This window comes from Pantoea pleuroti (assembly GCF_014156615.1).
In the GTDB taxonomy this organism is placed as follows: Bacteria; Pseudomonadota; Gammaproteobacteria; order Enterobacterales; family Enterobacteriaceae; genus Pantoea; species Pantoea agglomerans.
The window spans coordinates 425,563-473,335 of the sequence record NZ_SBFD01000004.1 but is presented as its reverse complement, the minus strand read 5'-3'; the positions used below and the strand labels follow the sequence as shown (position 1 = coordinate 473,335).

The 47,773-nt window shown below is 53.3% G+C and carries 47 protein-coding genes and 4 pseudogenes; 26 read left to right on the top strand and 25 right to left on the bottom strand.

Annotated features, from left to right (window positions below; all coding sequences use genetic code 11):
* Positions 1 to 294 precede the first annotated feature (294 nt).
* The 4 genes from EPG66_RS13100 to EPG66_RS13085 all read left to right on the top strand — a co-directional run bounded on the left by EPG66_RS13100 (position 295) and on the right by EPG66_RS13085 (position 3,157).
* Complete coding sequence (locus EPG66_RS13100) at positions 295 to 825, top strand: DUF2778 domain-containing protein (protein WP_182687132.1); 531 nt, start codon at positions 295 to 297, stop codon at positions 823 to 825.
* Positions 803 to 1,075 (top strand): hypothetical protein, encoded by a 273-nt coding sequence (locus EPG66_RS13095; RefSeq protein WP_083069397.1) that lies wholly within the window; start codon positions 803 to 805, stop codon positions 1,073 to 1,075. Before EPG66_RS13100 ends, EPG66_RS13095 begins: the two co-directional genes overlap by 23 nt.
* 566 nt (positions 1,076 to 1,641) lie before the next feature.
* Complete coding sequence (locus tag EPG66_RS13090; RefSeq protein ID WP_182687130.1) at positions 1,642 to 2,343, top strand: glutathione S-transferase family protein; 702 nt, start codon at positions 1,642 to 1,644, stop codon at positions 2,341 to 2,343.
* Between the two features lie 250 nt (positions 2,344 to 2,593).
* On the top strand, positions 2,594 to 3,157 hold the full coding sequence (locus EPG66_RS13085; protein WP_033786788.1) for a TetR/AcrR family transcriptional regulator: 564 nt from the start codon (positions 2,594 to 2,596) through the stop codon (positions 3,155 to 3,157).
* Positions 3,158 to 3,283: 126 nt separating this feature from the next.
* Here EPG66_RS13085 and EPG66_RS13080 read toward each other — a convergent pair.
* Positions 3,284 to 3,667: pseudogene (locus EPG66_RS13080) on the bottom strand (terminase gpP N-terminus-related DNA-binding protein); the annotation flags it as partial.
* A 234-nt stretch (positions 3,668 to 3,901) separates the two neighbouring features.
* Here EPG66_RS13080 and EPG66_RS13075 point away from each other — a divergent pair.
* Together EPG66_RS13075 and EPG66_RS13070 are read left to right on the top strand one after the other, a co-directional pair.
* Positions 3,902 to 6,109 carry a DUF4401 domain-containing protein gene (locus EPG66_RS13075; protein ID WP_182687128.1) on the top strand — a complete coding sequence of 736 codons (2,208 nt, stop codon included), beginning with the start codon at positions 3,902 to 3,904 and terminating at the stop codon, positions 6,107 to 6,109.
* Positions 6,102 to 6,632, top strand: coding sequence for a GDYXXLXY domain-containing protein (locus EPG66_RS13070; protein ID WP_083069394.1), 531 nt, complete (start codon positions 6,102 to 6,104; stop codon positions 6,630 to 6,632). Before EPG66_RS13075 ends, EPG66_RS13070 begins: the two co-directional genes overlap by 8 nt.
* Positions 6,633 to 6,700: 68 nt before the next feature.
* Here the strand turns inward: EPG66_RS13070 and EPG66_RS13065 are convergent.
* Positions 6,701 to 6,892, bottom strand: a pseudogene (locus EPG66_RS13065) (Rid family hydrolase); the annotation flags it as partial.
* Between the two features lie 138 nt (positions 6,893 to 7,030).
* On the opposite strand from EPG66_RS13065, the gene EPG66_RS13060 reads away from it, so the two are divergent.
* Both EPG66_RS13060 and EPG66_RS13055 read left to right on the top strand, forming a co-directional pair.
* Entirely contained in the window at positions 7,031 to 7,426 is a 396-nt protein-coding gene (locus tag EPG66_RS13060) for a VOC family protein (protein ID WP_069026903.1), read from the top strand.
* Positions 7,427 to 8,010: 584 nt separating this feature from the next.
* The gene (locus EPG66_RS13055; RefSeq protein ID WP_083069392.1) at positions 8,011 to 8,424 is read left to right on the top strand and encodes a hypothetical protein; all 414 of its coding nucleotides are present in this window, start codon (positions 8,011 to 8,013) and stop codon (positions 8,422 to 8,424) included.
* A 594-nt stretch (positions 8,425 to 9,018) separates the two neighbouring features.
* Here EPG66_RS13055 and EPG66_RS13050 read toward each other — a convergent pair.
* The 3 genes from EPG66_RS13050 to EPG66_RS13040 all read right to left on the bottom strand — a co-directional run bounded on the left by EPG66_RS13050 (position 9,019) and on the right by EPG66_RS13040 (position 11,291).
* Positions 9,019 to 9,624 (bottom strand): hypothetical protein, encoded by a 606-nt coding sequence (locus tag EPG66_RS13050; protein ID WP_083069391.1) that lies wholly within the window; start codon positions 9,622 to 9,624, stop codon positions 9,019 to 9,021.
* A gap of 201 nt (positions 9,625 to 9,825) precedes the next feature.
* Positions 9,826 to 10,173 (bottom strand): cupin domain-containing protein, encoded by a 348-nt coding sequence (locus EPG66_RS13045; protein ID WP_083069895.1) that lies wholly within the window; start codon positions 10,171 to 10,173, stop codon positions 9,826 to 9,828.
* Between the two features lie 329 nt (positions 10,174 to 10,502).
* On the bottom strand, positions 10,503 to 11,291 hold the full coding sequence (locus EPG66_RS13040; RefSeq protein WP_083069390.1) for an enhanced serine sensitivity protein SseB C-terminal domain-containing protein: 789 nt from the start codon (positions 11,289 to 11,291) through the stop codon (positions 10,503 to 10,505).
* A gap of 439 nt (positions 11,292 to 11,730) precedes the next feature.
* Here EPG66_RS13040 and EPG66_RS13035 point away from each other — a divergent pair, with 439 nt between their 5' ends.
* The 3 genes from EPG66_RS13035 to EPG66_RS13025 all read left to right on the top strand — a co-directional run bounded on the left by EPG66_RS13035 (position 11,731) and on the right by EPG66_RS13025 (position 14,377).
* The gene (locus EPG66_RS13035) at positions 11,731 to 12,339 is read left to right on the top strand and encodes a dTMP kinase (RefSeq protein WP_182687126.1); all 609 of its coding nucleotides are present in this window, start codon (positions 11,731 to 11,733) and stop codon (positions 12,337 to 12,339) included.
* 334 nt (positions 12,340 to 12,673) lie between these two features.
* Positions 12,674 to 13,987, top strand: a complete 1,314-nt coding sequence (locus tag EPG66_RS13030; protein WP_182687124.1) for an NAD(P)/FAD-dependent oxidoreductase — start codon at positions 12,674 to 12,676, stop codon at positions 13,985 to 13,987.
* Between the two features lie 15 nt (positions 13,988 to 14,002).
* Complete coding sequence (locus EPG66_RS13025) at positions 14,003 to 14,377, top strand: Rossmann-fold NAD(P)-binding domain-containing protein (RefSeq protein WP_083069388.1); 375 nt, start codon at positions 14,003 to 14,005, stop codon at positions 14,375 to 14,377.
* 144 nt (positions 14,378 to 14,521) lie between these two features.
* On the opposite strand, the gene EPG66_RS13020 is transcribed toward EPG66_RS13025, so the two are convergent.
* The gene (locus tag EPG66_RS13020; protein ID WP_031594295.1) at positions 14,522 to 15,268 is read right to left on the bottom strand and encodes an NADPH-dependent F420 reductase; all 747 of its coding nucleotides are present in this window, start codon (positions 15,266 to 15,268) and stop codon (positions 14,522 to 14,524) included.
* 99 nt (positions 15,269 to 15,367) lie between these two features.
* Between EPG66_RS13020 and EPG66_RS13015 the strand changes: the two genes are divergently transcribed.
* Entirely contained in the window at positions 15,368 to 15,736 is a 369-nt protein-coding gene (locus EPG66_RS13015) for a winged helix-turn-helix transcriptional regulator (RefSeq protein WP_031594296.1), read from the top strand.
* A gap of 174 nt (positions 15,737 to 15,910) precedes the next feature.
* On the opposite strand, the gene EPG66_RS13010 is transcribed toward EPG66_RS13015, so the two are convergent.
* Positions 15,911 to 16,480 (bottom strand): DUF4142 domain-containing protein, encoded by a 570-nt coding sequence (locus tag EPG66_RS13010; protein WP_182687122.1) that lies wholly within the window; start codon positions 16,478 to 16,480, stop codon positions 15,911 to 15,913.
* 463 nt (positions 16,481 to 16,943) lie between these two features.
* Here EPG66_RS13010 and EPG66_RS13005 point away from each other — a divergent pair, with 463 nt between their 5' ends.
* Positions 16,944 to 17,447: an anti-virulence regulator CigR family protein gene (locus tag EPG66_RS13005; protein ID WP_182687120.1), complete on the top strand. Its 504-nt coding sequence runs from the start codon at positions 16,944 to 16,946 to the stop codon at positions 17,445 to 17,447.
* A 3-nt stretch (positions 17,448 to 17,450) separates the two neighbouring features.
* Here EPG66_RS13005 and EPG66_RS13000 read toward each other — a convergent pair whose 3' ends face one another.
* Both EPG66_RS13000 and EPG66_RS12995 read right to left on the bottom strand, forming a co-directional pair.
* Positions 17,451 to 17,705, bottom strand: a complete 255-nt coding sequence (locus tag EPG66_RS13000; protein WP_281369290.1) for a helix-turn-helix domain-containing protein — start codon at positions 17,703 to 17,705, stop codon at positions 17,451 to 17,453.
* Positions 17,706 to 17,780: 75 nt separating this feature from the next.
* The gene (locus EPG66_RS12995) at positions 17,781 to 18,206 is read right to left on the bottom strand and encodes a RidA family protein (protein WP_039387835.1); all 426 of its coding nucleotides are present in this window, start codon (positions 18,204 to 18,206) and stop codon (positions 17,781 to 17,783) included.
* 142 nt (positions 18,207 to 18,348) lie between these two features.
* Here EPG66_RS12995 and EPG66_RS12990 point away from each other — a divergent pair, with 142 nt between their 5' ends.
* The gene (locus tag EPG66_RS12990) at positions 18,349 to 18,945 is read left to right on the top strand and encodes a TetR/AcrR family transcriptional regulator (RefSeq protein WP_069026896.1); all 597 of its coding nucleotides are present in this window, start codon (positions 18,349 to 18,351) and stop codon (positions 18,943 to 18,945) included.
* 89 nt (positions 18,946 to 19,034) lie between these two features.
* On the opposite strand, the gene EPG66_RS12985 is transcribed toward EPG66_RS12990, so the two are convergent.
* Entirely contained in the window at positions 19,035 to 19,604 is a 570-nt protein-coding gene (locus EPG66_RS12985) for a TetR/AcrR family transcriptional regulator (protein ID WP_031594309.1), read from the bottom strand.
* Positions 19,605 to 19,740: 136 nt separating this feature from the next.
* On the opposite strand from EPG66_RS12985, the gene EPG66_RS12980 reads away from it, so the two are divergent.
* Entirely contained in the window at positions 19,741 to 20,463 is a 723-nt protein-coding gene (locus EPG66_RS12980) for a glutathione S-transferase (protein WP_220495195.1), read from the top strand.
* 121 nt (positions 20,464 to 20,584) lie between these two features.
* Here the strand turns inward: EPG66_RS12980 and EPG66_RS12975 are convergent, their stop codons facing one another.
* The 7 genes from EPG66_RS12975 to EPG66_RS12945 all read right to left on the bottom strand — a co-directional run bounded on the left by EPG66_RS12975 (position 20,585) and on the right by EPG66_RS12945 (position 26,652).
* A complete protein-coding gene (locus EPG66_RS12975) occupies positions 20,585 to 21,364 on the bottom strand; it encodes an ABC transporter ATP-binding protein (RefSeq protein ID WP_010246775.1) in 780 nt (259 codons plus the stop codon).
* A complete protein-coding gene (locus EPG66_RS12970; RefSeq protein WP_010246777.1) occupies positions 21,361 to 22,047 on the bottom strand; it encodes an ABC transporter permease in 687 nt (228 codons plus the stop codon). Before EPG66_RS12970 ends, EPG66_RS12975 begins: the two co-directional genes overlap by 4 nt.
* Before the next feature lie 9 nt (positions 22,048 to 22,056).
* Positions 22,057 to 22,782 (bottom strand): ABC transporter permease, encoded by a 726-nt coding sequence (locus EPG66_RS12965; protein WP_182687116.1) that lies wholly within the window; start codon positions 22,780 to 22,782, stop codon positions 22,057 to 22,059.
* Positions 22,783 to 22,788: 6 nt separating this feature from the next.
* Positions 22,789 to 23,637 (bottom strand): ABC transporter substrate-binding protein, encoded by an 849-nt coding sequence (locus EPG66_RS12960; RefSeq protein ID WP_182687114.1) that lies wholly within the window; start codon positions 23,635 to 23,637, stop codon positions 22,789 to 22,791.
* A 21-nt stretch (positions 23,638 to 23,658) separates the two neighbouring features.
* Positions 23,659 to 24,846 (bottom strand): M20 metallopeptidase family protein, encoded by a 1,188-nt coding sequence (locus EPG66_RS12955; RefSeq protein ID WP_182687112.1) that lies wholly within the window; start codon positions 24,844 to 24,846, stop codon positions 23,659 to 23,661.
* A 241-nt stretch (positions 24,847 to 25,087) separates the two neighbouring features.
* Complete coding sequence (locus EPG66_RS12950; protein WP_182687110.1) at positions 25,088 to 25,987, bottom strand: alpha/beta fold hydrolase; 900 nt, start codon at positions 25,985 to 25,987, stop codon at positions 25,088 to 25,090.
* Between the two features lie 50 nt (positions 25,988 to 26,037).
* Positions 26,038 to 26,652, bottom strand: coding sequence for a TetR/AcrR family transcriptional regulator (locus tag EPG66_RS12945; protein ID WP_163658766.1), 615 nt, complete (start codon positions 26,650 to 26,652; stop codon positions 26,038 to 26,040).
* A gap of 213 nt (positions 26,653 to 26,865) precedes the next feature.
* On the opposite strand from EPG66_RS12945, the pseudogene EPG66_RS12940 reads away from it, so the two are divergent.
* Positions 26,866 to 27,283: pseudogene (locus EPG66_RS12940) on the top strand (LysR substrate-binding domain-containing protein); the annotation flags it as partial.
* Positions 27,284 to 27,317: 34 nt separating this feature from the next.
* Here EPG66_RS12940 and EPG66_RS12935 read toward each other — a convergent pair.
* Positions 27,318 to 27,575 (bottom strand): annotated as a pseudogene (locus EPG66_RS12935) (aldo/keto reductase); the annotation flags it as partial.
* 144 nt (positions 27,576 to 27,719) lie between these two features.
* Between EPG66_RS12935 and parS the strand changes: the two are divergent.
* The 3 genes from parS to EPG66_RS12920 all read left to right on the top strand — a co-directional run bounded on the left by parS (position 27,720) and on the right by EPG66_RS12920 (position 29,833).
* The gene (gene parS, locus EPG66_RS12930; protein WP_064703869.1) at positions 27,720 to 28,163 is read left to right on the top strand and encodes a type II RES/Xre toxin-antitoxin system antitoxin; all 444 of its coding nucleotides are present in this window, start codon (positions 27,720 to 27,722) and stop codon (positions 28,161 to 28,163) included.
* Positions 28,160 to 28,630, top strand: a complete 471-nt coding sequence (locus EPG66_RS12925) for an RES family NAD+ phosphorylase (RefSeq protein ID WP_069026891.1) — start codon at positions 28,160 to 28,162, stop codon at positions 28,628 to 28,630. The genes parS and EPG66_RS12925 overlap by 4 nt, the downstream gene beginning before the upstream one ends.
* 171 nt (positions 28,631 to 28,801) lie before the next feature.
* Entirely contained in the window at positions 28,802 to 29,833 is a 1,032-nt protein-coding gene (locus EPG66_RS12920) for an AI-2E family transporter (protein ID WP_010670602.1), read from the top strand.
* Here the strand turns inward: EPG66_RS12920 and EPG66_RS12915 are convergent.
* Positions 29,822 to 32,551, bottom strand: a complete 2,730-nt coding sequence (locus EPG66_RS12915; RefSeq protein ID WP_182687108.1) for a cation-transporting P-type ATPase — start codon at positions 32,549 to 32,551, stop codon at positions 29,822 to 29,824. The genes EPG66_RS12920 and EPG66_RS12915 overlap by 12 nt on opposite strands.
* Before the next feature lie 514 nt (positions 32,552 to 33,065).
* Here EPG66_RS12915 and EPG66_RS12910 point away from each other — a divergent pair.
* The 3 genes from EPG66_RS12910 to EPG66_RS12900 are packed head-to-tail and all read left to right on the top strand — an operon-like array spanning position 33,066 to position 38,174.
* Complete coding sequence (locus tag EPG66_RS12910; protein WP_182687106.1) at positions 33,066 to 34,154, top strand: efflux RND transporter periplasmic adaptor subunit; 1,089 nt, start codon at positions 33,066 to 33,068, stop codon at positions 34,152 to 34,154.
* Entirely contained in the window at positions 34,154 to 37,216 is a 3,063-nt protein-coding gene (locus tag EPG66_RS12905) for an efflux RND transporter permease subunit (protein ID WP_182687104.1), read from the top strand. Before EPG66_RS12910 ends, EPG66_RS12905 begins: the two co-directional genes overlap by 1 nt.
* Complete coding sequence (locus tag EPG66_RS12900) at positions 37,209 to 38,174, top strand: acyltransferase family protein (RefSeq protein WP_069026887.1); 966 nt, start codon at positions 37,209 to 37,211, stop codon at positions 38,172 to 38,174. Before EPG66_RS12905 ends, EPG66_RS12900 begins: the two co-directional genes overlap by 8 nt.
* Here EPG66_RS12900 and EPG66_RS12895 read toward each other — a convergent pair.
* The 4 genes from EPG66_RS12895 to EPG66_RS12880 form a co-directional block, all read right to left on the bottom strand.
* Positions 38,160 to 38,852, bottom strand: coding sequence for a DJ-1/PfpI family protein (locus tag EPG66_RS12895; protein WP_083069367.1), 693 nt, complete (start codon positions 38,850 to 38,852; stop codon positions 38,160 to 38,162). The two genes, EPG66_RS12900 and EPG66_RS12895, sit on opposite strands and share 15 nt — an antisense overlap.
* A gap of 56 nt (positions 38,853 to 38,908) precedes the next feature.
* Positions 38,909 to 39,811, bottom strand: a complete 903-nt coding sequence (locus EPG66_RS12890; RefSeq protein ID WP_182687102.1) for an alpha/beta hydrolase — start codon at positions 39,809 to 39,811, stop codon at positions 38,909 to 38,911.
* Positions 39,812 to 39,918: 107 nt separating this feature from the next.
* On the bottom strand, positions 39,919 to 40,242 hold the full coding sequence (locus tag EPG66_RS12885) for an AzlD domain-containing protein (RefSeq protein WP_010246806.1): 324 nt from the start codon (positions 40,240 to 40,242) through the stop codon (positions 39,919 to 39,921).
* The gene (locus EPG66_RS12880) at positions 40,239 to 40,907 is read right to left on the bottom strand and encodes an AzlC family ABC transporter permease (RefSeq protein ID WP_182687100.1); all 669 of its coding nucleotides are present in this window, start codon (positions 40,905 to 40,907) and stop codon (positions 40,239 to 40,241) included. The genes EPG66_RS12885 and EPG66_RS12880 overlap by 4 nt, the downstream gene beginning before the upstream one ends.
* A gap of 111 nt (positions 40,908 to 41,018) precedes the next feature.
* Between EPG66_RS12880 and EPG66_RS12875 the strand changes: the two genes are divergently transcribed.
* Entirely contained in the window at positions 41,019 to 41,567 is a 549-nt protein-coding gene (locus tag EPG66_RS12875; RefSeq protein ID WP_010246810.1) for a helix-turn-helix domain-containing protein, read from the top strand.
* Here EPG66_RS12875 and EPG66_RS12870 read toward each other — a convergent pair whose 3' ends face one another.
* Positions 41,568 to 41,906, bottom strand: a complete 339-nt coding sequence (locus tag EPG66_RS12870) for an ASCH domain-containing protein (RefSeq protein WP_083069363.1) — start codon at positions 41,904 to 41,906, stop codon at positions 41,568 to 41,570.
* A 120-nt stretch (positions 41,907 to 42,026) separates the two neighbouring features.
* Here EPG66_RS12870 and zigA point away from each other — a divergent pair, with 120 nt between their 5' ends.
* Together zigA and EPG66_RS12860 are read left to right on the top strand one after the other, a co-directional pair.
* Entirely contained in the window at positions 42,027 to 43,256 is a 1,230-nt protein-coding gene (gene zigA / locus EPG66_RS12865) for a zinc metallochaperone GTPase ZigA (protein ID WP_182687098.1), read from the top strand.
* A 92-nt stretch (positions 43,257 to 43,348) separates the two neighbouring features.
* Positions 43,349 to 44,527 (top strand): NAD(P)/FAD-dependent oxidoreductase, encoded by a 1,179-nt coding sequence (locus EPG66_RS12860; RefSeq protein ID WP_069026882.1) that lies wholly within the window; start codon positions 43,349 to 43,351, stop codon positions 44,525 to 44,527.
* A 3-nt stretch (positions 44,528 to 44,530) separates the two neighbouring features.
* On the opposite strand, the gene EPG66_RS12855 is transcribed toward EPG66_RS12860, so the two are convergent.
* A complete protein-coding gene (locus tag EPG66_RS12855) occupies positions 44,531 to 45,901 on the bottom strand; it encodes an aldehyde dehydrogenase family protein (protein ID WP_069026881.1) in 1,371 nt (456 codons plus the stop codon).
* 459 nt (positions 45,902 to 46,360) lie between these two features.
* Between EPG66_RS12855 and EPG66_RS12850 the strand changes: the two genes are divergently transcribed.
* Positions 46,361 to 47,290: a RepB family plasmid replication initiator protein gene (locus EPG66_RS12850; protein WP_010246820.1), complete on the top strand. Its 930-nt coding sequence runs from the start codon at positions 46,361 to 46,363 to the stop codon at positions 47,288 to 47,290.
* Positions 47,291 to 47,773: the final 483 nt, after the last annotated feature.

Sequence of the window (47,773 nt, the reverse complement as noted above, 5' to 3'; positions counted from 1 at the left end):
TGCCAGTTAACTGGCCGTCTTGCTGCAAGCCTGACGGTCCGCTCTTCGCTCATAGCGGACATTCGCCTGACTGTCCGCTAAGTGCCATAAGCGGACGTCAGTATTTGTGCTGAAGGATCGCGCCGAAGGCCTCTTGCGGGGTGCGGCAAGTAGTCTTATGATAAATAAGGCTGTCAGGTTCGCATGAGATGAACTCTGGCTGTCAAGCGCCCGCCTGCCCGTTAACTTCTCTATTAAGGAATGGTAGCATTGCCCGGTTCATTGGCATGCCTTATAACCTACAGGGAGCGTTTAATGCAGTTAATGAGAATGACCTACGACGATCTGACAAAGGGCGGCGGCGAGGCAAAGCTGCACGTTTACGGCGTGGGTACCTTCCCGGTCTTTTCCGGCCAAAAGCCTTATACCAATGATCCAAACTGTACCTACAAGCCTAACAGTGCCATTCCGGTCGGGCGCTACTGGATTGTTCCGCGTCCTGAAGGCAGTATCGCTAACCAGATCAGAGGATGGGCCGTCGACACCTGGAACAACTCAAATCATTCAGAGTGGTTTGCGCTCTTTGATTCGAAAACGATGAGTGATTCCATCTTCATCAATGGCGTTGCCCGCGGCGGTTTCCGCCTGCATCCTCTTCGGCCAGACGGCTCCGGAGAAAGTGAAGGGTGTATCACCTTCGTGCGGCGTACTGATTTCTATACGGTAAGACAGGCGCTGCTCCGGAGAAAAACAATCCGCGTGCCGGGTTCGCGAAACAGCTTGATGGCATACGGCTATGTTGACGTTCAGGGAGAAACTAACTTTGCAAACTGCAAAATTCGCTAGAAAAGCAGCGGGTTTTTTCGTCTGCTTTATTGTGGCCTTTATGGTGTCGCGTTACGGGATGCCACTCTATCCGCTGACGGCGTGGCTCGTTGAACATTCTCACCAAATTTTCAGCAGTTATCAGGATGACGTATACGAAGCCGGTACGGATCCGGTTACGTTCTTTTCCCTTTTGACCGTTATCGCGTTTTACGCTTTAGCCATGTATTGGTTAGTAAAAATGACAATTAAAAAAGTAAAACGTGGATAGACTGGTTGCAGTAAAAACCGGGGGTTTTATGCTGCCCTGCAACTCTGTCTGAAAAATCAACACCAAAAAGGGTTCGCGAGCGGGTGTTATATTTATTATGGCAGAACGTCCCTGCCGCTATTATTTTGACGTCCGCTTTTCGCTCAAAGCCACAGCGGCCGCTCATTTTTGTGACCAGTGATGATGCCCACACCAGTCGGCTTCATGGGCTGATCTAACCGCTACTACCTCACCCCGTGGCCCTTGCGCTTCCGGACTACCAGCCGGCTCTTCCTGTTGGCCAGCAGCCCGCATGGCAACCAGTCGACAGTAATTGCCAATATGTAACTCACCTGAAAACTCGTTTGAATCGAACCTCTCCACTCATTTGCATTTTTCATCCCTCCGGCGTCATTGCCCCCCTTCTTCAGTTATGCCTCCGCTGAAATATCGTATCAAGCAGGAAGGTCACCAAAAAATTAACCTAACAAGTGTTAGACATGTGTTGACGTGTTTTGCTTTGACCGCTAATGTTTACCTACCTAACGTTAGTTAGATACCCCAACCATCAACCTGTAGGATCGACCATGACTGCTAAACTTCAGCTTTTTACATCACCTTCGGCCTTTCCTAATCCACAGCGCCTGCGGCTTTTCATGCACGAAAAGGGCATCGCTGACCAGTTTTCCGAGACCATCTATGACATGTCCCCTGGAGGAGAGCAGCGTGGCTGGCGACATTTGAATATGAATCCGTGGGGCGAAACACCTACCCTTGAACTGGCTGACGGTAGTTATATTTCTGAAACGGCTGCCATCGTTCGCTATCTTGATCAGGAGTATCCGGGCCGCAAGATTATGGGAGAAACAGCACTGGAACAGGGTCTGGATAATATGTGGGATAACCGGGTGTGGGTGCATATCCTGTACCGCATCGTTACAGCGTTCCACGTGTTGCACACCGGCCTCGGCTTCAAGCTGGAATTGACCAAAAATGAGGCCTGGGGTGAACACTGCCGTAAAGAAGTTTTGGCTCACGCCGCGCTGGTTAATCGCCATCTGTCAGACGGCCGCGAATGGCTGCTTGGCGGCGATGCCCCGACCTTCTCGGATATGACTCTGGCGACCGCGATCGCCTTCTCGAAATTCCCGGTCAATGCCACTCCACTGGACGAGCGTTTTGAGTTCTTAGATGCGTACTGGCAGCGCTGGACAAAACGTCCTGCCTTCCAGGCGGCCTACGCCGATCGCAACAGCGGCATTCCTGAGCTGGATTCGCCAACCCGGTAATAGCGCCACTCAATGTAAACTCCGGTACGCCGGGTTCGTTATCTACTGACTTTCCCGGTGACCAGAGTGCTTATGATAGCGTCGGCTGTCGATGTTACTTGCTAAACCATGATGGAATGACTTCTGCCTGAGCACCCTGGATGCATTGAACTTACTGTTTTTCATGGCAATCACCCTGTCACCCGGTAAGCGTTTGCTGTAAATTAGCGTTCTCTATTTAAGAGATCATCCCAATACCAAAGGCATCAAGATGAGCGTCAACACCAGGGAAGCCATTTTGCAGGCGGCCAGGAAAATTGCCCAATCTCAGGGCTATAACGGTTTGAATTTCCGCGACCTCGCGCAGGATGTGGGTATCAAAGCGGCGAGTATTTACTACTATTTTCCAGGCAAAGCCGAGTTGGGTATTGCCGTTGCCAGACGATACTGGGAGGACGGTGCGCTCGCGCTCGAGATGATCGAATCAGAAAGCCCATCACCCATTGATGCGCTGCGTCGCTTTCCTGAAATCTTCCGAAGATCACTTGAGGCCGAAAATCGTCTCTGCCTGGGCAGTTTCATGGGCGCTGAAAAAGATACTTTACCTCCTGAAATGAATGCAGAAATACAGAAGTTTGCTGATGTGAACATTGCATGGCTGAACAAACTTCTCGTGGCTGCGAAGGTGTGCGATTCAGGTGAGAGTGAATCCAGAGCGCGTGCAATTTTCACGGCCATTGCCGGTGCCCAGCTTATCGCCAGAAGTCGCTCAGATATCTCGCTTTTTGATTCACTGGTGGATTCATACCGCGCCTTCGGACCTCTGCCAGCATAGCAACTGCCCGCAATCCGATTCAGTGAATGGGCGGTTTTCTGCAGCGCGCCCAATGCGGCGCGGCGTCCGGTAGCGTATGTGCTTTTCCACTCAGGAACTCACCCCTTTAAATCAATGCGCTACGGGCCAGAACGGATAGGCGCTGTGTGTCAGGCTGGACGGGGTGGAAAAGTGAGTTTGGCGCCACTTCGTGCAGCGCCATGCCGGACGCCACTTTCTGCAGTTCCTGAAACTTCGGGATCCAAAAATATTCATTCAGGTACAGGTTGCCGTAATAACTCTGCACGGTACGGGCGTTGGTGTCTAAGAAATACAAGCGCGCGGCGATGGTCAGTTGCATCTGATCCAACGGGCCATAGTCGCCCACTTATCACGCTTAATCCAGCTGTGCACGGTTGCGGATTTCTCTCCCAGCATTTCAGCAACGCGGGTGATGCGGTACGCCTGAGAGTACAGCAGTAAAGCCTGCCTGCGGGGATCGAGTTCGTCGGGGGCGGATGTCATGTTCACGCAGCCAAAATACGGCCACGATACTATTTGATCAAAATAATGCGGCAGATTGCGCAGAGTTCCCCCTCCCCTTTGATTTACGCTGTTATATCCTGGAAAAGATGTTTACATTTGTTCAGCAAAATCATCGGCCGCTCAGCAGAGCGTTACTGACCGACACTCGGATTGATCGCAGGGAAGAACAGCCGTTAACTTCATCATCAAAGTCATACCGCAAACAGAGGCAGGGAAAGAATGAGGGAGCTTGCACCCGATGGCATCACCGGGATGCCGTCACGGACGGCAGAGTATCTTTGTCGCCAGATCGCACGCCTGCTGAAAGGAGGAAGCCTGACCCCGGAGACCTGCGAGCGTATCTTTGCTTTCTGTGGAATCAGACCGTCAGATGCTCAGTGGCGTCAGTTTCTTATCCCGGTTCTTTCCTGTCTGGGATTACTGTCATTGGTTGCCGGAGCGGTGTTCTTTGTTGCCTGGAACTGGGCCTGGCTGCCAAAAATGGCGAAATTTGCCCTGGCCGAGCTGTTGATCGTCGCGCTGGCGGTGATTGTCTGGTGGCGCTGGTACAGCACGCTGGCACGCAACGCATTACTGGCGACAGGGTTAAGCTTCGGTGCCCTTTTTGCGCTGTATGGACAGATTTATCAGACCGGTGCTGACAGCTGGGAGCTATTTCGGGCCTGGTTATACGTTCTTCTGCCGCTGGCGCTGATTGCCAGGCAAAACAGCCTGTGGTTTTGCAGCTGGCTGGTCGCTAACCTGGCGTTCCAGCTCTATTACAACACCCTGCCGTCGTCACTTCTGGATCTCGCCGCGTCTGACAGTTTAACCAGGCTCCCGCCCACTGTGCTCTACGCATATCTGGCGTTGCTGGCAGCCTGCCTGATTGTCAGGGAAGCGCTAGCCTGGTGCGCGATAACGCATCATCCCAAGAGCTGGCTGGCAAGCCGCTGGTTCTCGCGAGTCATGGCGGGATTTTTACTGCTTCAGCTGACCGCCATCGTGGCCGGGAACCTCTCTGACTGGGGCGGCGGTGACCACCTTCCTTATATCACCGGCGGTTGGGTGATCACCCTGCTGGCAGGTTATTACCTGTACCGTTACCGCTATCAGGATCTCTGCATGCTGACGCTGGGCATTGCCAGCCTGACCGTGGTTGGCTGTGCGCTAATTATGCAGTTATTTCTTTTAGCCTACGATACGGGTGATCTGTTTTTGACTGGCATCCTGTTGGCATTCTGGGTGGCGGTAAATGGTTCAATTCTGCTGAAGTGGCAACGCAAACTGGTTGAAAAGGGGCCAATCGATCTGGTTCCGGCCAGGCTGACCTTACTGACAGACACTTTGCGTCAGCAGGGTTTGCTGAACGCCTCACAGGTTGAGGAAATTAAGCAACGCGGTCACGCATCCGACCTGCCCTGGTATCTCAGGCTGGCGCTAAGCGTCGGAGGCTGGGTCGCAGCGATCATCATTCTGTTACTGATGATACTGATGCTCTATGCCACTGATCTGCTGGAAGACCCGAACGCTGCGACCCTTATTATTCCTTCGCTGCTGCTTGCCGCCATTGCGCGTGGCCTGTTAAGCAGTCAGCGTGACGGTAAACATCACCTCGGGCTGGCATGGGCGATTGCGGCAACGTGCGGGCTGATAACTGGCGTTCTGCTGCAAATCCAGAGCAATGATGCCAGCTTTATTATGCTGAGTTCACTGACTGCCTTGCCGATCCTGGCCGCAATGGCGATGGCGATGCCCGACCGTACTTATCGGTTTATGGCCATCACTGCCCTGACCTTTTTCCTGGTGCTGGCGGGCCATTCTGTGGCCCGGCTTTACCTGTCTCCGGTGGCTGCACGCCTTGCTGTGTCCGTACTGGTGGCGGCAGTCGTATTTTTGTGGATGTGGACTGTCAGTCATCAGCTTTGGTTACGGTCAGGGCCGTATGCTGACGCGGTACACCCCCTGCTGTATGGCATACCTTGTGGTCTGATGTTGCTGAGTTTCCTTGGGATTAACGCGGCGTATCTCACGGATTTCCTCTGGTCAGCATCGCAATTTTCCACGCTTCAGTCCGCGACAGGTACAGGAATCGCGGCTGGCTTAGTGCTGAGTGCGCTCAGTCAGAAAAGGCACAGCCAGCCGCTGTTTTCGATCATCACGCTGCCCGCTGCGCTTATCTGCGGGGCCGCCGCCCTCTATGCACCGGGTATAGGGCTGGGATTGTGGTTAATTCTGATGGCACGTTATCAGGGAAGTCTGGGGTTGCTGGTGGTCAGTGGCGGTTTCATGGTGCTGTATGTCATTGGCTGGTATTACTTCCTGGAGGTAATTCTGCTGCAGAAATCCCTGCTGCTGCTGGTCAGTGGTCTGGTTTTACTGGGGCTGGCATGGGGAGTCAAAAAAGTATTACCTGCACAAATCGGAGGTGCCAGTGAAAATGCATAAACAGAGCCGATGGCTGGCTGGCGCTGTGATAGCGCTGGCGCTGATAGCCGTCAATGTCAGCATCTGGCAAAAAGAGCAGTTGCTGAAGCAAGGCGCGGTCATGATTTTACCTCTTGCCCCGGTTGACCCGCGATCCCTGATGCAGGGTGATTACATGGCGCTGAACTATGCCCTCACCCGCCCGCTGGAAATGGCGTTGTATCAACAGGCTGAGTCCTGCGGCGCGACCCTGTCAGCGCCATGCCTGCCCACCAGCGGAACCCTGATTGTTGACCTCGATGCGCAGCGTCACGCGACTCAGGCCCGTTTTGATCAGGGTGAACCTCTGCAGCCAAATCAGCTGCGGGTAAAATACCATCAACATTATGGCTCGCTGACCATCGGCACCAACGCTTATTTCTTTCAGGAAGGTCATGCCGACAGATTCGCGCAGGCACGTTACGGGGAATTCCGGGTGGGAAGCGATGGCACGGCCCTCCTGACGGATCTGCTTGATGAGCAGGGTAAGGTGATTCAGCCTTAACTAAGCGAGACGTACACTGCCCTGCCCCAAAAACCTGACAGGCGGCCTTAATGTCCGGATGCTCCAGTCAGATAGTCAAACGTACAACCTGCCGCCGCAAGCGTTGTTGTCAGATTTGCAAAGGTCATTTTTACCGTAGCCGTAAAATCGGGTTCCGGGGTGCCATTGTCTCGGCTGCCTGTCTGACCCGGGACAAACAGCAAACCGCCTGAACGGATGGCAGCAGCATAACCATGCTGCTGATAGCGGGCGAACTGAATTCAGCGTTTTGCCAGAAGCGGACATGGCTTACCTATGCTGCTTTAATCTCAAGAGAAATGCCTGACTCTCTTTCTGACTTGAACTACAACATGTACGGACTACATTAAGATTTCTCATTTCATTCAGGAGAATTGGTAATGTTTAGTCATGTTCACGTTGGCGCGAGAGATCTCAACGCATTAGTGGCTTTCTATGAACCTCTGCTTGCGAAGTTAGGCTTTGAACAGATGCCAGAGGGTAATGGCGGTCAGGCTAAAGGGGTTGGCTGGAAATATCCTTATAAACGATGGCCTCAGTTTTACGTGCAGGTGCCTGAAAATGGCCTTCCTTCAACCTGGGGAAACGGTATGCAGGTCAGTTTTTTAGTCGCTTCTCAGGAAGAAGTTCAGGAGATTTGGCACCTCGCCATGAAAATGGGAGGTGCCGACGAGGGTAAACCTGGTTTCAGAGAATACGCTTCAGACTTCTATGCGGCTTATTGTCGGGATCCGGAAGGGAATAAGCTGTGCTTTGTCCACGCTCCTGAAGAATAAATGCAGAAGACCGGGCCACTGTTCTCATGTTGTCTGTACAATCTCCGCCTGGCGCTTATAGGACGTCAGTCCCCCTTCTTCCCTGAGGCGGATATTTTCAGACAAGCAATAGCCCGGTGAAGCGTTATGAACATTGCTGGGCTGGCTCATCATGTCACAGGCTGCCAGATAGAGGTGACCTGCAGGTATTGCCCCTTTCAAGCCGCCCACGTGATACGGGCATTGCTGACGCATGCCATACCTTAGCTGCCTTTATTGTCCAGCCAGAGTGATGGAACAGCAGTTGATAAGGGCAGTATTGCAATGGTGCCGGTTAGTGATCCTGACTTCTGCTTTGCCAGATGATGTGCGATCAGATCCTTCTGCTCAGCAAAATTTCGATTTATTCAACAACGTCCGTTGCATCATTATGAAGTAATGATTAAAGCATCATTTTACCTCTAATTGATTTTGCTATAAGGTTCTTCTGCTCGCGCAACTATACAGAGGATGCTGCGCCGGAAGCCTGTTTTGCTATAAACCTCGCGGCGAAAATTTAAGCGGATACGCTGCATCAATATAGCTGCTCAGACATAGAGAAAATTATGACGAACATTACTAACGACAACTGGATTAGGGTATCTGTGATATCAGCAATATTTAGTAGTGTCGTGGGTTCATTACTGGTTTTAACCTATCTTTCCTGGGGAAAAAGCAGTACACCCGTAGTGGGTATGATTTTCACTTATTTTTTTATCGTCATGACGAGTATTATTGGGACCACGATGGGCTCTTTAATAATTGGCATGCCATTAGCGATGATTTCAAAGCGATTTTATCCTGACGCTTCCCTGAGGGGGAGCTTTTTTATCATATGCTCTGCACTCTTCATTTGGCTGGTTGTACTGGCATGGCCTGTTATCCGGATATGTGAAACGCCTTATTCGGATGTTTTGCTTTTAAGCCCCTATGCTTTCTGTTCAGCTGCCGCCCTTGCTTATCTGGTTTACTGGGATTGATGAGTAACATATCAATCAGGATCGGGGCAGAAGGACCGTTAAAAAAGGAACTAATAGTATCATTTTTCAGCCAGACATATGGAAAGAGGTGAGTCCAGGGTGTCGAAATTCCGATGCTTTCCGACACACCTATGAGTAGTTTTAATTACAGACTCATCTGGTTGTTAATTAGATAATGTCTACGTGACAGCACGTGACAACATTTTGCCAGCCAGATAATTATGGATTATGCTCGAAATACTGTTTATCCATCTCGACAAGTTTCTTTTGTAAACCTGTCTCACCTTCAACCACTTCGTAAAATTTACTGTGAGTATAAAGATAAATATGCTCGGATGACGCAAAAATAAACATGTCTGGTGAAGCCATATTTTTGAAGCGACTTATCAATTTGGGCTGTAAAAAGATGACATCATTCCCAACCTGAGGATTATTTTTCCACTCAATAAAGATAGCGATTTTCTATTCCCCCCATTTACATCGGCTTTTTCTTTAAAAAACCCCAGTAGGTAATAGTATAAATTAAACCTGTAGTATCTACCGTGCCACACATGCAAAGAGCGTACTCATGATTACTTTTACTCATCCAGTAAATTACCACCCTATCGACTTGCACTGACTGAATTCCGTTTTTGGAACAATGAGCGCCATATGGTTTTCTGCCATGCACTGTTTAAAAACCTGCTCTTTGTAATGCCCCACCTGTAAACCCAGCATGGTGCTGGACCGTTCCGCTGCGTTCTTTTCAATGTAATAGCCACAATTTTCTTTGAAATCCTGAGGATTATCGCTATGAGACATCGACCATCTCAGTTGAGTTTCAGCTGCACCAGCTGACTGATGCTGAGGGGCGACTTTTGCTGTTGTAGAGCCAGAAAAGAGTGGATTGCCCAGTAATCTCTGTGCAAAGCGTTGGTTTTCACCGGTTATATGGCCGGTTTTACACAGCTGCAGATAGGCCTGCGAAAGGCGTTGCTCCTCAGCATCGGCAGCATGGGTGCATTCCTCAAGGACTTGTTCATTGGTCTTAGCCGGTTTTTTATCTGTGGATCTCCAGTAACTATTTTTAAAGTCCGGAACTGTGCCTTCAGTGGTGCCAAAAGGGCAAAGTGCACTGGCGCAACCCTGTAAAAACATGGGCACCCACGTCAGCATCAGTACACGTAACAAGGGAAAGGCTTTGAGACTATTTATATTCATTTTATTTTCACTTTAGTCAGCTGCGGACATGGGGTCTGAGCAATGTCATTATTTTTAATGTTCCGCTTTTCGCTCATAGCGGACCTACCAGAAGGCAGGTCAGGTTTGTGCCATAAGCAGGCGTTGCAAATACTCAGGTACGTTAACATTTAGCGCGCTGGCCTTACCTTAAGACAAGCCATAGCCGTTGTTCATAAATCGTCAGCAGGATGAAGGGAGGTCAGAACGATCTCCTCGCGTCGTTGGGTGCGAAATTACAATAAATTCCAGGGGAAACTCAGTGTCGTTTCTGGCTTGATGCTTTGACCCTGGTGGAATTTCTAGCCCCTGCAGGGCGTTAATATTATGCATCTGACCTTCCAGCTCCATTGAAAGAACACCATCGAGAACAAAGAAAAACTGTCTGGAAACGGAGTGAAAGTGTCGCTTTTCATAAGTGCCGGCAGGCATTTTCTCATGAATAACCAGCATGTCCTGACGGTTCACCAGATACCAACCATCGCAATCGTCACCCCAGAAATAATGGTCTGCATTTTCCTTTGAAATCATCATCCGTATCCTATTTACATGCGCCCATCTATAAAGACCTTAAGAAAGTTATACCGAAAAATGCTATCGATTCGCAACAGGTTATGATTTGATTATTTACCTAAAGATCTGAACTGCATCGTTCAACATATCTATTAGTTATCAATGTATTGGGATAGCAGAATTTTATCTGGCCACAATGTCCCATTCTCGCTCATAGCGGAAATAGATAAATCCACCCTGGATCACCTATTTCAGTCACTATCACTGGCACTGTTGAAACCGGAGATCAAAGTCACCCCCGATTTACTACGCTGGTTACAAGACAACATTCAGAAGCCGTTCAGCGTTCAGCGTCCAAACATGCCCTTTAGTTTTTGCTTCATGCTCCGGACATAGAATGGCGTAAACTGCGACCTGATATGTGAGTCCAGACCTTTGTCGTTCTGGCCAAGGCGCATCAGATCCACCGCCTGCCCATCCGGAGAGGTATCCGCTGCGACAAGACCCGCACCACGCATCACCTCTTGCACATCACCGCTCATTTCCACCCCCACCAGATAATGCGGTTTATCATCGACTGACGGGTCGTGCATTAAAACCAGGAATGCACGGCTGACCCCGGGACATTTTGCAAACCAGGCAGATAACTCTTTCAGAAGCCTGTCCGGAACAACGGCAGGTACTCCCACTAATACCTGTGTTTCTTCCTCAACCACCCTTGTCTGCGGCAGGCGACCCGTTCCTTCCGCCAGCATGGCTTCTATTTCTTCCGGCACAAACTCCTTTCCGTAATCCGACCTTGGATTAAGAAACACACCCTCTCCCCGCGTCATTTCAAAAAAGGCTCTGGCAGGCAACTTCATGTATTTACTTTCCTGGCTGATGGCGCGCTGCAGGGTGGCAAGCGAGCTGAATACCGGAATGACAGGCGTTCCATCCGGTTTTTCCCAGTGCTGAATCGAGATATTCTCACCCGCCTTTAGTTCGACCTCACCATCACCCGTTGTCCCTCCGGAACTACCAAGGACGTAAAGCGATGAATCTAACAGTACCCGGTAAAACTCAGGTCGTTCTGCTGGATGATCGGCCGCCAGTTTTAAAGCAGTCTCCAGTTTGATTGCCTTTTCGTCAGACATTTAACCACCTTAGGCAGGATTGGATTAGGATCAATTTAACAAAGGTTTATGAGCATAATATAGATAATTTCTACTCGCCAGATTTCTGCACGTACCGGGGGATTGTCTTTGAGGGCTCGTTATTGCGATTAAGGACATGCGTTTGAATGGGTAAATGGCAGAACAGGCACGATCTTTTCCGTTTTCCAGACGCTTCCCTTAAACTACACCGCACAGGCCTCAACTATTAAGCTTACCTGACTGACATCCTGTTCTATAAACTCGTACGTCAGAACCGTTACCAGCGTGTTCACCAGGGTCTGTTTAAAAATCATGTTCACGCTGACGTGCCTGACGGCTACAGAGAACGATGTAAATTCAGCTATTCAAACCAGGAAAATAAGATGTTTTTACCAGATGGACGATTCACAAAAATCTTAACTCACTTCTCATTCCTGGCATGAGTCGTCAGCTGTTTGTTTCTCTGGATGGGCCCAAGGGAACCGGTAAAACCACCCTGCTGGAGTCCATTACGAAAGTACTAAGAGCAGATAACAGGAAGGTGATCCGACTTAGTGAGCAAAAAAGCGATCCCTTCAGGCCGGAAACAATGGCGCTGGTTAACAGGCTCGCCAGAAATCCCTCCGTCGAACTGGAGCAGGAAATTTGTGAACGCTTTGCCGTTAGCCGAGCCTGGATTTCACAGAACGTACTCACCAAGCAGCCTGAGAACTGTATTATCCTGATGGATCGCTGGTATCCGTCTGATGCCGCGTTTCGGCGGCTGGTGCCCTTTGCAGAGATTTTGCAGCGAAACATTGAGCTCAACGTGCGAGCGCCAGACCTGCATGTCGGGGTGGTCACGGCACCTGAAGTTTCATGGGAACGAGCCGCGGCACGATCGCGTGGGCTGGGCAGTACAGTCATTCACAGGCTGGAAGAGCATGTCGCTTGCACCAGAGTGTTCGAGCAGGAGATGACCAACCACGGCTGGTTTTTATGTCGCAATGAAGGAACCATAGAAGAGGCAACGATGCAGGTCATTGCTGAAATCTATAAAACGCTTTGATGCCGTACAGGCATCGTTTTCACGGGCGGATCCTCACTCGAAATAGCCCGTTAACAGGACGACCTGTTCCGTTTCGCTCTCCCCTGCTCGGGCCTCATGAATATATCGCCTCTGCAGATCACTGTTTTCGGTCTTTGACACCAGAAAATAAACCCCATAACAGTCGCGTTATCATCTCTTCTTCGAAAATTCGTGCCACCTTTGGTTGTTAACTCAAAAATCATCCACCTGAATTTTACTTGTCTGAAATCAACATTAGTCAGATTACCGCTGGCACAGATATCCCGCTTTAACTTATAAAATTGCTTTATTTTTCAGATAAGGGCACAGGGAATTGCGCTACGCATCGATACCATTTAATCACAATCAACTGGGCTGGCCTGCGGGTGAGCATTGTTTTCCGCTGCAGCCCATGCTGCGAGAGGATATCACTGCCGACTGGGTTATCGTCGGCGCGGGATTTGCAGGTGTTGCCTTTGCGCGCCGCCTGGCTGAAATTAATCCTTGTCTGAAAATTATCATCGTCGACGCGCACAGCACATGGGAAAGCGCATCGGCACGTAATTCCGGGTTTGTTATCGGTCTGCCTCATAATATTGGCAGCTCGACCGCTGAATTAAATAAGGCCAACGCTTACCGTAACCTGCTTCAGGAAGGCATTCGTCAACTGGAGCAGGTTATTTCTCAGCATCATCTTCAGTGTGACTGGGAACAGGTTGGTAAATATCACTGCCAGGCTGAGCGTGGCAACGATCGCATTTTAAAGGAGTACGCCAGCCACCTCGATTTAATGGATGAGCCATGGCAGATGTCAGACAGCGAGGAGCTTTACCTTAAACTCGGTACGCGCTTTTACAGCAAAGGGATATACACACCAGGCTGTGTGCTGGTTAATCCGGCGCAGTTGGTCGCCGGGCTAAACCACTATTTACCTGAAAATGTTCAACGGTTCGATAATACACCAGTGCTGGGGATCCGCTACGGCAGCGTAGCTGAAGTGCTGACACCATTTGGCACCATTAAAACGCCAAAGGTGATGCTGGCCACCAATGCATTATCGCCAGAGTTGCGACCGGGACTTTCGCGTCAGGCTGCAATGGCGACCTTCGCCAGCATTACCGATCCACTGACCGATGAACAACTGGCTACTCTGCCTCCCATGCAGAGCTGGGGGCTTACGCCGGTTAATGCGATTGCCGGTGCAACCTTCCGTTTTACCTCAGACCGCCGTTTCCTGATTCGCCAGCACGTGATACCCGCACTTAGCGGTCAGGTGAATGCCGCGCAGACCTGGCAGGCGACCCGGCTGCATCAGCGCTTATTTCATAAAGTCTATCCGACCCTGGGCAGCGTAAAGATAACCCACACCTGGTCCGGCACCATCAGTGTTACGCGAAACGGCGCGCCTGAATGGGGCATGCTGAACAACTTTATCTGTACGGCGGGTGGCTGTAATGGCGCAGGCGTTTCAAAACAGACCGTGGCGGGCAGTCTGCTGGCGGATTTCATGATGAAACAGGACAACCCGCATATTGCGGATATGCTGTCGCTGGGCAAGGCCAGTTTCATGCCGCCATCGCCGGCGCTGGATATCGGCATAAAACTGTCACTGATGAAAGAGCGTTATCTGGGCCGTAAAGAGGTCTGATAATCCGTAACTGTAATGGTCGATACACGGGATATTGCTGAAGTGGCCGCAATTAAACTGATAAGGCGCAACCAGGCCGGCGAAGAATTACCGGTCGAAACGCTCAATCTCGTGGGGCCAGATACGCTGACCGGAGAAGAGGCAGCAGCAGCCTGGCAACAGCTTCTGGGCCGTCCGGTAATTTATGGAGGAGATAATCCGGATGCATTCGAAGCCAATATGGCGGAGTTTATGCCGCGCTGGATGGCGTATGAAATGCGGCTGATGGCTGAACGTTACGTCAGTGATGGGATGCTTCCACAGGAGGGCGACCGGGAACGTCTGGTCACCCTGCCTGGCCGCCCACTGCATACCTATCGCGACTTCATTACCGCACTCGCCGGTCAGTAATCTGGATCTGAGGCTTAAGGACAAGCCTGTAGAGCAATGCCGTGGACAATTGATGCCTGAGCCAGCAAGCCACCATGCAAAAATATTCTCAGATCAATCTTTATCCAGAACTTTAATGCAGACAGATTATCCTTCCCGGACGATTTAAACCGGCCAGTTTATGGCACGGTTATTTTCGATAATATCCTGATGAGAGGGCGCATCACCCAGCGTCGCGAAACTGGCATAAAGCTGTGGCAGCCGGGTCAGCCCTTCGCCCTTTCTGGCCAACGGCAGAGCTCGCAGCATTACGGGCGCTTCCCAGTCACAGCAGTAACAAGGTGTGCAGGGCTGCTGACGCCATGATTCAGCGATAGTCCCAGAGAACACAGGATCAAAGCCTGTGTCGTTAACCAGTGACATGGCCGTCTGCACAGCTTCAGGATGATCTCCCGCTACGGCAACCGCCAGACGACCCCGACTTCCCTGCGGCTGGCCCAGCTCGGCGAGCGAGTCGGCAAGGATGTTATTAAAAGCTTTAACCACAGGGTGCCCGATCTGCTCCTGAACCCATTCGCTTTCGGTCTGCCCATTATCCAGTGCAGTAATCGGTGCGTCGCGCAGGCCAGGATAGTAGTTGCTGGTGTCGATCACCGGGACATGGGGTGGAAGGTGATCGAAAAGCCCATCAGGCAGGCTGCTAAGTGCCGGCAGCGGAATGGAGAGAATCACGGCTTCGACGTCTGTAACCGCTCCCCTGATGTCTGTGGGTTCTGCATTAATTTCACCCGCAAAAACACGCACGCCATCAACTCCACGTGAATTAGCGATTTTTACCTTGTGCCCCGCTTCACTGAGCTTACGTGCCAGGGTACCACCGATATTACCTGTGCCAATTACGCCGATTTTCATATTTCGCTCCTGATTCTGTGGTGAGTGAGATACCCTACATATTCACTGAATAAACAACAAGAACCGACAAAATAGTGGGTTACTAACCTGAAGGTAAGTATGGAAAGAGACTGGCGTTGTGATATTCCGGAACAGCGACTGGTGTGGGCTCAGGCTACCACCGAAGCGCTGAAGATTATTGAAGGTAAATGGAAGACAATTATTATCTGTCAGCTTTTCGCCGCTAAAGGCCCGCTGCGCTTTTCAGAGCTGGAGCGCCGGATTGAGGGCGTAAATCAAAAAATGCTGATCCAGCAGCTTAAGCAACTGGAACAGGATGGCATCGTGACACGCACGGTTTATCCCGAAGTTCCACCGCGTGTTGAGTACTCACTTACCGATCTGGGAAAAGCGCTTGGGCCATCAATGACTGCTCTGATTGACTGGGCCTTCCTGCGTCGTGAAACGCTGGGGCTTGATGGCTCCTGAAGCTCGCAATTCAAGCCAGTTATACCGATGTGTCTGAGCGCAGGGCATGGCTGTTCAGGCAAAGGCTGGCGTAACGAGAGAGAAACTCCAGCCGATGGTGGATTATGTCGTTTCTGGCTGGTCCCGATGATCCCGTAACAGCACTTGCGGATAATTCGGAACCAGCCAGCCTGGTTACATCGCCATGTGCTGGGCGGACTTCAGATGCTGTTCTACAACAGGGGTATGCGCGTCAGCCAGCGCCTTCACATCCGGATCCTTTATCTTCGTCGCGTCGCTCTTCAACGTCGACAGCACCATCTTATGATCCATTATTCCGGCGTTTTCCATATACATTTTGTCAAAGGCACCGCCGCTCTGCTTTTCCAGCTTGTCGGCCATGGCCTTATGTTTAGCGTCTGGCGCAGTCGGTAATGTCACCTCTTTTTGCTTAGCAACCGCCTGAACTTTTGTCAGGGCACTGCCATGATCTGCGACCATCTTCTGTGCAAAGGTTTTAACTTCTGCACTTTGTGTTTTGTTCAGCGCAATTTTGGCGGCGGCAATTTCATTGATATTGGCCTGCGCCATATCCTTCAGTGCTTTTTCATCACCAGGGCTGAGCTTGTCATTCTTTACGGTCTGCGGTGTATTCCCACCCTGCGGGGCGCTTGTCTGCGTCTCAGCCTGTACGCTGGCAGTGCTGAAGAGAGCGACGACAGCTGATATAGCCAGCCATCCTTTATAGCTTTTATTAGTTTTCATTTTGAACTCCTGCATATTATGGGAAGACCGATATCAGAAAAATTCTGCTCACAATTACCTGCTCCGTCTCATGAGTCGTCATGTTTTCTACCTCACTTAAGGTGTCTTATGTAGCAGAGTGATTAAGCGTTGTACTAAAATCAGGTAATCGCAAGTATAAACAATGAATTGCAGCAGCATAAAAATAAAGATAATGTATTCCGCCTCGCTTAAAGCCGAAAATTTATCTATTGTTAGCAAGGGTTTCAGCATAAAATTTATACGAAATATCAAAACATCGTACAGCTTTTCTTTGATTAATTTGAGATAATTCTTAAGATTGCTATGTGGTTGTCGGCCGTTTAATGCTGAGTAATAACTAACAGGTGACATAATAATGTGAAGAGGTTGAACTCATATTACCTCCTTACTTCGCTTTATATTTTCTGGTTCAGATTACTGAATAATATTAAGGAAAGATAACATGCTCAAATCTCGCGCTTTAAAAGCCGCATTTGCGGTGGTGATATCTTGTACCGTGCTTGCTGCGCCCGTTTTCGCAAATCCGGGCAACGGCAACGGTGGTGGCGGTCAGGGTAATAGCGGAAACCCGGGTAATAACGGCAAAAACGGAGAGCACGGAAACAAGGGGCATGGTAATGCGGGTCCGAAAGAAAAACATGGAAATCGTAAGAACGCTGGACGACCCGATCACGTCGAGTCAGATATCAACTACTCTCTTGCACGTAAACTTGCCGTCAATTATGGCCTTGTCGGCTATCAGTCTTTGCCGCCAGGAATAGCTAAAAAAGTTGCGCGTGGTAAACCTTTGCCTCCGGGTATCGCCAAAAAAAGTTTGCCATCATCAATGCTAAATGAGCTGCCCTATTACCCTGGTTACGAATGGCGAGCTGTCGGAGATAATCTTGTGCTGATAGCCCTGAGCACCGCTGTCGTGACCGCCGTAATTAATGGGGTTTTCGATTAACCTTCAAAACTTTTTCGAATGGGTTAACTTTCCTGGTGGAGCGCCAGTAACACGCTTAAATGCTTTTCTGAAGGCGCTCTCCGACTCATATCCCAGTGCGGCAGAAACGCCTGAAATCGTCTCGCCTGAATTTTGCAGACGATCGCTGGCGAGCAGCATCCTCCGTTGCGTCAGAGATTCTATGGGCGTAATTCCAACCTTCTGACCAAAGTGTTTTGCAAATGCAGCGCGGGACATCCCTGTCTGTGATGCCAGCATATTTAACGTCGGGCATGTCATCGCAGCGCCCGTCTCCGGTGTAAAGTGCCTGACAGGCAGATTGCCACTCACGCTTTATGCACTCTGTGACAGGCTCCGTTCGTCCCGCTGATCGGGAATGCGCGCAATCACCTTAATTTCAAAATCAAATCCCGCCAGCCACGTTACACCCACCGCTGTCCAGTTAGGATAAGGAGGCTGCGGAAAAACGCGCTGCTTTATCTGCATGATGGTTTCGAATTGTTGCTCCGGATCGGTGTGAAACGTGGTGACATCGATCAGATCGTCAAAGGTACACCCTGCCGCAGCGAGCGTGGCTGCCAGATTCTCAAATGCCCGTTCAACCTGAGCAGCAAAATCGGGCTCCGGCGTACCGTCGGCACGGCTGCCCACCTGACCTGAGACAAACAGCAGATCGCCTGAGCGGATAGCCGCTGAATAACCATGCTGCTCATAGAGAGCGTGACGATTTGCAGGAAAAATGGGTTCGCGGGTGATCATTAGAATTTCCTCAATAGCCTTTAGGGGATTGCAGGATGCAGCGCACACGCGTTTGATTTAATATACGCGGCGTATGTCAAATTAATCACACATACGTCGCGTATGTCAATTAATATACCTCGCGTATGTGAAAGGAGAATCTATGGCCGCTAAACGTCGCGCTGAAACAATGGAAGAGAACCGGGCAAAACTGATTGCAGCAGCACGTACTGCCTTTGCCGAAAAAGGCTTTGCCGCCGCGTCAATGGATGAACTGACGGCCAGCGTAGGTCTGACACGCGGGGCGCTCTACCACAATTTTGGTGACAAAAAGGGGCTGCTTGCGGCGGTCGTCGCACAGGTTGATGGCGAAATGGCGCAGCAAGCTAAAGCGGCAGCGTCTGGGGTGAGCGATGCATGGGAGAAGCTGGTGGCTGAAGGCATCGCCTACATCCGAATGGCAATGGATGCCGAAGTGCAACGCATTGTGCTGCGCGATGGCCCGGCTTTTCTGGGGGATCCCTCGCAATGGCCCAGCCAGAATAGCTGCCTGGAAGCCACGCGCGAAACGATTACCCGTCTTATCGACAGCGGGATAATGAAGCCGGTCAACGTCGATGCCGCCGCTCATCTGCTGAACAGCGCGGCGCTGAATGCCGCACTGTGGGTCGCTTCCAGCAGCGAGCCGGAAAAGGCGCTGCCAAAGATAATCGACGTGTTCACAAATCTGGCAGGCGGCTTGCGCCATAGTGCGATTTAACCCTGAATGTTCACTGCTGCTTTCACTGATAACCCTGAAGCTGTGAGTGCTGACGCCTGCAACTCTTTCAGGCGCGGTGTCGTTTTAATTCAGTGTGACAGCGGAATCAGGCCGCTCTCCTGATAGGTCGCAATCAGGTTATCAAAAATTGTTATATCCTGGCGCGTGCGGGCTATTAACTGCGCGCCGGCAACTGCGGTGTAGATTGCCAGCGCACGCTGCGCATTTTTCTCCGGGTTATCGGGCGACTTTTCGCAAAGGATCTCTGTCAGCCAGTCAACGTTCGCATCAACGAAACACTGAACCTCACACTTCACTTCCTCGGGCAGATCTTCATATTCCGCCGCCATAAAGCTGGAGAGACAGAGCCGGTTGGCATCTTCAAGCGACTTGCGGAAAATCTGCGGATAGCGCTGCAACGCTTCATCCGGTGAGGCACTTTGCTCGCGGATATTCTTTAAATCCTCAGCCGTATCCTGCCAGTATCGGTTGGCGACCGCGGCCCCCAGATTGGCCTTACTGGCAAAGTGATAATAGATACTGGCATTCTTGATGCCTACTTCGTCAGCGATACTGCGAAAATTAATCCCATTATAGCCATGATTCTGGGCAGCACTTTTTGCTGCCGCCAGAATGGCTTCGCGCGCGTTCAGGCTCATAACTCAGTTTTCCTTCATGAGGTGGAGACGTATTATAAGGGGAAAATAATTACCTGCCAACTGGTAGACAGGGATTGACATAAAGAAAGTTCAGCCCCACAATCCACCTACCAATTGACAGGTAGGTAACTTAATCATGACTGATATCCACAATGCATCTGCAGTTCCGTCACTCCCCGCGATGAAGATTTATGACTGGTATGATGGCCCTTATCCTGCACGGGTCAGGATTGCCCTGGCGGAAAAGGGATTACTTTCTGAGGTCGAATTTATTCCGGTCAACCTGTGGAAAGGTGAGCATAAAAAACCTGAATTTTTAGCGATCAATTATTCCGGGACCCTGCCGGTTTTAGCGCTGAATAACGGAACGCTGATCGCTGAATGCACTGCCATTACGCAATATCTCGATGTGCTGGATGATAACCCGCTTCTGACAGGCGTCACGCCGGTAGAAAAAGGCGTAATCCATATGATGACCAAACGGGCTGAGATCGAATTTCTTGATGCGGTCAGCGTCTATTTTCATCATGCCACCGCAGGGCTGGGACCGGAGGTTGAGCTCTATCAGAATCCGGAATGGGGTGCGAAGATGCGTGAAAAGGCCATCAGAGGGATGCACTACTTTGACGGCGTTTTACGCTCGCAGCCTTATGTCGCGGGCAATACGTTTTCGATGGCCGATATCGCCGTAACCGGCGGAATGATTTTCGCGGCTTTGGTGAAACTTGCTGTTCCTGACGAGTGTCGCGCCCTGAAAGCGTGGTATGCAAAAATCCAGAGCCGTCCCAGCTATCAGCAATGGCAGGCAATGGTTGAAGCGGGCCGCCCTGCTGCTGCATCGTCTCAGGACCGGGCGTGAGATCGCGCTGATCGTTCTGGATAACGTGGTCTGGCTGCTGTAAAAACCCCGGAAAATCTTCCGGGGTTTTCTGATCTCAAAACACGTAATTTCAGCGCGTCAGCCTTATCAGAATGCCGCTTCAGCCTGCATTGCGCTCAAAGTGGCTGTTCACAAAGGCGCGGCAGCGTGGCGAGATCGGATCGAGGAACACCTGCTCCGGCGAACCGGACTCCTCAATCATACCCTGATGCAGAAACACCGCTTTGTTCGACACGTCACGCGCAAAGCCCATTTCATGGGTGACGATAATCATGGTACGTCCCTCTTCCGCCAGACTGCGGATCACCCGCAATACTTCACCCACCAGCTCCGGATCCAGCGCCGAAGTTGGCTCATCGAACAGTATCGCTTTCGGCTGCTGCGCCAGCGCTCGCGCAATCGCCACACGCTGCTGCTGTCCGCCGGAAAGCTGTGACGGCCAGGCGTCGCGTTTTGCATAGAGTCCCACTTTATGGAGCAGCGCTTCCGCTTCTTCAATCGCCTCTTTATGGCTGCGCTTCTGCACATGAACCGGCGCTTCAATGATGTTCTGCATCACCGTTTTATGCGGCCACAGGTTGAAGCTCTGAAATACAAAGCCGAGCTGCATTCGCATCAGCTTGATGCGACGGCGCTGCTCGCGGCTCAGTTTTTCGTCGGCGTTATCCAGCGTGACGTTCACCTCACCGACCGCAATTTCACCCGCCTGTGGTACTTCAAGAAACGGGATGCAGCGTAACAGCGTACTTTTGCCCGACCCACTGGCACCAATCAGCGATATCACATCGCCATCCTGCGCGGTCAGGCTGATGTCGTGCAGCACTTCGTGTCCCGCATAACTCTTTCTGAGATGACTCAGCATGATGGTAGGTGCGGTCATGAGCGTGCTCCAAAATAGTAAGGTGATAAGCGTCGTTCCAGCATCGATACCCCTTTGCTGACCAGCATGGTGAGTATCAGGTAGATCACCGCCGCGCTCAGGAACACCTCCAGCGCCCGGAAAGTGGAAGAGACTATCGAGTCGGCAATGCCGGTCATCTCCATCAGGCTGATGGTGCTGACCAGTGACGTCGCTTTGATCATCGAGATGATCTCATTGCTGTAGGCCGGTAATGCCTGTCGAATCGCAATCGGTAAGGTGATGCGGGTAAAGATCTTATACGACGACATGCCCGAGACTTTAGCGGCCTCCAGCGACTGCTGACTGACGGCACGCAGGCCGCCGCGCAGGATTTCCGAGGTATAGGCGGCATCATTGAGAATCAGCGCCAGTAAGCCGCACCAGTAGGGATCGCGCAGCAGCGGCCAGAACAGGCTTTCCCGCACCGCCGGTAAACTGCCCAGGCCGTAATAGACCATAAAGATCTGGATCAGCAGTGGCGTACCGCGAAACAGCCAGACGTAGAAGCGACAGAAAACGCTGCCGACACGCGTCATGCGCAGCAGATTAAGCAGCAGCGCCAGCACGCCGCCGCCAAAGAGTGAGAGCAGCGCCAGGTTGATGGTCAGCGGCAATCCTTTCAGCAGCGCCAGCAGCGTCTGCTGTAAAAACATGATATCCACGTGGACTCCTTACCCCTTCACGCGCTGTTGACCGCGCATCGCAAACTTTTCCACGTAGCGGAAAACCATATCGGAACAGGTGGTGATAATCAGGTAGATCACCGCACCCACGCTGTAGAAGAAAAAGGACATCTGGGTGGAGTTGGCTGCGGTGGAGACCTGGTTCATCGTTTCCACCAGCCCGGTTACCGAGACCAGCGCCGACTCTTTGATCACCGATTGCCACTGGTTGCCCATACCGGGCAGTGCAGTGCGTAACGCCTGCGGCACGATAATGCGGCGAAACATCATCAGCCGTCCCATGCCGGTCACCGTCGCCGCTTCCAGCGTTCCGCAGGGAATAGCGTAGAAGGCGCCACGGAATACCCCGCTCTGATAGGCTCCGGAGATCAGCCCGATGGCAATCGCGCCCGCCACGAAACCGTTCACATCAAACGGTCCCTGGAAGCCCAGCGCGGTGCCCACGGTGGAAACCACCTGTCGTCCACCGAAGTAGAAGAGGTAGATCACCAGCAGTTCCGGCACGCCGCGAAACAGTGTGATGTAGCCTGCGGCCAGTCGCTGCTGCCAGCGTGAACCGGCAATCTGCATCCAGCAGAGCACGCTGCCCAGCAATGCCCCCAGCAGCCAGGCGCAGAGTGACACGCTGACGGTGACGGCGGCGGCATTAAGCAGCACGCCACCCCAGCCCTCATCCCCGAAGCCCAGAATCTGCCAGTCAATATTCATCAGCATCAGCGGTTACGCTTTCGGCGCGACATCTTCGCCAAACCATTTGATCGACAGTTTGCTCAGCGTCCCATCTTTGATCATGGAGTCCAGCGCCTGATTCAGCACCTGCTGCAGCTCACTGTTGCCTTTACGCAGACCAATCGCCGAGCCTGCGCCCAGCACGCCACCGGAGAAGCCATAGCCGCTGCTGCTGATCGCCTCAGCATGTTTTTTCACAAAGGCATTGAGGTTGGTACGAGATGCCATGACGGCATCCACCCGGCCATTCATCAGGTCGGCAAAGGTTTCAGGACCCGCCTGATAGGTGCGGATAGTGGCAACATCGCCCAGGTATTTCTGCAGGAAATCCGCCTGAATGGTAGCGACCTGCACCGCAATGGTTTTTCCTTTGAAGGTGGTTTTCAGATCGTCGATCGCTTTTTTCATGCCGGCGTCATCATCCGCCGTCACAATCGTGCCGCTGCCTGGCAGCGTGGCCAGCGGGCTTTTTTTCGCAGTCACAAAGCTGGAGATGCTGACGGTGTACTGATGGGTAAAATCGATCGCTTCAGCACGTTTTGGCGTTACGGTCACCGCATCGATCACCGCATCATATTTACCGTCGATAAGGCCTGGGATCATGCCCGACCATTTCTGGGCGATGATTTCATATTTAAAGCCAGCACGTTTAGCCAGCTCCGCCACCATATCCGGCTCATAGCCGACGATTTTACCGCTCGGTGTGGTCTGGTTGAACGGAGGATAAGCCGCTTCAGTCGCAAACTTCAGGGTGCCGAAATCTTTCGCCTGGCTGAACGCGGAAGTGGCGAGCAGCGCCACGGTCAGAGAAGCCGTGAACAGACGGTTACACATCATCATATAAACCTCATTTATTTATTATTAAGAGAGTAAATCAATTGCAAGGCGGGTCAGCGCCTGCGTCCCGGCGGTAATGCTGCGTTCGTCCGGCTGATAGTCGGAGTTATGCAGGTGATCGTCACGGCCCGGCGTGGCCGATCCAATATGAATCTGGCAGCCCGGTACCCGTTCCGTGAACAATGAAAAATCTTCGGCACCAAAGCTGGCGCTGGGCTGCGCGATGATGGGCTTATCAAACTGATGCGACAGAATCTGTTCCAGTGAATCGATCAGGCGATCGTCATTCATCAAAGGCGGGACACCACGCTGGAAGTTAACCTCCACCCGCACGTTTTGCGCCAGCGCCACCCCTTCGCACATCCGTTTAAACGAGATTTCCATAGCAGCGCGTACTTCCGGCGACTTAGTACGGATGGTGCCCTGAAACAGGCAGCTATCGGGAATGATATTGTGGGTGGTACCACCCTGAATGTGCCCGATGGTTAATACGGCGGAGTGAGCGGGATCGCGTTCACGCGAGATGAGGGTCTGTAGCTGGCTGATGAGATGCACGGTCGCGATGATCGGATCGGTGCCCATGTGCGGACGTGCCGCGTGGGTCGATACGCCATGCACCGTAACGTCGAATTCATCGCTGGAGGCGGTACTGGCCCCGCGCGTCAGGGCGACTTCCCCCGCAGCCAGTTCAGGCTTGTTATGCAGGGTCACAGCCCAGTCGATGCCATCTGCCGCGCCGTCCGCAATCATCGCCTCAGCGCCACTTTCCGGCGTCTCTTCCGCGGGCTGGAATATCAGCCGGATCCGGCCTTTGAGTTGCTGACGATAGTGCGGCAGGATCGTTGCCACACCCAGCATCGTTGCGGTGTGAATATCATGCCCACAGGCGTGCATTTTTCCGGGATAGCGGCTGGCAAACGGCAGACCGGTCTGCTCATGGATCGGCAACGCGTCCATGTCGGCGCGCAACAGCAGCGTCTTACCCGGCTCTGCGCCGTCGATATCCACCACAACACCGCTGCGGCCAACGCCGGTGCGGGGATTCAGTCCCAGCGCCTGCAGATAGTCTGTGACCAGACTGGCGGTGCGCAGTGTATCAAAGCCTAATTCCGGATGCGCATGGATATCACGTCGAATCGCCACTAACTGCGATTCAAGTTCATTAACTCTGGCTTTTATTTCCCCGGCCAGTCGTGCTTTTTCCTGATTCATAGCAGCCCCGGCAATATGCGATCGGCACTCTGCTGCCGACCGCTATTTTAATCTCATCCTGATGACGGACGTTGATGACCGTTTATTTATTCACAGCACGCGACAGAAAGCAACGCGCAACAGCCTGCTCTACATACTTAAAAATCAATAAGATAGTGTTAATTATTGGAAAACTGTATGAGATAACAGCGGATCAGCAATAATATTAATAATCCGCCACATGACATTACTTTCCCTACTGTCACTGAGCTGATATTTCACTTTTATCCGGAGAGGGAATAAAGAAGTCTGCCAGTATTTCCGCTAATTTCTCGGGTTGTTCGTCGGGAATAAAATGGCCGCAGTTGAGAACCGTTTTACTGCTTACCTGATGTGCTACGGTGCGCAGCGGGGTGGCCATATCGGGTATCGATCCCTGGTCGGCACTGACAGCCAGCAGCGGTAAAGCCAGTTTGCCTTTTAACGCGCGCTGTCGATTCTGCTCTGCCGACTGTGCGAAAGCGCGGTAAAAAGCCAGTCCGGCCCGCAAGGCCCCGGGCTGCTGAAAAACGCGCAGATATTCATGACGGGCCGCCGCATCTATGCAATGTGGATTTGCTGACTTACGGTTAAAAAACCAGTCGAGGTAGATCGCCTCTCTGCCAGTGATCAGCGCTTCCGGTAAATCATCCACACAGTGAAATCCAAAATGCCAGGTTTTCCAGGCGCTATCACCCACCATTGGCAGCGAGTCAGGCAGCGTGATGCCGGGAATGCCGCCATCCAGCAGCGCGAGACGGCTGACCTTTTCGGGATGGCCTGCCGCCAGTGACCAGCCGACCCACGCCCCGATATCATGCCCGGCCAGATGAAAGCGTTCGATACCCAACTGGTTCAGCAGCGCCAGTATGCGCTCTGCCACGCTGTCAGTGTCGTAACCACTGGCTGGAAAGTCAGAATCACCCTGCCCTGGCAGGTCGGGTGCGATCACATGAAAGTGGCTGGCAAGCAAGGGAATAACCTCCCGCCAGGCATAACTGCTTTGCGGGAAACCCGCGAGCAGAACCACAGCCTCAGCGTGTTCACTGCCTGCGCTGAGGTAGTGCAGCCGCTGCGAGTCAATATTAATAAAGTGGTGCTGGTAGAGTGGATATACGGGCATAAAACCTCCGGATAATAAGGAAACGAACATTTCCTTAATGAGTAAAAAATTTAGTCGAGTAACTTCAGTGCCAGGGGGATGATGCTGGCATCGGGCCGGGTAGCAGCCACTTTACCGGCGACCCGCATCCCCAGCACGATGCAAAACATCAGCGAAGCGGTGGCCTCTCTGTCCAGTACTGGATTGACCGAACCATCCTGCTGACCCAGGCTGATTATCTGCTGCAGATTCTGCTGGTTGCGTATTAGCGCCGCGCTGACGGCTCCGGCAAGTTCCTCATCCAGAGTTTGCAGCTCTACGGCGCTGACAGCCACCAGACAGCCGCGCTCACCTTCTACATCGCGCACTGAATCCACATAAAAATTGAGTAGCGCCGCCAGTTGCTCACGACCATTTTCACATTGCGTCAGCCGCGCCGCTAAACTGCTGTTACGCATTGAGAGATAGCGAGCAAAGACGTTTGCAAACAGCGTGCGCTTGTCGGTAAAAGCTTTATAGATGCTGCCGGTAGTGAGCTGCATAGCCTGGCCCAAATCGCCGATCGAGGTGGCGTGATAGCCCTTTTGCCGGAATACCAGCATTGCGCTGTCCAGTGCCGCATCGGTATCAAACGCCCGTGGTCGTCCCCGCTCTTTATAACGGTTATCGTTCATCGCAAACACCATTAGAGAATGATCATTTCCTTTAAGATAGACTGATTTGTCCGCCAGATAAAGGCTTACTTATGCTTGGGGCTCGCCTGGAAAAGGAACCCGCCCCTCACCATGACCTTTTCAGATAAAACACCGTATCGACGGCGCGTGAAAGGCTTAGGCCCAGACATGTTCGGCACGTCAGGCACACCGTTTTAATCTCGCGTTATGTAATCAGACCCATCTGAGCCACGTATTGCCGATCTTGAGCAGGAGCTGGCATCTCTGGTTCAACTCAATGGAACGCCCTCTGGCAATATCCGCTTTTCCGCAGGGGAGCATGCAGCTCGAACTCTCGTATGGCCGAAATTAAAACCTTTATCACGGGGAGTTTGAGAAGGAAGGAAAATCGTTACGTGTCAGAGTTGAAGAACAGATCACGTTTAATTTTCTGTCAGAAAGAATCGATGCCGTATTATCGGGTTTTGGTATTGCCTGTGTTCCTGAAGATACGATCACGGAGCATGTAAAATCCGCAAAGCTTATTCAGATTCTGCAGGATTGGTGCCCTGCATTTCCCGGTTATTATCTCTGTTACCCGAGCCGTATACAGCATCCGCCCGCTTTTGCGCTGATGATAGATGCGCTTCGGCACCCGGAATAGCGGGTCTACAATTCGATGCAGACCCGCCTGAATCTTAACGGCCCACACGAGCCTGATGCTCAGGGGAGTAACGCTCGCCGACGATTTCTATCGTTTCAAGCGCCTCTTCTATCTGCCGCACGTCGTCCTGTGAAAGCGTGATGTCGGCAGCACCCAGGTTTTCATCCAGCCGGTGCAGCTTAGTAGTGCCGGGGATGGGAACAATCCACGGTTTTTGTGCCAGCAACCATGCCAGTGCTATTTGTGCAGACGTAACCCCTTTTCCGGCAGCCAGTTCACCCAGTAATGAAACTTATGAATATGTGTGAGTCGCGACTTGCTCTGACACATGACCCTGAAAGGTTTAGAGTGACCGGTTTTCCTGATTTACCAGATCCTGAAATTTGCGCCCTTCACACCAAATGGTTATAGTTAAATGACCAATTGGAGGTGACAGATGAAAACATTCAGCTTTTCTGCGAATAAAACCAGGGCGCCACGCTTATGGCAGGCCGCAGGCCTGAACAACGCTGATGGTGTCGCCCTGCTGGGCCAGATTAATGAAGGCCTTGATGGCAACGTAGCTCACCTGATCGTCAACTGGGCGAAGATTACGCAAAACGATCTGCGCAAAATGTCCGGTATTCCCTCCACGACGTTCAGCCGGAGCGTGAAAGCGAAATTCAGCGCTGAACAAAGTGAACGACTGGTACGAATTATCCGTGTCATTGATCGCGCAGTTGAACTGTTCGAAGGTGATAAGGATGAAGCGCAAAAATGGTTGAATGAGCCTAACAGGGCGCTGAGCTGGAAAATGCCCGCAGAACTGATGGCGTCTGAAACCGGGGCATACGAGGTCATGAAATTAATCACGCGCCTGGAGCACGGAGTTTACTCTTGATTCTCTACAGGCTGACCAAGACAAAGTATCTTTCGACAGCCTGGACGGGATTTGGCGCAAAAGAGGCGGGCGGCCGCTGGAACAGCATCGGCATCTCCATGGTTTATGTTTCTGAAACAGCATCGCTGACTTTGCTGGAAACACTGGTCCATCTGCACTCAGCACACATCCTGGACGCGTTCACACTTCTGCGCATCGATGTTCCCGATGCGCTGATTCAGACCGCTGATATCACTGAGTTGCCTGCAAACTGGGCCGATGAAGACGCACCGGCAGAACTGGCTGACTATGGAGACGCCTGGTGCTCTGCCTGCGATGCGGTTGCGTTGCGTGTTCCCAGTGCCCTCTCCCCTGTAGAATATAACTATCTGTTAAATCCTGAACACCCCGATTTCTTCCGTATAGTTCAACAGGCTGAGGCTATTCCGTTCCGGTTTGATCGTCGGCTGAAACCGGATCGTAAATAAATTATCCGCATAGCTTTTAGTCGCGCATTCGTGCGTTGAACAAGAGCCGGTAGCCACCGATGCTCGTCTCTTATGCCCTGAGACAAGCCTTTCTCCCTCTGACCTGACGCAAGGCACTGAAGCTTAAGCCTCATCTATACTGCAGCTTATCTTTGCTGAAGGAGCCCAATCATGGGACTGAGCTGGTTTACCCTCTGGCCGCCGCTGGCACGCGTACTGTTTATCCTCGCCTGTCTGACCATTATTCTGACCGGCCTTTATCTGGCAGCACCGCTGATCAATCAGGTCCTGCTGGCGATGTTACTGGCAATCATGCTTGATCCCCTGATTACCCGTCTGGAAAACAAACGCATACCGCGCATCGTCTCGTCACTGCTGGTGATTATGCTGATGCTGTTGATCATGGTGGTTACTATCCTCAAGTTAACCGTACTGACGCCCGATTTAATGCAGCTCAGCCGTCAGGCGCCCGTCCTGCTGGCGGCCCGGCTTGAACAACTGACGCTGGCCTTTGCCCGGCTTGATATTGGTATGACGCCCGACCAGTTACTGACCTTTGTGGATGCAGGGGCGATAGTGCGCATCGTCACTGCATTTCTGACGCAAATCCCTGGCGTCATCTCATGGTGGATCATGGTGTTCCTGATGCTGCTGTTTATGCTCTATGAGATGCCGCTGCTGAAAGCTGCACTGCAACAGCGGGTAAAGGGAAAACATCAGGCCTTTTATCTGGCGCTGCAGGAGGGAATTCAGAGCGTGATTGTGTATGCCAGAGTGAAAACGCTGACCAGTATTCTGGGTGGGTTAATCGTGGGCGTCGGTGCGCATCTGATCGGGCTGAAGTTTGCCTTTTTCTGGGGCGTGTTGATGTTCATCTTTAATTACGTGCCGGTGCTTGGCTCCTTTCTGGCCGCCATTCCGCCGGTGATCCAGAGTTACATCATGTTTGATTTACAGATCGCGCTGGCGGTAGCAGGATTCTTTGTGGTGCTGAACCTCTGCCTGAGTTCGGTGATCGAACCACTGCTGATTGGTAAACGACTCAACCTGGCGCTGACCACGCAGCTGCTGGCGTTTCTGTTCTGGCAGGCGTTACTGGGGATTACGGGCGGGATACTGGCTATTCCACTGACCTATCTGATTAAAAAGGTCCTGCTGGCGAGCTATCCGCAGCAGGACCCGGAGGCAGAATTAACTCAGTGATGGCGTCTTCACCCGCCATGCGCGGGTGAGGCGTTTTTCGATCTCAACCACGATGAAGATCGCGATGCTGACAATCAGCGAAATCAGCCAGTAGTTAATCGGCAGTGGACGGGTACCAAACAGCGTGTTCATCAATGGCACATAAATAATGATCGCCTGAAGGACAATCAGTACCAGCGTCACCAGCCAGATACCGCGATTTTTCAGCAGACCGCGATCCAGTGAGAAGCCATCTGAATTACGGCAGTTAAGCATGTAAGCCCACTGCGCGGTGACCAGCATCTGCAGCAGCACGGTACGGATAAACTCGGCACTATAGCCACGCGGTTGCAGCCAGGCTTCCAGCACAAAGGCACTGATTGAAATCAGCAGACCGACAAACACCACGCGCCAGATGGCGTAAGCGTCCATCACGTGTGCTTTGACATTGCGTGGTGGCCGGCGCATCGCATTCGCTTCAGCAGGCTCGAACGCCAGACCAAATGACAGCGTGGCGGACGTTGCCATGTTCATCCATAGAATCTGTACCGGGGTTAACGGCAGCAGATTGCCCATCAGAATCGCGATAATAATCAGCAGACCCTGCGCCAGGTTGGTGGGCATGATAAACAGGATGGTTTTCTTGAGGTTGTCGTAAACCCGACGTCCCTCTTTGACTGCCGCAGCGATGGTGGCAAAGTTATCGTCGGCCAGAATCATATCGGCCGCCTCTTTTGTCACCTCGGTGCCTTTAATACCCATCGCAATACCGACGTTGGCCTGTTTCAGCGCCGGAGCATCGTTGACGCCGTCGCCGGTCATGCCGACGATCTCGCCGCTCGCTTCCAGCGCTTTCACCAGACGCAGTTTGTGTTCCGGGCTGGTGCGGGCAAAAATGTCATAGGTTTTTGCCGCGTCGGCCAGTTCGGCGTCGCTCATGTGTTCAAGCTGATAGCCAGTGATAGCAGCCTGACTGTTACCGATTCCCAGCATCTGACCAATCGCCATCGCGGTTTCCTGATGATCACCGGTGATCATTTTGACGCGAATGCCCGCTTTCTGGCACTCGTCAATGGCGGCAATCGCCTCGGGACGTGGGGGATCCATCATACAGGCCAGACCCAGCAGCACCATGTCACTTTTCAGATCGGCATGATCCAGTTCGGTAACGGGTGCAGAGGTTCTCTTCCAGGCGGCGGCAACGGTGCGCAGCCCTTCGCTGGCGTAGGTGGTGATGGCGGCATCCCAGTACGCACGGTCTATCGGCTCTGCCCCCTCCGGCGTTTGCTGCTGCTGACACAGTGTCAGCAGCACATCTGGTGCACCGGTCAGCAGCACATAAGATTCGCCGTTGGCAACACAGCTGACCGACATATATTTATAGAGGGAATCGAACGGAAGCTTGCTCACCACCTCAACCGGCTGAGGTGTCGTCTGACCCTTCGCCGCCAGCACCTTCAGCGCACCTTCAGTCGGGCCGCCAACAATCGTCCAGTGCCCCTGACTTTCCTGACGCAGCTGGCTTTCATTACAGGTGTCTACCGCATGCAGGAACTGCTGAAACAGCGGATCCTGTGCCGCAGAGAGTCCACTTGCGTCGCCCTGCTCAGCAACAATCTCCCCTTTGGGTTCATAGCTGTTTCCGCTGACGCGCCAGCGGCTCTTCGCCAGCACCACCGCTTTCACCGTCATCTCATTCATGGTGAGCGTGCCGGTTTTATCGGAGCAGATCACCGACATCGCGCCCAGGGTTTCAACAGTCGGCAGCTTACGGATAATCGCCTGGGTCCGCGCCATCGACTGCACGCCCAGCGACAGGATGATAGAGATAATGGCAGGCAGACCTTCCGGAACCGCAGCAACCGCCAGGCTGATGACGGACAGCGAGAGCTCGCCCAGTGGAATGTCACGCAGCAGATAGCCGAAGATAAACAGGGCGACCATCATCAGCAGGATGATGAAAAAGATCGCTTTACCGAGTTTGTCGATCTGCACCAGCAGCGGGGTTTTAACCTCTTTTATGCCGCTGATCATTTCGTTGATATGGCCCAGCTCAGTATCACCGCCGCTGGCGATCACAACGCCTGCGGCGGTGCCGGAACTGACGGTAGTGCCTGAAAAAGCCAGGTTGAGACGGTCGCCCAGCGACTTTTCACCGCTCAGCGTATCGGTGTTCTTCGACACCACCGTCGACTCTCCGGTGAGAATCGCCTCTTCAACCCGCAGATTATTGACCTCAAACAGTCGCAAATCAGCCGGGATTTTGTCGCCCGGGCGTAACATCACCACGTCACCAACCACAATATCGCGCGTCGCGACCGTGACCTGTTTGCCATCCCGCACCAGCATCGCTTCACTGGCAAGCATGTTCTGAATACTTTTCAGTGACTTCTCGGCATTATTCTCCTGAATAAAGCCGATCAGGGCGTTGATGACGGCCACGCCGATAATGACAAAGGTATCGACCCAGTGCCCCATGATCGCGGTGATCACCGCCGCGGCCAGCAGAATATAGATCAGCACATCTTTAAAATGCGCGATGAATTTGAGCAGAGCCGATTTCTCAGCTTTTTGCGGAAGGGCATTGGGACCGTGTTTCTGCAGGCGTTCCTGCGCAGTGGCGGTGGATAATCCTGCTGATGAGCTCTGCAGTTCGGAGAATATCTCTGCCACACTACGCTGATACCAGGGGCGCTCAGATAAAGCTAACGCTTTATCCTGCTTATCATTATTTAGCATATATAAACCTCGTGCCATTTAGCGATGAAATAAAGGCGCAATTAAAAGACATGCATTTTGCAGGCAGCCCCTCCTGCAGGTAATGACCGATATCATATTTACGTAAGAAACGTCTGACGAATAACATAAAATGGCTAAATTAAATCTAACCTATATTATGAGAATGACAACGTTGTTTTTGTTTAGCTAAGGTTTAAGTATGCTGATGCAGTGTGCATCGGTTTATACTCTGGCTCGCAAAAGGAAACTCTGATGAAAAAACAGAGCATTATCATGCTTTGCGGTTTCGTTATTCTCGCGGTCGCCGCAACGACTCTGGTGGGCTTACTGACCTGGCTGGTGGTCTCTCAGATGGCGGCGTAAGCCGATTCAGGCGAAGCGGCCCTGCCGCTTCGTTAAACTTATATGACGAAGATTAAAAATAAGTTTATCCCGGTCGCGATAAGCATCAGGATTTATTACGACTTAATGCTTATCAAACCGCAGTTTAAAAGCTGATGTTAAGGCAAAGAAAATGATTAAACGCAAGGTTATCCTCATTTTGCTCTGTTGTTTTTTTATGACAGCGTGCGATGAAAAAAAAGAACCGGATGCTCCCCCGCCCCGCGTAATTAAAGTTTTCACCCTTGAATCGGACATCGCTCAAAATATCCGGGTATTTCCTGCGCGTATTCAGGCGGGTGATAATACCGATCTCGCCTTTAAACGGGCAGGCCAGCTGGTACAGCTTGATATTCGTGACGGAACGCCCGTGAAAGCGGGACAGCTTCTCGCTACCCTGAATGATGCAGATGCGAAACTACGGGTACGCGACCGCCAGACGGCGCTGCAACTGGCGGAGCGACAATTTCAGCGCTTCAATACGCTGGCCCAGCGCAGCGCCGTTTCAAAGTCTGAGATGGATGTGCAGCGTGCTAATCGCGATGCCGCCGCGACTGCGCTGAAAATCGCACAGGAGGAGTTACAATTTCTTAGCCTTCGCGCGCCGTTTGATGGCGTGATTGCAAGGGTACAGGCGCGTAATCATCAGGTCGTGGCCGCCGGACAGCCCATTGCGCTGCTGACGAGTGCCGATTTGCTCGACGTCATCTTTACGCTGCCCGAAACCCTCTTCACCAGCCTCAATATCCAGAATATTGACTATCAGCCTGAGGTGCAGTTTAACGCCCTGCCAGGCCGCTTTTTCACCGCACAATACAAAGAGCATACCAGCCAGACGGATGCCGCCACGCTGACCTATCAGGTGGTGCTGACCATGCCGCGTCCGGCTGATCTCCCTGGCGTTGCCGGTCTCAGCGGCTCGGTGCGCGTCAGGCTGCATAACCTGCCAAATGCCCCTGCCCAGCCGCGTCTGGTCGTACCTGCAGCAGCGGTATTTAATCCCGATCGCAGCCCCACCAATCAGCCGCACGTCTGGCTGGTTGAGCAGGATGGCGAGGCGCTGCGCATCAAAGATCGACCTGTCGAAGTGGGTCGTCTCACCGCCCAGGGCATTGAAATCATCAGCGGGCTGAAGCCGGGCGACCGTATCGTTGCCGCCGGTGTGGGTGAGTTGCGTGAGGGTGAAGCGGTGCGCATCTGGCAGCGCGAGCGGGGGTTATAATGCGTATTCAGGAGCATTTTCTTGATAAACCCATTCGCATCTGGATGGTCATTCTGTTGCTGGGCGTGGGCGGAATCTATGCGCTGCTCAACATTGGCCGCCTTGAAGATCCGCTGTTTACCATTAAGTCGGCGGTGATTGTTACCCACTATCCCGGCGCGTCCGCACAGCAGGTTGAAGAGGAGGTCACGCTGCCGCTGGAGAATGCGCTGCAGCGCCTGCCGTCGCTGGACAATGTCACGTCCATTTCTGGCAATGGCCTGTCACAGATTACCGTTAATATTCATACCCGCTATCTGGCCGATCAGCTGCCGCAAATCTGGGATGAGTTACGTCGTCGGGTCGGCGATGCGGCCCGGCAGTTCCCGCCTGGCGTTCAGGCTCCGCTGGTCAACGATGATTTCGGCGATGTTTACGGCTACTTCTTCGTCATCCACGGTAAAGACTTTACCAACAGCGAACTGCGCAACTACGCCGATCAGCTTCGGCGCGACCTGGTGCTGGTGCCGGGTGTGGCTAAAGTTGCGGTAGCGGGCGTCGAGCAGGAGGAGATCCGCATCGCTCTCTCCGCCAGCAAAATGACCGCCTATGGTATGACGCCGCAGCGCGTCGCCGATCTGCTGAGCCGTAATAACAGCGTTGCCAGTGCCGGAACGCTGCGGGTCGACAGCGAATCCATCCGTTTTCATCCCACCGGTGAACTGCAGACGCTGGACGATCTGGCTAATCTGCCGATTCTGCCCGCTGGCAACCCACAGAACGTGCATCTGCGCGATATCGCCACCCTGACGCGTGGCGTTACCGACAATCCCGCCAATATCTACTTTGCAGACGGTGAAGCGGCTCTGGCTATCGGCATTTCGTTCGCGCCCGGCGTCAATGTGATTGATGTTGGCGACGCGCTTTCCGCCCGAATGGCGCACTATCAGCAGGATACGCCCGCCGGTATCAGCCTGAAGTTGTTCTATAACCAGGCGCATGAGGTAAAACAGTCGGTTGATGGCTTTATCCTCAATTTCCTGATGGCGCTGGCGATTGTGGTGGGAACGCTGCTGCTGTTTATGGGCCTGCGCAGCGGCATGGTGATTGCCGCCTCGCTGGCGCTTAACGTGCTTGGCACACTCCTGATCATGTACCTGTTTAAACTTGAGCTGCAGCGGGTGTCGCTGGGCGCGCTGATTATTTCGCTCAGCATGCTGGTGGACAATGCCATTGTGGTGGTCGAAGGGGTCAAAATCGATCATCAGCGCGGGCACCCTTTACAGCAGGCCATTACCCGCATGGTGCGGCGCACTGCCCTGCCGCTGCTGGGTGCCACGGTGATTGCAATTCTCGCCTTTGCACCGATTGGCCTGTCGCAGGATTCGACCGGTGAATACTGTAAATCGCTGTTCCAGGTGCTGCTGATTTCACTGATGCTGAGCTGGGTCACGGCGCTGACCTTAACGCCGGTATTTATCAACTGGAGTGAGAAGCGCCGCAGCACGGCTCAGCCTGAGCAAACCGAACCCTCGGCACCTTATCAGGGCATCGTATTCCGGCTCTATCGTCAGGCGCTGGTCGGCCTGCTGCGTTTCCGCCTGACCACGCTGACGGTAATGGTGGCACTGCTGGCTCTGTCGCTGTATGGCTTTACCCTGGTGAAGCAGAACTTTTTCCCCTCCTCCAGCACGCCGGTCTTTTTCACCGATCTCTGGCTGCCCTATGGCACCGATATTCATTACACCGCGAATACGGCGGCGGATATTGCCCGGTTCATTAATCAGGATCCTGAGGTCGCAGCCACGGTCACGACGGTGGGCCAGGGCGCTCTGCGCTTTACCCTGACCTATGACGCGGCACGGCAGTACAGCAACTTCGCTCAGATTATGGTGCGGGTTAAGGATGGCCGACAGCTTGATGCGCTGGCGCTGAAAACCGAGGCCTATATTGAGCAGAACTTCCCACAGGTGAATCAGCGCATCAAACGTATCCAGTTTGGCAGCGCCAGTGACAGCGCCATTGCCCTACGGGTGATCGGCCCCGATCCCGAAGTGCTGCGCCACATCGGCAGCCAGCTGGATGCCATTTTCCTGGCGGATGGCTCGACGTTCCCGGTGCGCAACGACTGGCAGGAGCGCAGCAAAGTGATCCGCCCGGTCTATTCGGCACTGCGTGGTCAGGAACTGGGTATCGATAAACGTGACATCGATCAGGCGCTGAGAATGAATTTCAGCGGTGACGCGGTGGGCATTTTCCGTGACGGTTCCCGGCTGATGCCGGTGATGCTCTACCCGGCTGATGAAGAGCGGCAGAGTGTCGATCACATCGAGAACATTCAGCTGTGGAGCGCCGCCCTGCAGCACTTTGTCCCACTGAGCAATGCGATTTCTGACTTCCGGCTGGAGTGGGAGAATCCGCTGATTATGCGCCGCGATCGTACGCGCGTGCTGACCGTACAGACCGATCCCGATCCCGCCTCAGGGTTAACCTCCGCACAGGTGGTAGCGCGGGTTCAGCCACAGATCGACCAGCTTAAACTCCCGGCGGGCTACCGGCTTGAATGGGGAGGTGAGCTGGAGAGTTCACGTGAAGCGCAAAGCGGGCTGCTGAGTTCGCTGCCGGTAGGATTCCTGGCGATGTTCATCATTACCGTGCTGATGTTTAACTCGCTGCGCGACGCCGTCGCTATCTGGATTACCGTGCCGCTGGCGCTGATTGGCGTCACCTGTGGCTTTTTGTTCACCGGTATTCCGTTTGGCTTTATGGCGCTGATTGGGCTGCTGAGCCTGTCGGGCATGCTGATCCGTAACGGGATCGTGCTGATTGAGGAAATCAGGCTGTTCCGGCAGGAGAAATCGCTGCAGCTGGCGATTATTGATGCCGCGACCTCACGTCTGCGTCCTATTCTGCTGACCGCCTTCACCACGGTGCTGGGCCTGCTGCCGCTGCTGCGCGACGTCTTTTTCCAGAGCATGGCGGTGGTGATTATTTTTGGCCTGGGGTTCGCGACAGTATTGACCCTGCTGGTGCTGCCGGTCATCTATCGTTGCTTCCATGGCCGGGAGGCACGCGGTGAATAAGAGCGGACTGGCAATGCTGAAGACGCTGGCCTGTATCACCGCCGTCTCGTTTTTCACGCTTTACCAGAGCTACGACAGCTACCATTACGACATCAATCTGACGCTGAACCTGCTGAGCTTTGTTTCGACAATCGCCACGCCGCTCTATTTTCTGCTCAGCGGCTATATCGACGCCGGTGAGCGGCATACGCCCGCGTGGCAGCTTGGCAAAATTCGCCGCATTCTGCTGATTTTTATCTTCTGGTTCAGCTTTTTCTGGTTTGCGGGTATGCATCATAAGGGCTATCTGATTCAGCCGTGGTTTGTAATTGCGCTGATTGTGATTTATGTGTCGCATCCGCTGATTGACCGACTTATTCAGCGGCCTGGGCTGATGGCATCGGGGATTTTACTGCTGCTGGTGTTAGCTTTTGCCTATGACCTGCTCGCCAGCCTCTACCCGGGCCAGCGGGCCTTTTCGCTGCTGCCGCAATACCGAATCTGGACCTGGGTGCTCTACTATCTCACGGGTCGGCTGATGGCCGCGCCGCGCGTGATGCAGTTGCTGACATCACCCAGAGTGATAAAGATCAGCCTGCTGCTGCTGCCCGCGGTTTATCTCTTTACCTGGCTGTATGAGCGTCATTACTTTCTTGCGCGCTTTCTGGCCACCCATAACGATGTGGTGCTGACGGGCTCACAGGTTTATCTGCTGGTGGTGCTGATTGTGATCAGCATTAACGCCATTCGCCTGCCGGAAAAAGTCCAGTGGCTGACGCCGTTTCTGACGACCCTGGGGAAGACCATGACCGGCGTCTATATCCTGCACTATCTGATTTTTGGCCTGCTGGCGGCGGCAATCCGCATCCAGACGCTGGGCGATAAACTGCTGGTCATCGCCCTGACGTTAATCTTCTCAATGGCGCTGTCACTGCTGCTGTTGCGCATCCCCGGCGTCAGTAAGCTAATCAGCCTGTAGTCGCCGTGCGGCTCGTTCGGTTGCCGCACGGCGAGTGGCAAGAAACTCAGCCATTTTCGCCCGTGCCTGCTCCACTTCCTGTGGCGGTGCGGTATGCGGCGAACCGCTGGTAAACGGCGGTTCGGGATCATATTCCATCTGCAGCTGAACCGATTTCGCTACCGCGTCACCCGAAATTTCTGCCACCAGCGTCAGGGCAAAATCGATGCCAGAGGTCACGCCTGCGCCGCTGATACGATTGCGGTCGCGCACCACCCGCTGACTGACCGGCTCCGCGCCCAGCAGTGCCAGTTGATCGATGGAACTCCAGTGCGAGGTCGCACGATATCCCTTTAGCAATCCGGCGGCCCCCAGCACCAGCGAACCGGTACAGACCGACGTAACCCACTTCGCCTGAACGGCCTGCTGGCGAAGGAAATTCAGCGTGACGTCATCCGACATCAGGGCGATCTGTCCCGGCCCGCCAGGCACACAGATCACATCCAGTGGCGGGCAATCTGCAAACGTAGTGGTCGGCAATATCGCCAGACCACGATCGGAACGCACCGGATGGCGATCTTTCCAGATGAGATGGCATTCGACATCAGGCGTGCGCGCAAACACCTCCCACGGGCCGGTTAAGTCGAGCTGAGTGACATCAGGGAACAGCAAAAGACCAATCTGTAGCAGACGATTCATGCGTGAACTCCGGGCAGGTGATGAAACGCCATCATGCCGCGATGCCCGGTCAGATATCAATTCCGGGTACCGGAGACTATTTCCAGCGTATCCACCAGCGACGAGGATAATATCTGGCCGTGACTCTGTCCGGGATAACGCGACAGAATCAGTCTGGCACCGCTCGGGCGAAGGATGTCAGTAAGCGCACGCTCTTCCTGCTGAAGATTGTCAGAGTGGCCGGTTCGGCGTTCGGTGATGCCATCACTCTCCATCAGATAGAGCGACAGATATTTAAGCGGGCTAGCCTCAGCGCGTCGTGCCAGGGTAAGAATGCGCTGATGATTCCAGCTCAGCGAGGGAGCAGCCGAAAAGTAATGGCTGAACCAGGCAGCATGAAAGAAGGTATCCAGCACGAACAGTCCGCCGTAGGAGTGACCCCAGAGCGCACGCCGCTGCGGATTGCTGGGCGCATGGCTTTCTGCCCACGGGACAATCCTGTTCAGCAACAGCTGACGAAACTGATGGCTCCCTCCACCTTTGCGGCCCTGAGGCTGAGTGACCAGAGTATCAGGCGCATCATTGGGTGGGGTGTAGTCGTAATTACGCGCCGCCACATCAAAGGGCAAATGGGTGTCGTAACCCACCGCGACCAGCACCGGCGGCGTGCCGCTGCTCAGCTTTTTCAGCAGAGGTTCTGTCAAATGTGCCATCGCCGCATTGCCATCCAATAGCCAGAGCACCGGATAGCCGCCTGGCGGCGCATCGCTTTTGGGGATAGCAAGCCACACACGATAGTGCCGTTCCCCATCCTGTGAGACAAACATTTTACTCTGGAAGCGATACCAGGCGGAGCCTGTGTCGGCGATGTTCCTGCCCAGCGGACGCATATCGGGTCGGGCAATGGCCGGAACCGCGGTTAAACCGACTGTTATCACAGTCAGCAGCATCAGGAGGAAACAGGTACGGACAGTGTTCATCCAGCAATCCCTGCAAGGTTATCGGACTAATCACGCCTGAGAGAGTGCCATCCTGACAAATTTTCACCGCGATAACATCCCCGCTTTTGCCGGGGTTAATGACATCCTCAGGGCACGCCGAGAAAACGCAACAGCGCCGTCATTGCCGCCGCCCCCAGAATAATCATAATCAGCGGCGCCCGACGCCACGCCAGCAACAGGGCAAAGCCTACACCCGCCACCCGTGCCACACCGGCAAAATGCTGACCTTCAAACAGCGTGGTGGTGGCCGCTACCGCCAGCAGCAATATCGTGGCGGCGTCGGAGAGCATCTGCTGGGTACGCTCGCTGATCGGCAGTCGGTTTCCCAGCCTGACGCCTGCAAACCGCATCAGATAGGTTCCGGCCGCCAGCAGAGCAATCCCGGCGATAATCATTCCCTGATGTGTCATTTGCGCGATCTCCATGTCAGCAGGCCCAGCAGTGAAAACAGCACCGGCATGCCCGCCGGAACCAGTGGCGTCGCCAGCAAGGAGAGCAGCGCGCCGACGGTCGCGGGGATCCGGGTGCGTCGCTGGCGCAGCGCCGGGAAGATCAGGGCGATCAGGATCGCCGGAAACACCGCATCCAGTCCGATCACCGAGACATCAGGAATAAACTGCCCGATTGCTGCCCCGAACATGACGCTGACCGGCCATATCAAGCCGATACCGATACCGCACAACCAGTAAGCGCTGCGGCGTTGCGCCAGTTGCGGCTGAGAGATGCCAAACACCACACTTTCATCGTTCATGATGTGACAGCCCAGCCAGCCTGACGGACCCTGCCCCACCAGATCCTTGACGGCGATGCCAAACGGCAAATGACGTGCATTTACCAGCAGGCCCGCTGCGGCGGCGGTAAATGGACTGCCGCCACCGGCCACAATGCCGATAAACAGGAACTCCGACGCCCCGGCCAGCACCAGCGTTGAGAGCGCCAGCGGCACCCAGAGCGGAAACCCGTCGGCCGAGGCCAGCGAGCCATAGGATAATCCAACAATTCCATCAGCCAGGCAGACCAGAAAAATCGCTTTGATCACCCCTTTGTCCAGCAACTGCATTTGCGGAAAAAGCATCACTCTGTCTCATAATGAACATATAATCCGATATAATGAACACCGCGACAGCGTTTTACAAGATGAACGTTATGTTCGATATAAAAAACATTCAGGTAATCAGGAGTGCGTTTGAATACCCCTATCAGCATTATTGCCAATGCCTTAGTACGTGAACGTCAGCGAGCCGGTCTTTCACTGGCTGAAGTGGCGCGCCGCGCAGGGATCGCCAAATCTACGCTGTCACAGCTGGAAGCGGGTAATGGCAATCCGGGCATTGAAACCCTGTGGTCGCTTTGCGTAACGCTGAACATTCCATTTTCACGGCTGCTGGAGCCGGATGCGCGTCGTCTGCAGGTGATTCGGCGTGGAGAGGGCCTGACGGTTACCGCCGATCTGGCCGATTATCAGGCCGTTTTGCTGGCCTCCTGCCCGCCCGGCGTTCGGCGTGATATCTATCTGCTGGAAGTTCAGCCCGGCAGCGAACGCATTTCCCAGCCCCATATCCCCAATACCATTGAGCATATTATTATCGCTAAAGGGCGTGCGCTGGTGGGCCCGGTCGACAGTGCAGTGGAGCTGGATGTAGGCGATTACATTACCTATCCGGGCGATGAGCTGCATATCTTTCGGGCGCTGGAAGCCGATACGATGGCGCTGCTGGTGATTGAGCATAGCTGATCACGGTTTAGTGAGCTTCTGCAGGGTTTCTGCGGGCGTGAGGTGAGTAATCAGCTGCACCTCACTGCTCAGCCTGATCTCCGGATAGTGCTCGCGCATCCCTTCCAGCAGCACCTCATCAGGCCATTCCTCCTGTTTCCCCAGCGTCGCGGCGATTTCGCTTAAGCGCAGCGTGTCGACCTGCTTCACCCACACGATTACCGCGTCCGTTTCATCGTGCTGATTCACCAGTCTCAGCGGACCCATAGTGATATCGCCCTCCTGCCAGCGAATCGTCGAGGTTTTCTCTCCGGACCTGACGGCTGGCATCAGACGCGGGACAAGCGTGAGTTGTTGCATTTCCACTCCCTTTTAAAACGCTCATTGATACCCGAAACAAAAACACAAATCCGGATTGAAAACAAACTCATTAATGTTATGTTATAACGTATCTCTAATCGTGTTTTCACAGGTAACACCATGACACTCTCTGCTCTGACATCCGACGATCCGCGTCTGCCGGTTGCCGTTCTCTCCGGCTTTCTCGGTGCCGGTAAAACTACCCTGCTTAATCATATTCTGAACAACCGCGAAGGACAGCGGATCGCGGTGATCGTCAATGATATGTCTGAAATTAATATTGACGCTGCGCTGGTACGCAATGGTGGCGCGCAGCTCTCCCGCACCGATGAAAAGCTGGTCGAAATGAGTAACGGCTGCATCTGCTGCACGTTGCGTGAAGATCTGCTGCTGGAGGTAAAACGTCTGGCTCAGGCCGGGCGTTTCGATCACCTGGTGATTGAGTCTACCGGCATTTCTGAACCGCTGCCGGTCGCCGAAACGTTTACGTTTGAAGATGAAGGGGGTGAAAGTCTGTCAGCCTATGCCCGGCTGGACAGTATGATCACCGTGGTCGATGGCTTCAACTTCCTGCGCGATTATCGTTCAGCCGATGATCTGCAGTCACGTGGCGAATCGCTGGGCGCGCAGGATGAGCGCTCAGTGGTTGATCTGCTGGTGGATCAGATTGAGTTTTGTGATTTGCTGGTGCTGAACAAAACGGACCTGCTCAGCCCGGCGCAGCTGCACCAGTTGAAGAGCATGCTGCAGGCGCTTAATCCGCACGCGCTTATTGTGAACAGTGAGTTTGGGCAGGTTCCGCTGGACTGTCTGCTGAATACCGGCCGGTTTGATTTTGACCGGGCAGCGCAGGCACCCGGCTGGCTGCAGACCCTGCGCGGTGAGCATCTGCCGGAATCGGAGGAGTATGGCATTCGTAACTTTGTCTATCGGGCCCGTCGTCCGTTCCATCCGCAGCGTTTCTGGCATGCAGTAAACCACCAGCTTGATAACGTGATCCGCTCTAAAGGCTACTTCTGGCTGGCCAGTCGGCCGGAATATGCCGCGATGTGGTCGCAGGCGGGCGCAGTGGCACGTCAGGGTTATGCCGGGCGCTGGTGGGTCAGCGTGCCGCGAACTGAATGGCCACAGGATGCGGATTCGCTCAACTTTATCGCTGAACAGTGGCAGGAAGGTACCGGCGATGCACGCCAGGAGCTGGTGTTTATCGGCATTGAGATGGACGAGAAGAGCGTCCGTGCCGCACTGGATCATGCGCTACTGACACCGCAGGAGATGGCAGCAGGGCCTGAACAGTGGATCACTCTGGCCGATCCGGTGCCCGCATGGTTCGATGAAACCACCGCCTGACGCTGCGGTTGACGTACTTCTTTGACTTCGCAATAGTAAACGAACCGGCGGGTAGCAGTTTTCCACTAATCCCTGTTCAGGAGAGACCAGATATGCCACAACGTATTGCCGTAATCGGTGCAGGCGTGCTGGGTTTAGCCGTCGCGCAGTCATTGTCGCGACGGGGCGCACAGGTCACCGTCTTCGATAAAAACTATCCTGGCAGCGGAACCAGTCAGATCAGCTATGCCTGGGTCAATGCCAACGGCAAAGAACCCACCAGCTACCATGATCTTAATGCCCATGCGATAGACGAGCACAAGCGCTGGCAGGCTAACCATCCTGCATCGCCCCGATGGCTGCTGGAAACCGGCACGCTGGAGTGGGCAGCCGATGAATCATCCCTGCGCCAGCTGGCGCAGCGCGCAGCAAAGCTTACGACACTCGATTACCCTGTAGAGAAGCGTAGCCGCGCCGCGTTACTGGGTACAATGCCCGAGTTGCGGCTCGATCCCCGCGTTCAGCACGCCTGGTCTTTCCCGTCGGAGTGTCTGCTTTATCCGAGCCTGTTTATCGCCTCTCTGCTGGCTGACCTGCGTACCAGTGGCGGGCAGCTGGTCTGCAACAATGAAGTGACGACGCTGACTGAATCGGCGCAGGATGTCCATCTTACGCTGGCCAGTGGGGATGAATGGCGCGGCGATCAGCTGGTGCTGGCAACCGGTCGCTGGGCGCCGGAACTGATAAGTCAGTGCGGGCTTGAACTGGCGATGACCGATGCGAACCGCGCCGATCCTGTTGCCTGCAGTTTTCTGGCGCAGACCCAGCCTCTGCCGATCCCACTTAAATGCAATCTGATTACCCCGGAACTGAATGTGCGGCCGGATGGCGGTGGCCGTCTGATGCTTCAGGCGCTGGATCTGGATCAGCACGCCGATCCCGCACGCCCGGTCTCGCCGGATGGACTGATAGGCAAAGAGATGCTGCGTCGATTGCGGCGGCTGTTAAAAAACACCGAAGGCGCGAGAATTGAGCGGATTGAAACAGGACAGCGGTCGCGTCCGTCAGATGGTTTGCCGGCATTAGGCTACATCAGCGAGTCAGCACGCGTTTATCTGATGGTCAGCCATAGCGGCATGACACTTGCCCCATTGCTGGGCAGACTGGTGGCTGAGGAGATGCTGAGCGGCACAGCGTCACCAATGCTGAGTGCGTTTGCACCGCATCGGTTGCTGCGTCCGCTCAGTGCGGTCGCTAAAACAGCGCCCGCTTATCTTCCGTCGGCACAGTAAATACTAGCGACGATTCTTCCACACGGTCTGCACGTTACAGAATTCGTGCACACCAAAGTGCGACAGTTCACGGCCGTAGCCGCTTTTCTTCACACCACCAATGGTAACGCGCGGATCGGACGCGCCGTTGCCATTTATAAACACAGCACCGACTTCCAGCTGCAGCGCCAGACGATCGGCAATTTCTTCATTACCGCTCCAGACGGTGGCGCTGAGGCCAAATTCGCTGTCGTTGGCGATCTCCAGCGCATGTTGTGGATCCCTGGCGACCGCAATAGCGGCTACCGGGCCAAACAGCTCCTGCCTGAACGCGGTCATGTCGCTGGTGACATCAGCGAGGATGGTCGGTGCGTAGTAGTTACCCTGCCCTGCCACTTTCTCGCCGCCCAGTACCAGACGTGCACCTTCTCGCAGCGTGGCTTTTACCTGTCCATCCAGTTCGTCACGCAGATCGGCGCGTGCCATCGGGCCCAGGAAGGTGTTTTCATCCAGCGGATCGCCCATGGTGAGTGCCTGGACCGCGGCAGTGAAGCGTTTTTCAAATTCTTCAGCGATCGGAGCTTCCACAATGAAGCGTTTGGCAGCCATACAAACCTGCCCGGTATTCTGGAAACGTCCAATAACGGCTGATTTAACCGCTTCATCAAGATCGGCATCCGCCAGCACGATAAAGGGATCGGATCCTCCCAGTTCCAGCACGGTTTTCTTAAGTGCTGCGCCCGCCTGTGCAGCGATCGCGGCGCCAGCCCGGACACTTCCGGTAACGGCAACGGCGGCAATGCGGTTATCTTTGATGGCTACGGAGACACCGTCGTTATCAACGTTGATCAGGTTAAAGCCGCCAGCAGGCAGATCGGTTGCCCTGAACAGCTCAGCCATCAGTGTGGCGCTTCCCATGACGTTAGGCGCGTGTTTGAGCAGATAGGTGTTGCCTGCCAGCAACATACTCACTGCGCCCCGCAGAACCTGCCACAGGGGGAAATTCCATGGCATCACAGCCAGGATCACCCCGATGGGACGGAATCGCTGCCACGCATCGGCAATCTGAGTGGGCTGATCGGCCAGCATTGCAGGGCCATGTTCCGCATACCAGTCGCATAAGTTAGCGCATTTCAGAACTTCAGCGCGTGCCTGTGCAATGGGTTTACCCATCTCCAGGGTGATCATGCGGGAAAGATCCTGCTCACGCAGGCGGATCTGTTCGCCAAGCTGACGCAATACGCGAACGCGGTCCGTCATGGTGCTGTGTTTCCATGCTGCAAAAGCAGATGCGCTTTCAGTCAGTGTCTGTTCCAGCTCTGCACTGTTCTGCAAAGGATAGCGTGCCAGAATTTCACCAGTTGTGGGATTACGTGATAGGGCATGTTCAGTCATGGTGCCGTTTTCCTCATTCTGTCAGTGATGGAGAGACGATACGCGCTGTAGTTGATGATGAAAAATGAATAATAGTGAGGAAGTTGTTTATTTATTGAGAATGAATGCTGCTATGGCTGATTAGCCTGTCAGGCATTGGGCAGATTTCGGGCCAGTTTTTGCTGATGGTCAGCACGTCTTAAAATGATGTCACGCCTTAAGTTTTCCACTTATACAGTGACCAGATCCTAATAAACGATCCTTAATAGATCATATAGAGATCCTAAGAGATCCCCGATCGTCGCAGGCCGCACCCCACAAGGGCTGAAAGGGTGATCGCGTTCACTATAATCAGTAAAGTGTTCACTGTAATCAGTACTTTATTCACTGTACCAGGTAGAATGTTCACTGTAAACAGTGCTAATGTTCACTGTAGTCAGAAAACGATCCCTTTCATCCACAGAATGAAGATCTTACGCCATGGCAGATAAAGACAACGAAAACAAAGCGTTACTTGAACCTTTTCTGTCAGTGACAAAAAACAGTGGTGAAGTTATTCAGCTTCATCCCAACAAGAATAATACCGTTCAGCCTGTCGCTTTAATGCGCCTTGGGTTGTTCGTGCCGACGCTGAAATCTACTGCACGCGGTAAATCCGGTGCTATGGCATCAACGGATGCGACGAAAGAACTGAAGAATCTGACGCTGGTGAAAGCGGAAGGCTACGAAAAGATTACCATTACCGGCGCGCGGCTGGATATGGATAACGATTTCAAAACCTGGGCGGGTATTATTCAATCGTTTTCCCGCTACCCGACCAAAGGCGATACCGTCACGCTGCCATTTATCGACTTTGTGAAGATGTGTGGCATTCCCTCTGCCAACTCTTCAGCCGCCCTGCGTAAGCGTCTTGATGCCTCTCTGCGCCGCATCGCGACCAATACGCTCTCCTTTGAAGGTAACGGTAAGGCGTATCATACCCACCTTGTTCAGTCTGCTTATTACGATCGCGAAAAAGATATTGTGCGCATCCAGGCAGACCCCAAGCTGTTCGAACTCTATAACTTCGACCACAAGGTCCTGCTTCAGCTCCGTGCGATATCCCGTCTGAAGCGTAAAGAGTCTGCACAGGCGCTTTACACCTTCCTGGAGAGCCTGCCAACCAATCCGGCGCCTATCTCGCTTGCACGCCTGCGTATGCGCCTGAACCTCGGCTCTAAGACCACCACGCAGAACCATGTCGTACGGCGCGCGATGGAGCAGCTGAAAGAGATCGGTTATCTGGATTACTCAGAAGTGAAGCGTGGACGCTCAGTCTTTTTTATTATCCACAGCCGTACGCCTAAGCTTGATGGCATCAGTAATCTGGAGAGCATCGATTCGCTGGATGAGATCGAGTTTGATGATTAACCCCTCACGTTCACTATAATCAGTATTCCTGCGTGGCAGTGTCACTTTCTGCGTTACCGGTGACATTGCGCCATCTGCACTTAGTTCACTGTAATCAGTATTCTCCAGGCATTCACTGTGATCAGTAACGTTCACTGTAATCAGTATCCGGGCCGCTGCGCAAAAGTGTTTTCATCCCCCTCTCCCTTCTGCGTACCATATTATAAGGCTTTGTAAGTAAGTTAGTACTTACTCTCGTACTGGTTAGCACTCACTTATACTGTGTTTACTGATTACAGTGAATGCTCTGACTTCAGTTGGCTAAGCCCCTCTCTGCTGATTACAGTGAATCCTTTTTACTGACTACAGTGAATGCCTTTGCTCTGCCCTGTTCTCAAAGAGCATTACCGGCTGGCCAGCAAATCATGGCTGGATGCGGTTTACCATGATGGGTCTGCTCAGCGTGTATCAGATGATACTTATGACCAGAGGGAACAGAGGGAC

Coding starts and splice junctions, on each gene's coding strand:
- EPG66_RS13100 (WP_182687132.1), top strand. CDS start 295: ATGCAGTTAATGAGAATGACCTACGACGATCTGACAAAGGGCGGCGGC.
- EPG66_RS13090 (WP_182687130.1), top strand. CDS start 1,642: ATGACTGCTAAACTTCAGCTTTTTACATCACCTTCGGCCTTTCCTAAT.
- EPG66_RS13085 (WP_033786788.1), top strand. CDS start 2,594: ATGAGCGTCAACACCAGGGAAGCCATTTTGCAGGCGGCCAGGAAAATT.
- EPG66_RS13075 (WP_182687128.1), top strand. CDS start 3,902: ATGAGGGAGCTTGCACCCGATGGCATCACCGGGATGCCGTCACGGACG.
- EPG66_RS13070 (WP_083069394.1), top strand. CDS start 6,102: ATGCATAAACAGAGCCGATGGCTGGCTGGCGCTGTGATAGCGCTGGCG.
- EPG66_RS13060 (WP_069026903.1), top strand. CDS start 7,031: ATGTTTAGTCATGTTCACGTTGGCGCGAGAGATCTCAACGCATTAGTG.
- EPG66_RS13055 (WP_083069392.1), top strand. CDS start 8,011: ATGACGAACATTACTAACGACAACTGGATTAGGGTATCTGTGATATCA.
- EPG66_RS13050 (WP_083069391.1), bottom strand. CDS start 9,624: ATGAATATAAATAGTCTCAAAGCCTTTCCCTTGTTACGTGTACTGATG.
- EPG66_RS13045 (WP_083069895.1), bottom strand. CDS start 10,173: ATGATTTCAAAGGAAAATGCAGACCATTATTTCTGGGGTGACGATTGC.
- EPG66_RS13040 (WP_083069390.1), bottom strand. CDS start 11,291: ATGTCTGACGAAAAGGCAATCAAACTGGAGACTGCTTTAAAACTGGCG.
- EPG66_RS13035 (WP_182687126.1), top strand. CDS start 11,731: ATGAGTCGTCAGCTGTTTGTTTCTCTGGATGGGCCCAAGGGAACCGGT.
- EPG66_RS13025 (WP_083069388.1), top strand. CDS start 14,003: ATGGTCGATACACGGGATATTGCTGAAGTGGCCGCAATTAAACTGATA.
- EPG66_RS13020 (WP_031594295.1), bottom strand. CDS start 15,268: ATGAAAATCGGCGTAATTGGCACAGGTAATATCGGTGGTACCCTGGCA.
- EPG66_RS13015 (WP_031594296.1), top strand. CDS start 15,368: ATGGAAAGAGACTGGCGTTGTGATATTCCGGAACAGCGACTGGTGTGG.
- EPG66_RS13010 (WP_182687122.1), bottom strand. CDS start 16,480: ATGAAAACTAATAAAAGCTATAAAGGATGGCTGGCTATATCAGCTGTC.
- EPG66_RS13005 (WP_182687120.1), top strand. CDS start 16,944: ATGCTCAAATCTCGCGCTTTAAAAGCCGCATTTGCGGTGGTGATATCT.
- EPG66_RS13000 (WP_281369290.1), bottom strand. CDS start 17,705: ATGCTGGCATCACAGACAGGGATGTCCCGCGCTGCATTTGCAAAACAC.
- EPG66_RS12995 (WP_039387835.1), bottom strand. CDS start 18,206: ATGATCACCCGCGAACCCATTTTTCCTGCAAATCGTCACGCTCTCTAT.
- EPG66_RS12990 (WP_069026896.1), top strand. CDS start 18,349: ATGGCCGCTAAACGTCGCGCTGAAACAATGGAAGAGAACCGGGCAAAA.
- EPG66_RS12985 (WP_031594309.1), bottom strand. CDS start 19,604: ATGAGCCTGAACGCGCGCGAAGCCATTCTGGCGGCAGCAAAAAGTGCT.
- EPG66_RS12980 (WP_220495195.1), top strand. CDS start 19,741: ATGACTGATATCCACAATGCATCTGCAGTTCCGTCACTCCCCGCGATG.
- EPG66_RS12975 (WP_010246775.1), bottom strand. CDS start 21,364: ATGACCGCACCTACCATCATGCTGAGTCATCTCAGAAAGAGTTATGCG.
- EPG66_RS12965 (WP_182687116.1), bottom strand. CDS start 22,782: ATGCTGATGAATATTGACTGGCAGATTCTGGGCTTCGGGGATGAGGGC.
- EPG66_RS12960 (WP_182687114.1), bottom strand. CDS start 23,637: ATGATGATGTGTAACCGTCTGTTCACGGCTTCTCTGACCGTGGCGCTG.
- EPG66_RS12955 (WP_182687112.1), bottom strand. CDS start 24,846: ATGAATCAGGAAAAAGCACGACTGGCCGGGGAAATAAAAGCCAGAGTT.
- EPG66_RS12950 (WP_182687110.1), bottom strand. CDS start 25,987: ATGCCCGTATATCCACTCTACCAGCACCACTTTATTAATATTGACTCG.
- EPG66_RS12945 (WP_163658766.1), bottom strand. CDS start 26,652: ATGGTGTTTGCGATGAACGATAACCGTTATAAAGAGCGGGGACGACCA.
- parS (WP_064703869.1), top strand. CDS start 27,720: ATGAAAACATTCAGCTTTTCTGCGAATAAAACCAGGGCGCCACGCTTA.
- EPG66_RS12920 (WP_010670602.1), top strand. CDS start 28,802: ATGGGACTGAGCTGGTTTACCCTCTGGCCGCCGCTGGCACGCGTACTG.
- EPG66_RS12915 (WP_182687108.1), bottom strand. CDS start 32,551: ATGCTAAATAATGATAAGCAGGATAAAGCGTTAGCTTTATCTGAGCGC.
- EPG66_RS12910 (WP_182687106.1), top strand. CDS start 33,066: ATGATTAAACGCAAGGTTATCCTCATTTTGCTCTGTTGTTTTTTTATG.
- EPG66_RS12905 (WP_182687104.1), top strand. CDS start 34,154: ATGCGTATTCAGGAGCATTTTCTTGATAAACCCATTCGCATCTGGATG.
- EPG66_RS12895 (WP_083069367.1), bottom strand. CDS start 38,852: ATGAATCGTCTGCTACAGATTGGTCTTTTGCTGTTCCCTGATGTCACT.
- EPG66_RS12890 (WP_182687102.1), bottom strand. CDS start 39,811: ATGAACACTGTCCGTACCTGTTTCCTCCTGATGCTGCTGACTGTGATA.
- EPG66_RS12885 (WP_010246806.1), bottom strand. CDS start 40,242: ATGACACATCAGGGAATGATTATCGCCGGGATTGCTCTGCTGGCGGCC.
- EPG66_RS12880 (WP_182687100.1), bottom strand. CDS start 40,907: ATGCTTTTTCCGCAAATGCAGTTGCTGGACAAAGGGGTGATCAAAGCG.
- EPG66_RS12870 (WP_083069363.1), bottom strand. CDS start 41,906: ATGCAACAACTCACGCTTGTCCCGCGTCTGATGCCAGCCGTCAGGTCC.
- zigA (WP_182687098.1), top strand. CDS start 42,027: ATGACACTCTCTGCTCTGACATCCGACGATCCGCGTCTGCCGGTTGCC.
- EPG66_RS12860 (WP_069026882.1), top strand. CDS start 43,349: ATGCCACAACGTATTGCCGTAATCGGTGCAGGCGTGCTGGGTTTAGCC.
- EPG66_RS12855 (WP_069026881.1), bottom strand. CDS start 45,901: ATGACTGAACATGCCCTATCACGTAATCCCACAACTGGTGAAATTCTG.
- EPG66_RS12850 (WP_010246820.1), top strand. CDS start 46,361: ATGGCAGATAAAGACAACGAAAACAAAGCGTTACTTGAACCTTTTCTG.